The 56,256-nt window shown below is 72.9% G+C and carries 47 protein-coding genes and 2 pseudogenes (2 of these 49 cut by a window edge); 20 read left to right on the top strand and 29 right to left on the bottom strand.

From position 1 onward, the window contains the following. The 7 genes from ACFVDM_RS19780 to ACFVDM_RS19810 all read right to left on the bottom strand — a co-directional run. Positions 1–808 carry the 5' portion of a cytochrome P450 gene (locus ACFVDM_RS19780; RefSeq protein WP_383641180.1) on the bottom strand. The gene continues 491 nt to the left of window position 1, outside the view, so 808 of the gene's 1,299 nt are visible here — the first part of the coding sequence; its start codon is at positions 806–808; the stop codon falls past the left edge of the window. 3 nt (positions 809–811) lie between these two features. After that, complete coding sequence (locus ACFVDM_RS19785; protein WP_383641183.1) at positions 812–2,632, bottom strand: amino acid adenylation domain-containing protein; 1,821 nt, start codon at positions 2,630–2,632, stop codon at positions 812–814. Between the two features lie 7 nt (positions 2,633–2,639). After that, entirely contained in the window at positions 2,640–4,727 is a 2,088-nt protein-coding gene (locus ACFVDM_RS19790) for a condensation domain-containing protein (RefSeq protein WP_383641186.1), read from the bottom strand. Continuing rightward, on the bottom strand, positions 4,717–6,474 hold the full coding sequence (locus tag ACFVDM_RS19795) for a non-ribosomal peptide synthetase (RefSeq protein WP_383641189.1): 1,758 nt from the start codon (positions 6,472–6,474) through the stop codon (positions 4,717–4,719). The genes ACFVDM_RS19790 and ACFVDM_RS19795 overlap by 11 nt, the downstream gene beginning before the upstream one ends. Before the next feature lies 1 nt (position 6,475). Continuing rightward, entirely contained in the window at positions 6,476–6,751 is a 276-nt protein-coding gene (locus ACFVDM_RS19800; protein WP_383641192.1) for an MbtH family protein, read from the bottom strand. Continuing rightward, positions 6,751–7,518, bottom strand: coding sequence for a phytanoyl-CoA dioxygenase family protein (locus ACFVDM_RS19805; protein WP_383641196.1), 768 nt, complete (start codon positions 7,516–7,518; stop codon positions 6,751–6,753). Before ACFVDM_RS19805 ends, ACFVDM_RS19800 begins: the two co-directional genes overlap by 1 nt. A gap of 95 nt (positions 7,519–7,613) precedes the next feature. Beyond that, complete coding sequence (locus ACFVDM_RS19810) at positions 7,614–8,696, bottom strand: ATP-grasp domain-containing protein (RefSeq protein ID WP_383641199.1); 1,083 nt, start codon at positions 8,694–8,696, stop codon at positions 7,614–7,616. Positions 8,697–8,898: 202 nt separating this feature from the next. Between ACFVDM_RS19810 and hppD the strand changes: the two genes are divergently transcribed. The 6 genes from hppD to vioD are packed head-to-tail and all read left to right on the top strand — an operon-like array spanning position 8,899 to position 19,992. Further along, positions 8,899–9,945 (top strand): 4-hydroxyphenylpyruvate dioxygenase, encoded by a 1,047-nt coding sequence (gene hppD, locus ACFVDM_RS19815; protein ID WP_383641202.1) that lies wholly within the window; start codon positions 8,899–8,901, stop codon positions 9,943–9,945. Next, on the top strand, positions 9,942–12,509 hold the full coding sequence (locus tag ACFVDM_RS19820) for an aminotransferase class I/II-fold pyridoxal phosphate-dependent enzyme (protein ID WP_383641204.1): 2,568 nt from the start codon (positions 9,942–9,944) through the stop codon (positions 12,507–12,509). Before hppD ends, ACFVDM_RS19820 begins: the two co-directional genes overlap by 4 nt. Then, a complete protein-coding gene (locus ACFVDM_RS19825) occupies positions 12,496–14,652 on the top strand; it encodes an amino acid adenylation domain-containing protein (protein WP_383641207.1) in 2,157 nt (718 codons plus the stop codon). Before ACFVDM_RS19820 ends, ACFVDM_RS19825 begins: the two co-directional genes overlap by 14 nt. Positions 14,653–14,703: 51 nt before the next feature. Beyond that, the gene (locus ACFVDM_RS19830) at positions 14,704–17,811 is read left to right on the top strand and encodes an amino acid adenylation domain-containing protein (RefSeq protein ID WP_383641210.1); all 3,108 of its coding nucleotides are present in this window, start codon (positions 14,704–14,706) and stop codon (positions 17,809–17,811) included. 43 nt (positions 17,812–17,854) lie between these two features. Then, positions 17,855–18,859, top strand: coding sequence for a guanitoxin biosynthesis L-enduracididine beta-hydroxylase GntD (gene gntD / locus ACFVDM_RS19835; RefSeq protein ID WP_383641213.1), 1,005 nt, complete (start codon positions 17,855–17,857; stop codon positions 18,857–18,859). After that, a complete protein-coding gene (gene vioD / locus ACFVDM_RS19840; protein WP_383641216.1) occupies positions 18,856–19,992 on the top strand; it encodes a capreomycidine synthase in 1,137 nt (378 codons plus the stop codon). The genes gntD and vioD overlap by 4 nt, the downstream gene beginning before the upstream one ends. A 48-nt stretch (positions 19,993–20,040) precedes the next feature. Here vioD and ACFVDM_RS19845 read toward each other — a convergent pair whose 3' ends face one another. The 3 genes from ACFVDM_RS19845 to ACFVDM_RS19855 form a co-directional block, all read right to left on the bottom strand. Beyond that, the gene (locus tag ACFVDM_RS19845; RefSeq protein WP_383641219.1) at positions 20,041–20,493 is read right to left on the bottom strand and encodes a GNAT family N-acetyltransferase; all 453 of its coding nucleotides are present in this window, start codon (positions 20,491–20,493) and stop codon (positions 20,041–20,043) included. An 80-nt stretch (positions 20,494–20,573) separates the two neighbouring features. After that, the gene (locus tag ACFVDM_RS19850; protein ID WP_383641222.1) at positions 20,574–21,887 is read right to left on the bottom strand and encodes an MFS transporter; all 1,314 of its coding nucleotides are present in this window, start codon (positions 21,885–21,887) and stop codon (positions 20,574–20,576) included. Continuing rightward, positions 21,884–22,489: an ArsR/SmtB family transcription factor gene (locus tag ACFVDM_RS19855; RefSeq protein ID WP_383641225.1), complete on the bottom strand. Its 606-nt coding sequence runs from the start codon at positions 22,487–22,489 to the stop codon at positions 21,884–21,886. The genes ACFVDM_RS19850 and ACFVDM_RS19855 overlap by 4 nt, the downstream gene beginning before the upstream one ends. A gap of 197 nt (positions 22,490–22,686) precedes the next feature. Between ACFVDM_RS19855 and ACFVDM_RS19860 the strand changes: the two genes are divergently transcribed. Continuing rightward, complete coding sequence (locus ACFVDM_RS19860) at positions 22,687–23,232, top strand: hypothetical protein (RefSeq protein WP_383641229.1); 546 nt, start codon at positions 22,687–22,689, stop codon at positions 23,230–23,232. Between the two features lie 45 nt (positions 23,233–23,277). On the opposite strand, the gene ACFVDM_RS19865 is transcribed toward ACFVDM_RS19860, so the two are convergent. The 4 genes from ACFVDM_RS19865 to ACFVDM_RS19880 all read right to left on the bottom strand — a co-directional run bounded on the left by ACFVDM_RS19865 (position 23,278) and on the right by ACFVDM_RS19880 (position 25,113). Next, positions 23,278–23,634 (bottom strand): hypothetical protein, encoded by a 357-nt coding sequence (locus tag ACFVDM_RS19865; RefSeq protein ID WP_383641232.1) that lies wholly within the window; start codon positions 23,632–23,634, stop codon positions 23,278–23,280. A gap of 141 nt (positions 23,635–23,775) precedes the next feature. Beyond that, a complete protein-coding gene (locus ACFVDM_RS19870) occupies positions 23,776–24,081 on the bottom strand; it encodes a winged helix-turn-helix domain-containing protein (protein ID WP_383641235.1) in 306 nt (101 codons plus the stop codon). Further along, complete coding sequence (locus tag ACFVDM_RS19875) at positions 24,078–24,539, bottom strand: hypothetical protein (RefSeq protein WP_383641237.1); 462 nt, start codon at positions 24,537–24,539, stop codon at positions 24,078–24,080. The genes ACFVDM_RS19870 and ACFVDM_RS19875 overlap by 4 nt, the downstream gene beginning before the upstream one ends. A 121-nt stretch (positions 24,540–24,660) precedes the next feature. Next, positions 24,661–25,113, bottom strand: a complete 453-nt coding sequence (locus tag ACFVDM_RS19880; RefSeq protein ID WP_383641240.1) for a winged helix-turn-helix transcriptional regulator — start codon at positions 25,111–25,113, stop codon at positions 24,661–24,663. Between the two features lie 111 nt (positions 25,114–25,224). Between ACFVDM_RS19880 and ACFVDM_RS19885 the strand changes: the two genes are divergently transcribed. Then, complete coding sequence (locus ACFVDM_RS19885) at positions 25,225–26,556, top strand: MFS transporter (RefSeq protein ID WP_383641243.1); 1,332 nt, start codon at positions 25,225–25,227, stop codon at positions 26,554–26,556. Positions 26,557–26,582: 26 nt separating this feature from the next. Here ACFVDM_RS19885 and ACFVDM_RS19890 read toward each other — a convergent pair whose 3' ends face one another. Then, on the bottom strand, positions 26,583–27,665 hold the full coding sequence (locus tag ACFVDM_RS19890) for a DUF5937 family protein (protein ID WP_383641246.1): 1,083 nt from the start codon (positions 27,663–27,665) through the stop codon (positions 26,583–26,585). A gap of 102 nt (positions 27,666–27,767) precedes the next feature. On the opposite strand from ACFVDM_RS19890, the gene ACFVDM_RS19895 reads away from it, so the two are divergent. The 6 genes and pseudogenes from ACFVDM_RS19895 to ACFVDM_RS19920 all read left to right on the top strand — a co-directional run. After that, entirely contained in the window at positions 27,768–29,018 is a 1,251-nt protein-coding gene (locus tag ACFVDM_RS19895) for an MFS transporter (protein ID WP_383641249.1), read from the top strand. A 760-nt stretch (positions 29,019–29,778) separates the two neighbouring features. Further along, a complete protein-coding gene (locus ACFVDM_RS19900) occupies positions 29,779–30,801 on the top strand; it encodes a bifunctional DNA primase/polymerase (protein WP_383641252.1) in 1,023 nt (340 codons plus the stop codon). Beyond that, complete coding sequence (locus tag ACFVDM_RS19905) at positions 30,798–32,336, top strand: phage/plasmid primase, P4 family (protein ID WP_383641255.1); 1,539 nt, start codon at positions 30,798–30,800, stop codon at positions 32,334–32,336. The genes ACFVDM_RS19900 and ACFVDM_RS19905 overlap by 4 nt, the downstream gene beginning before the upstream one ends. 123 nt (positions 32,337–32,459) lie before the next feature. After that, positions 32,460–32,843, top strand: coding sequence for a DUF6009 family protein (locus ACFVDM_RS19910; RefSeq protein WP_383641258.1), 384 nt, complete (start codon positions 32,460–32,462; stop codon positions 32,841–32,843). A gap of 174 nt (positions 32,844–33,017) precedes the next feature. Continuing rightward, positions 33,018–34,256, top strand: coding sequence for a ParA family protein (locus ACFVDM_RS19915; RefSeq protein WP_383641261.1), 1,239 nt, complete (start codon positions 33,018–33,020; stop codon positions 34,254–34,256). Continuing rightward, a pseudogene (locus ACFVDM_RS19920) lies at positions 34,253–34,958 on the top strand (ParB/RepB/Spo0J family partition protein); the annotation flags it as partial. The gene ACFVDM_RS19915 and the pseudogene ACFVDM_RS19920, both read left to right, overlap by 4 nt. A 294-nt stretch (positions 34,959–35,252) precedes the next feature. Here ACFVDM_RS19920 and ACFVDM_RS19925 read toward each other — a convergent pair. After that, entirely contained in the window at positions 35,253–36,014 is a 762-nt protein-coding gene (locus ACFVDM_RS19925; protein ID WP_383641265.1) for an alpha/beta hydrolase, read from the bottom strand. A gap of 367 nt (positions 36,015–36,381) precedes the next feature. On the opposite strand from ACFVDM_RS19925, the gene ACFVDM_RS19930 reads away from it, so the two are divergent. Both ACFVDM_RS19930 and ACFVDM_RS19935 read left to right on the top strand, forming a co-directional pair. Beyond that, positions 36,382–36,681: a hypothetical protein gene (locus ACFVDM_RS19930; protein ID WP_383641268.1), complete on the top strand. Its 300-nt coding sequence runs from the start codon at positions 36,382–36,384 to the stop codon at positions 36,679–36,681. 223 nt (positions 36,682–36,904) lie between these two features. Beyond that, positions 36,905–38,485 carry an MFS transporter gene (locus ACFVDM_RS19935; protein ID WP_383641271.1) on the top strand — a complete coding sequence of 527 codons (1,581 nt, stop codon included), beginning with the start codon at positions 36,905–36,907 and terminating at the stop codon, positions 38,483–38,485. Between the two features lie 67 nt (positions 38,486–38,552). Here the strand turns inward: ACFVDM_RS19935 and ACFVDM_RS19940 are convergent, their stop codons facing one another. The 5 genes and pseudogenes from ACFVDM_RS19940 to tap all read right to left on the bottom strand — a co-directional run bounded on the left by ACFVDM_RS19940 (position 38,553) and on the right by tap (position 43,323). Further along, positions 38,553–39,314 carry a dienelactone hydrolase family protein gene (locus ACFVDM_RS19940; protein WP_383641682.1) on the bottom strand — a complete coding sequence of 254 codons (762 nt, stop codon included), beginning with the start codon at positions 39,312–39,314 and terminating at the stop codon, positions 38,553–38,555. Between the two features lie 114 nt (positions 39,315–39,428). After that, positions 39,429–40,142, bottom strand: a pseudogene (locus ACFVDM_RS19945) (DUF2071 domain-containing protein); the annotation flags it as partial. Next, positions 40,139–40,471 (bottom strand): metalloregulator ArsR/SmtB family transcription factor, encoded by a 333-nt coding sequence (locus ACFVDM_RS19950; protein ID WP_383641274.1) that lies wholly within the window; start codon positions 40,469–40,471, stop codon positions 40,139–40,141. The pseudogene ACFVDM_RS19945 and the gene ACFVDM_RS19950, both read right to left, overlap by 4 nt. Positions 40,472–40,545: 74 nt before the next feature. After that, positions 40,546–41,103, bottom strand: coding sequence for a telomere-protecting terminal protein Tpg (gene tpg / locus ACFVDM_RS19955; RefSeq protein ID WP_383641277.1), 558 nt, complete (start codon positions 41,101–41,103; stop codon positions 40,546–40,548). Positions 41,104–41,136: 33 nt separating this feature from the next. Further along, a complete protein-coding gene (gene tap / locus ACFVDM_RS19960; RefSeq protein ID WP_383641281.1) occupies positions 41,137–43,323 on the bottom strand; it encodes a telomere-associated protein Tap in 2,187 nt (728 codons plus the stop codon). Positions 43,324–43,802: 479 nt separating this feature from the next. On the opposite strand from tap, the gene ACFVDM_RS19965 reads away from it, so the two are divergent. Then, a complete protein-coding gene (locus tag ACFVDM_RS19965) occupies positions 43,803–44,603 on the top strand; it encodes a hypothetical protein (protein ID WP_383641284.1) in 801 nt (266 codons plus the stop codon). Positions 44,604–44,732: 129 nt separating this feature from the next. Further along, complete coding sequence (locus ACFVDM_RS19970) at positions 44,733–45,740, top strand: hypothetical protein (RefSeq protein ID WP_383641287.1); 1,008 nt, start codon at positions 44,733–44,735, stop codon at positions 45,738–45,740. Between the two features lie 118 nt (positions 45,741–45,858). Here ACFVDM_RS19970 and ACFVDM_RS19975 read toward each other — a convergent pair whose 3' ends face one another. After that, positions 45,859–46,437 (bottom strand): dihydrofolate reductase family protein, encoded by a 579-nt coding sequence (locus tag ACFVDM_RS19975; RefSeq protein WP_383641290.1) that lies wholly within the window; start codon positions 46,435–46,437, stop codon positions 45,859–45,861. A gap of 119 nt (positions 46,438–46,556) precedes the next feature. Between ACFVDM_RS19975 and ACFVDM_RS19980 the strand changes: the two genes are divergently transcribed. Continuing rightward, positions 46,557–47,957, top strand: a complete 1,401-nt coding sequence (locus ACFVDM_RS19980) for an SMI1/KNR4 family protein (protein WP_383641293.1) — start codon at positions 46,557–46,559, stop codon at positions 47,955–47,957. Positions 47,958–48,082: 125 nt separating this feature from the next. Here ACFVDM_RS19980 and ACFVDM_RS19985 read toward each other — a convergent pair whose 3' ends face one another. From ACFVDM_RS19985 to ACFVDM_RS20010, 6 genes are all read right to left on the bottom strand, one after another. Then, positions 48,083–49,477: a trehalose-6-phosphate synthase gene (locus tag ACFVDM_RS19985; RefSeq protein ID WP_383641296.1), complete on the bottom strand. Its 1,395-nt coding sequence runs from the start codon at positions 49,475–49,477 to the stop codon at positions 48,083–48,085. Then, positions 49,474–50,757, bottom strand: a complete 1,284-nt coding sequence (locus ACFVDM_RS19990; protein WP_383641299.1) for an MFS transporter — start codon at positions 50,755–50,757, stop codon at positions 49,474–49,476. The genes ACFVDM_RS19985 and ACFVDM_RS19990 overlap by 4 nt, the downstream gene beginning before the upstream one ends. A 98-nt stretch (positions 50,758–50,855) precedes the next feature. After that, positions 50,856–51,629 carry a thiamine biosynthesis protein ThiG gene (locus ACFVDM_RS19995; RefSeq protein WP_383641302.1) on the bottom strand — a complete coding sequence of 258 codons (774 nt, stop codon included), beginning with the start codon at positions 51,627–51,629 and terminating at the stop codon, positions 50,856–50,858. 169 nt (positions 51,630–51,798) lie between these two features. Beyond that, the gene (locus ACFVDM_RS20000; protein ID WP_383641305.1) at positions 51,799–52,230 is read right to left on the bottom strand and encodes a winged helix-turn-helix domain-containing protein; all 432 of its coding nucleotides are present in this window, start codon (positions 52,228–52,230) and stop codon (positions 51,799–51,801) included. Between the two features lie 322 nt (positions 52,231–52,552). After that, positions 52,553–53,473: an alpha/beta hydrolase gene (locus ACFVDM_RS20005; protein ID WP_383641308.1), complete on the bottom strand. Its 921-nt coding sequence runs from the start codon at positions 53,471–53,473 to the stop codon at positions 52,553–52,555. A gap of 133 nt (positions 53,474–53,606) precedes the next feature. After that, on the bottom strand, positions 53,607–55,112 hold the full coding sequence (locus ACFVDM_RS20010; protein WP_383641311.1) for an MFS transporter: 1,506 nt from the start codon (positions 55,110–55,112) through the stop codon (positions 53,607–53,609). Between the two features lie 159 nt (positions 55,113–55,271). Between ACFVDM_RS20010 and ACFVDM_RS20015 the strand changes: the two genes are divergently transcribed. Next, positions 55,272–55,703: a MarR family winged helix-turn-helix transcriptional regulator gene (locus ACFVDM_RS20015; protein WP_383641314.1), complete on the top strand. Its 432-nt coding sequence runs from the start codon at positions 55,272–55,274 to the stop codon at positions 55,701–55,703. A gap of 64 nt (positions 55,704–55,767) precedes the next feature. Here the strand turns inward: ACFVDM_RS20015 and ACFVDM_RS20020 are convergent, their stop codons facing one another. Next, positions 55,768–56,256, bottom strand: the 3' portion of a protein-coding gene (locus tag ACFVDM_RS20020; protein WP_383641317.1) for an NADPH-dependent FMN reductase. The gene runs 96 nt beyond the window's last position; 489 of the gene's 585 nt are visible here — the last part of the coding sequence; the start codon falls outside the window, past its right edge — the gene reads right to left on this strand; it ends in the stop codon at positions 55,768–55,770.

Below are 56,256 nucleotides of genomic sequence, written 5' to 3' on the forward strand. Positions count from 1 at the left end.
TGGTGGTGCCGGCGCCGAGAACGGTGCTGTACAGGTTGAGGAGTTGTTCGCGCTCGCCGAGGCGCCGTCCGCCGACCTCGGTGGTGGCCAGCCGGGTGACGATGTCGTCGCCGGGGGTGTGCCGTTTCGCGTCGATCGCGGCGCGGAAGCAGCGGAACAGGTGGTGGTGGGCGTCGGCGAGCACGGTCTCCGGGGGGTCGCCGCGGGAGACCAGCGGGTCGGAGGGGGCGATGCTGGCGGTGGTCCAGCGGGCCAGGTCGTCCCAGTGCTCGGGCAGGATTCCGATGACTTCGCCGAAGGCCAGGGCGGAGAGGCGCTGGAGGTCCCCGGCGACGTCGTGGGTTCCGCCGGCCAGCCAGGGCGCGACGAGTGCGCGGATCCGGCGGCGGATGACGGGTTCGGCCGCGCGGGCGGCGGGGGCGGAGAGCAGGGGGGCGACGGCGGCGCGGATCTCGGTGTGGTCGGGCGGGTCCATCAGCGTGATGGTCAGGCCTCCGGCCGAGTCGCCTCCGGCGCCCACCGAGTCGAGGATCGTGCCGTACTCGGAGCTGAACGTCTCGTGGTCGCGGAGGATCTCGCGCGCCTCCTGGTGGCCGGTGACGCTCCAGTAGCCGGGGAAGTCGCCCTCGGGGGCGGTCCACACGACGGGGTTCTCCTGCCGCAGGCCGGCCCACACCCCGTGCAGTGAACCGTCGACATAGGTCCGGGGGTCCGCCATCGACGTGAAGGGGCAGCCGCCGGACGTCCCGGCCGGGGCGTCGACCACCGGGGCGTCGGCCGCCGGGGCGTCGGCGAGGTCGAGGCGCATGGCTCAGCCCTCCGTGCCCGCGCGGCTCGCCAGCAGCGCGGAGAGTTCGGCGACGGTGGGGCCGCGGAAGAAGTCCCGCGGCCGGACGCCGTGTCCGGCCTCGGCGAGCACGGCCAGCAGGTCCACGGTGCGCAGGGAGTCTCCGCCGAGCCGGAAGAAGTCGTCGTCGACGCCGACCCGGTCGATCCCGAGGACATCGGCGAAGGCACCGGCCAGGGTGGACTGCAGCGCGCCCTCCGGTGCCCGGAACTCGCCGACGTCCAGGGCTTCCCGGCTGGCCCACGGGGCGTCCAGGGCGCCCCGGTCGAACTTGCCGTTGCGGTCCAGCGGCATCGCGTCGAGGATCTCGACCACCCCGGGGACCAGGTGCGGCGGCAGCCGGTCGCCGAGCCACTGGCGGACGCCGCCGGGGGTGACCGTCCGGCCGGGTGTCGCGGAGACGTAGCCCACCAGGCGGTTCCCGCCGGGTGCCGGGACCGCCAGGGCCACTCCGGCGGCGATGTCGGGGTGCTGGTTGAGGCAGGTCTCGATCTCTCCCAGTTCGACGCGGAAGCCGCGGATCTTCACCTGGCGGTCCGCGCGGCCGTGGAAGGTGAACTCCCCGTCGGGGCGGCGGGCGGAGAGGTCGCCGGTGCGGTAGACGCGCTCCCCGGTGCCTGCGGGGTCGGGCACGAAGCGCAGGGCGGTCCGGCCGGGTGCGCCGAAGTAGCCGCGGGCCAGTCCGGCGCCGGAGAGGCAGAGTTCGCCGGTCCCGCCGTCCTCGACGGTTTCCAGACCGGGGCCCAGCACCCGCATGCCCATGCCGGTCAGCGGGGTGCCGAGCGGTACGGCGTCGTGGTCGGCACGGGGGTCCACGGTGTGCAGGGAGGCGAAGACGGTGGTCTCGGTGGGGCCGTAGGCGGCCAGGACGCGGGTACGGGCCGCGATCGCCCGCACGTGCTGCGGGGACAGCACGTCGCCGCCGGTGAGGATCGTGCCGGCCATGGCCAGGCCGTCGGGGTCGTGGTCGGCCATGGCGTGGAACAGTCCGGTGGTCAGGAACAGCCAGTCGGGGCGCCGTTCGCGCAGATGGCCGCCGAGGCGTTCCACGGTGACCGGGCCGGACGGCACCACGTCGACGGTGGCGCCGCGGCACAGGGTCACCCAGATCTCGAAGACCGAGGCGTCGAAGGCGGTCGGCGCGAGGTGGGCGACGCGCTGACCCGGCCGGACGGCCAGCCGTGCGTCGTCGCCGGCCAGGGCCAGCACGTCCGCGTGGGTGACGGCCACGCCCTTGGGTTCGCCGGTGGAGCCGGAGGTGAACACCAGGTACATCAGCTGTCCGCCGTGCCCGGCCCGGTGCGCTGCCGGTGCGGCGGGCGCGTGTCCGCGGACCGGGACGACGGGCACGCCCCAGTCCGGAAGGGCGCCGCCGTCCGGACCGGCCGTCACGACGGCGGCGAGACCGGCCCCGGACGCGATGCGCTCCAGCGCCTCCGCCGGGTAGGACGGGTCGAGCGGCACATAGGCCGCCTGTGCCTTCAGCGCGGCGAGGGCGGCGATCACGAAGTCGGCGCCGCGCGCGCAGTGCACGCCGACCCGTTCCTCCCGGCCGATGCCGGTTCCGAGCAGGGCGGCGGCCAGGGCGTCGGCCGCCGCGTCGAGTTCGGCGTAGGTGACCGGTCCTCCGTCGTACAGGGCCACCGCACCGGGGGTGCGTGCCGCACGGAGCGCCACGGCACCGTGCACGGTGCCGGCCTGCGCCGGGGTGACGGTCCGTGAGCCGCCGTCCAGGGTCGGCAGGGCGGCGGGGAGAGGGGAGACGGCGGTCGTCAAGGGCGTCATTTCTCGATCACGCTCCGATTCGTCCGGTTGTGGTGTGCCAGTGTTCGAGGGCGATCTGGGCGAGGATGTCCGCGACGCGGCGCGCGGGCGGCGCGAGCCGCCGGTCCCTGCCCACCAGGTGGATGTAGAGGCGGTCGGTCAACGGGCGCCAGCTGGCCGACGCGGGGTTCCCGCCGGTCATCAGCACGTGCAGCGGGCCGCCGTGGTGGACGGGCCGGTGTCCGGCGCACACCGTGTGGTTCTCGGTGAACCGGATCAGTCCGTCGGCCAGCGAGGCCGGGGTGGGCGCGCCGTCGCCGAGGGCGTCCGCGAGCATGCGCAGCAGGGCGGTCTCGTCCTGTTCGGCCAGGTCGCGGGCGGTCCAGGGCGGCGGGGCGCCGAGTTCGGCCGCGTACCGGCGCAGCAGTGTCTCCCGGCCGGGGGCGGGGGGCTGGAAGGGTTCGGTGTCGATGACGGCCACCGGTGCCAGTTCCCGGGTGCCGGAGGCGGCCAGCCGGGCCATCTCCTGGGCGACGAGACCCGCGCATCCCCGGCCGGCGAACAGGGTCGCCGCCGTGAGGACGGAGCGGGGCAGGGAGCGCAGCGACTCGGTGGCGAGCCGGGTCACGTCCCGGCCCGGGTGCCCGGCGAGCCGCAGCTCCATCACCTGGAACTCCGGGGGGAGTCGGGCGGCGAGCGAGTCGCCGGCGTCCGGTGATCCGTCGAGACCGGGTGCGATCACCACGGTGGGCGCGCCCGTACGGATCCGCGCGAGCGCGGTCCGCACGGTGGGGGCGGGTCCGGGGGCGGGGCGGCGGCCGAAGGCGGCGCCGGTGAGGACGTCGAGGGGGGTGTCGGGCTGCCGGGTGACGTCCTCGGCGAGCCGGGTGTACGCGTCGGCCATCGCGGTCACCGTGGCGGTGTCCAGGGCGGCGGGGTCGTGGCACCAGGCGAGGCGGATGCCGTCGTCGTCGGCGGTGGCCCGCATCCACAGGTCGTACGGGGCGGGCGCGTCGTCGAGGGGGACGGGCTCGGCGTCCAGGCCGCGGAACCCGGGCGGGCGGTGCAGCGGGTAGCGCATGCTGAAGGCGGCCGGTGCGCGGTGCCCGCCGGTGCCGAGGGCGAGGCGGTAGGGCAGTTCCTGGTGGGCGAAGTCCTGTTTGGCCGCCTCGTTGGCGGCGAGGGCGGCGGCGGCGAATCCGGTGCCGGGGGCAAGCGGGAAGGGCACGGGGAGCATGCCGTTGAGGCGTCCGACGGTGTCCTGGAGTCCGGGCAGGAGCCGGGTTCCGGCCGCGGGCACGCCGACGATCGTGCGGTCGGTGCCGAGTGCCGTGCCGGTGGTCCAGGCGTGGAGCACCAGGAGGTTCAGCCAGTCGGCGGTGCCGAGTGCCTTGCCGAGTGCGGTGAGGGCGTCCGCGACGGGGCGGGCGATGCGTCGTTCGACGACGGCGCTGCGGCCGGGCGTTCCGGCGTCGGCGGGGGCGGGCACGGGGAACGCGAGGCCGGTGGGGGCACCGTCGAGGCGCTGCCGCCAGTGGGCGGTGTGGGCGTCCCACCGGCCCTCGGCCTGCCGCCGCCCGAGCATCCGGACGGCCTCGCGGATGCCGGTGGGTGCCGGGCCGGGCGGCGGGCCGCCGGTCTCGGCGGTGTAGGCCTCGCCCAGTTCCCGCAGCAGGATCTGCCAGGACCATTCGTCGACCCACAGCGGATGGGCGGCGAGCAGCAGCAGATGCTCGCCGGCCGACTGGCGGACCAGGGCGGCGCGCAGGCCCGGTTCGGCGTCCGGCCCGGCGGTGGCGACCAGGGCGCGGGCGGCGTCGGCGAGCCGTCCCGGTTCCACCGGGCCGGAGCGGACGAGGGCGGTGCGGGGTGTGTGCGTCACGGCCAGTTCGGGGCGGCCCCGGCCGGAGACGCGCACGGTGCAGCGCAGCCCCTCGTGACGGGCCACGAGCCGGTCGAGCGCCCGTTCGAGGGCGGTTGCGTCGAGCGGCCCGGTCAGCCGGAGCCCGACGGTGGAGAGGTCGCCGACGGCGGCGCCCCACATCTCCTCCTGGGCGGCGGTGAGCGGCGGGAGGCCGGGGGCCGCCGTGACCGTACGGAGGTCCTCAGCGGTCATGGCCGGCCCCCACGGTCTCCAGGGCGGCGGCCAGGGAGTGGGCCACACCGGCGACGGTGGAGTCCGCGATGAAGTCGCCCACGGGCAGTTCCACGCCGAAGATCCCGGGGGCGGTGGTCAGCATCCGGATGGCTTCCAGGCTGTTGCCGCCGAGTCCGAAGTAGTCGTCGTCGGGTGCGGAGGGCTCGCGGCCCAGGGCGGGGGCGAACAGTTCGCGGGCGACCCGCTGTTCCAGTGCGCTGAAGCCGCCGCCGGCCCCGGTGCCGTCCTCCGGCCGGATCTCGGAGAGCCGTTCGCTGAGCGCCTGCCGGTCGACCTTGTCGGTGAGCGTACGGGGCATGGCGTCCAGGACCAGGATGCGTTCGGGCACCATCCAGGTCGGGAACCAGGCGGCGAGGGCCCGTCTGATCCCGTCCGCCGAGACGTCCCGGCCGGTGACGACGGCGGCCAGCAGCTCCCGGCCGTCGACCCGGAAGACGTCCACGAGGGCCTGGCGGACCGCCGGGTCGCGGCGCAGGACGTTCTCGATCTCGCCGGGCTCGATGCGCACCCCGTTGACCTTGATCTGCCGGTCGCGGCGGGACAGGTAGAGCAGGGTGCCGTCCTCCTCCCTGCGGACCATGTCGCCGGTGCGGTACATCCGTCCGCCGGGTTCGCGGGAGGCGGGGTCGGGGACGAAGACGAGGGCGGTGGCGGAGGGCGCGCCCCGGTAGCCCCGGCCCACGACGGGCCCGCCGACGCACAGTTCGCCGGCCGCGCCCACCGGGGCGGGGTCGAGCCGGCCGTCGAGGACCCGCACGTCGGCCTCGCCGATGCCGTGGCCGAGCGGCACCCGGGGCGCGCCGGCCGTGCCGTCGGGGCCGGGGAGGCAGGCGGTCGCGGCGACGGTGGCCTCGGTGGGTCCGTAGCCGTGCCAGAAGTCCAGACGGCGGCTCCACCGGTCGGCGAGCGCGCCGGAGCAGGGCTCGCCGCCGGAGAAGACGAGGCGCAGTCCGGGGACGTCCTCGGGGTCCATCAGTTCCAGGACGCTGGGCGGGATGTCGGCGACGGTGACGCCGTGGTCCCGGATCATCCGGGTGAGGGAGAGGACGTCGGCGCGTTCCTCGCGTCCCGCGACGACCAGTTCGGCACCGGCGGCCAGTGCGGTGAAGACCTCGAAGACGGAGGTGTCGAAGGCGAACGAGGAGAACTGGAGCACCCGGTCGTCCGGGGTGATCCGGAAGAGGTCGCGGATCGAGGTGACGAAGGAGGCGACCGAGCCCTGCTCGATCATGACGCCCTTGGGCTCCCCGGTGCTGCCCGAGGTGTGCAGCACGTACAGCAGTTGCCGTGGGTGGGCGGCGCGCGGTGCGAAGGCGGGGGCGGTCCCCGGTGGCGGGACGTGGACCGGCGCGGCGCCGTCCAGCGTCTCGCGGACGCCCGCGCGGTCCAGCGCGGTGTCGCCGCGCTCGCGGGAGGCCGGGTCGACGGGCACGTACGCGGCGCCCGCGAGGAGCACGGCCAGGACCGCGACGACGGTCCCGGCCGTGCGCTCGGCCAGGACGCCGACCCGGTCCTCGGGGCCGATGCCCCGGGCCGTCAGGCGCTGGGCCCCGGCCTGTGCCGAGGCCCAGAGGTCCCGGTAGGTGAGGACGGTGCCGTACCGGTCCCGTACCGCGACCCGGTCGGGGTGGGCGGCCAGGCCGCTCCGCAGGAGGCCGGGCAGGTCACGGTCGCCGGCCGCGGCCGGGTCCTGGTTCGTGGTCATCTCAGCCGCCGTTCTCCGCGGACTCCAGCCAGCGGCGGACGCTGGCCGGCCGCATGTCGGTCCAGACCCGGTCGATGTGGGCGAGGCAGTCGCCGCGCAGTCCCCGGAATCCGGCGGGCTCCCAGCCCGCCGGTATCTCCCGGCCCTCCGGCCAGATCGAGTACTGCTCCTCCTCGTTGCGCACGACGTCGAAGGAGAGGTCGTCGCGGTCGAAGACGCTGACGTCGAACTGCTCCTGGCCGGACTGTTCCTGACCAGCCGTCATGGACGTGGTCATCAGGCCTCCCCGGCGTCGTCGCCGAACATGGCGGACATGGTCTCGTGGCTCTGCTCCCGGTCGAGGTCGGCGAGGCCGCCCCAGCAGGTGTTGAGGATGGTGCGGGTGACGTCCCGGGTGAGCGGGGTGGTGCGGTGCAGGGTGGTGTCGCTGCGCAGGAGGTAGATGTCACCGGTGCGGAAGGTCCAGGTCTTCGGCTCCGTGGCGGCGAGCCACTTCCCGACCTGCGGGTCCTGCTTGTTCCAGTGGCTGTGGGGAACGGTCTGGAGGGCTCCGCCGGCCTCGTGCTCCGGGACGTCGAACAGCCAGATGAGGGTGAACGGGAAGTCGCCCCAGTGCCAGCCGTGGGTGTCGCCGGCGCGGTGCTGGCGGGTGATGACGTACTGCTCGTCGTCCCACGGGCAGTCGATGACCTCCTCGCCGGCGATGCGGCCGAGGAACTCCTTGAGCGCCGGGGAGCGGTAGATCTCGGGGATCAGCGTGGCCCCCCGGTGGATGCTTCCGCGGTTGACGGTGCTCATCGCCCGCGGGGTGTTGCCGGTCGCCGGGATCTCGATGTCGATGCGGCGGGCCGCGGAGACCAGCTCGTCGACCTCGGCGCTCAGGGACTGGAACAGGTCGTCCGGCACCAGGCCGGTCAGCAGGGCGAAGCCGTCCTCGGCGAACGACCGGGTCAGCTCGGCGGTCTTCGCGGGGCTGAAACGCTGCGCGAGGTGCGCGCCGATCCGGGCGTCGAGGGAGACGGTTTCAAGGGTTTCGGAGGTCACTGCGGTTCTCCAATCGGGAGGACCTGTGCGGTCCGTGGGCGGTGAGCGATGAACGGTGAACGGTGGTCGGTGAGCCGCTTCGGGCGGCGGGGCGGTCAGACCCGGGCGAGGGCCGACGCGCCGGCCGTCGTGGCGGGGGCGGTGACCGCGGCGGTCGCGGCGTCGCCCAGGAGCCGGGTGGCGAAGCCGGGCAGCAGGCCCAGTTCGTGGAGTCCGCCGATCCGGTCGGCGAGTTCCTCCGGGGTGTCGCCGGCCACGGTGAGCCGGCTGGTGGCGTAGACGCCGAGTTCCCGCACGATCAGCTGGGGCCCCGGGTTCGGGACCTCGACCACATGCCTGAGGGCGGGCAGCGCCCCGGGCGGCGCGGGTGCGTCGTACCAGGAGAAGACGGGTTCGGCGGCGGCCAGCGCGGCCATCCGCAGGGTGCCGGACACCCGGGGGTTGATCTCCAGGACGTGCGGTTCGCCGTCGTCCCCGACGAGGTACTCCACTTCGAGGAAGCCGTCGGCCCCCAGGTCGCGGGCGAGACGGGCGGCGGTGCCGGTCAGGTGCCGGGCGAGGCCGGGTCCGACGGCGGTCGGCCCGCACAGCCGGGTGCGCCGCCACGGCGGCACCAGTTCCCTGCTGGTGGGGCCCTTCCACACGGGAGGCAGGGCGGTGACGCCGCCCGGCCCGGCGAAGACGTTGACGGAGTACTCGACGCCCTCGCGGTACAGCTCCCCGTACTCGTCGTCGGCCGGCCGCTCGGTGGTGAGCCCGAGGCGGATGCCCTGGCTCTGGGTGCCGGTACGCCGTTTCCAGACCGCCTCGGTCTCGGCGGCGGGCCAGCCCGGAACGCTGTGGCCGGGGGCACTCCAGGCGGGCGTGGCCACCTCGTTGCGGTGCAGGAACGCCTTCATCTCGACCTTGTCGAGGGCCAGGGCGACCGCTTCGGCGGACTGGCAGCGGACGGCACGGCCGGCCCGCCTGAGCGCCGCGGCCCAGCGGACGTCCCTCGCCAGCGTGTCGTGGTCGGAGACGAACACGAGCCCGGCCCCGTCCGGGACGTCCCGGACCGTGTCGAAGCCGGCGTCCTTCCCGGCCACGACGAGCCGCGGGGCGGTGAGGTCCGCCGCGCAGAAGTGGGGCAGCCAGGCCGCCACACTCTCACCAGAGATCACATAGACCTGGGACTGCATCCGGTCATCCCCGTTCTGCGGTGCCGGCGTGCCGGAACGCCGGGTGCTGCGCGGCGGTGAGGGCCGCCGCCTGACAGAACGGAGCCTGGACAAGGCGTCTACGACTGATCTATCGCGGCCGCGGCCCGTCGTAGAACGCGCATAGAGGCCCTCCCGAAGCTCGTGCCCGCAGCAAGCCGCCGCTGAGGTTCCAGGAGCTGAGATGAGCGTCGACTCGATCGCCTATGCCGAGCTGTACGTCCAGGACCACGCAGAAACCGTTGCCTACTTCACCTCCGCGATGGACTTCACGCCCACTGCGGCCGCCTTCGCCGAGCCGGGCCGCGCCGCCCGCACGTCGACCCTGCTCACCAGCGGGTCGGCCCGGCTGGTGATCACCTCCCCCAGCCATCCCGCGGACCATGTCGCCGCCCATCTGGCCCGTCACGGCGAGGGGGTCGCGGACATCGCCTTCGGCTGCGCCGATGTGACGGCCACGCACCGGCGCGCGGTCGCGGCCGGTGCGACGTCGCTGTTCCCGCCGTCCCGCTCGGGCGGTTTCGCCCGGGTCGGCGGGTTCGGCTGCGTGCGCCACACCCTGGTGGCCTCCGCCGCCGGAGCCATGCCGCCCGGTGTCTGGACCGCCCTCCCGTCGGACGGGGAGCGCGGCCGGGTGCGGGCCCTGGACCATGTGGCGGTCTGCCTCGACGCGGGGACCATCCAGGCCACCGCCGACTTCTACGACCGCGCGTTCGGCCTGGAGCGGTTCTTCTCCGAGTACATCGAGGTCGGTGACCAGGCCATGGAGTCCGTGGTGGTCCGCGATCCGGCGGGCGCCGTCACGTTCACCCTGCTCCAGCCCGACACCTCGCGGGCCGCCGGCCAGATCGACGCGTTCCTCACGGCGAACGGCGGTCCCGGCGTCCAGCACCTGGCGTTCCTCGTGGACGACGTGGTCGCCGCGGTCCGCTCCTTCACCGGCCGCGGCACCGACTTCCTGACCACACCGGACCCCTATTACGACCGCATCGCCGAGCAGAAGGCCGCGCCCGGGGCGCTGATCGAGGACCTCCGCTCCACGCACGTCCTGATCGACCAGGACGAATGGGGCCACCTCCTGCAGATCTTCACCCGCTCCCCGCACCGCGACGGCGGTCTGTTCTACGAGCTGATCCAGCGCGAGCAGGCCCGCGGTTTCGGCGGCGGCAACATCCGGGCCCTGTACGAGGCCGTCCTGCGCGCCCAGCCGGCCCTGGCGGAGAGCCGGTGACCAGCGCGACGCACCCCGCGGCCGCACCGTCCCCGGCCGGGGCACCGCCCCCGGCCGCCGTACGGCCCAGGACCGCGGCCGGGTACCGCGAGGCCGCCCGCGCGGTCCTCCCGGCCGACGTCTGGGACTTCCTCGAAGGCGGGGCGGACGAGGAGGAGACGCTGCGGAGCAACACCGAGGCGTTCCGCCGGGTCCGTCTGCGGCCCCGGATGCTCACCGGTACCACCGTCTGCGACACCTCGGTGACGGTGCTCGGGCAGACCTGGCCGGTCCCCGTCGGGGTGGCGCCCACGGCCCACCACGCCCTGTTCCACGAGACGGGCGAGGGCGCCGTCGTCGCCGGCGCGGCCTCGCTCGGGCTGCCGGTCGTCGTCAGCAGCCTGGCCGGGGCGGCCCTGGAGGAACTGCGCGCGCTGACCGCCGCGCCCCTCTGGTTCCAGCTGTATCCGCTGCGCGACCCCCAGGACACCGAGGCGCTGGTGCGCCGTGCGGAGTCGGCGGGCTGCGACGCCCTGGTCGTCACCGTGGACGCGCCCCGGCTGGGCCGCCGTCACCGGGACCTGGCCAACGGCTTCCGGGTGCCCCCGCACATCCGCCCGGCCAATCTGCCGGGGAGCCCGGACACCTCCGACCCCGCCGGGCACGCCCTGACCGCGTTCCGCCCCGGGGCCGACTGGTCGCTGCTGCGGGAGCTGCGCCGGCTGACCGTGCTGCCGCTCGTCGTCAAGGGCGTACTGACCGCCGAGGACACCGAACTGGCGGCCCGTCACGGCGCCGACGCGATCGTGGTCTCCAACCACGGCGGCCGGCAGCTCGACGGTGCGCCCGCCACGCTCGACGTCCTGCCCGAGGTCGTCGACGCGGCGGCCGGGCGGTTCCCGGTGCTCCTCGACGGCGGCGTCCGCCGGGGACGGGACGTCGCCGCCGCGCTCGCCCTGGGCGCGGACGCCGTCCTGGTGGGCCGCCCGGTTCTCGAAGCGCTGGCCGTGGGCGGGCGGGAGGGCGTACGGGACCTGCTGACGCTGCTCTCCGAGGAGTTCGAGAACACCCTGTTCCTGTCCGGCCGCCCCCGGGCCGCCGCCCTCACCCCGGACCTGCTGGCACCCCCGTACCGCCCGGTCCGGCAGCCGGCGGGCCCCGCGGCTCCCGCTCCCGCTTCCGCTCCGGTCCCGGCTCCGGCTCCGGTCTCCGGCGGCGAGAAGGTGATCGACGCGGGGGACCTCCACCGCAGCCTGGCCGATCCGGTGCTGCACACGATGACCTTCCTGAACGAGATCACCCAACGCCACCCGGACGCCATCTCCTTCGCCCCCGGGCGGCCCCGTACCGATCTCCTCGACACCGGCCAGGTCCTCGACGACATCCGCCGCTATCTGGACGACGTCGAACGCCGGCACGGCCCCGGGCACCGGCGCCGCACCCTCCTCCAGTACGGGCCCAGCTCCGGTTTCATCCGCGAGCACATCGCGCGGATGCTCGCCGTGGAGGAGGGGCTGACCGTCGACCCGGACTCGGTGGTGGTGACGGTCGGCTGCCAGGAGGCCCTGTTCCTCACCCTGCGCGCCCTGTTCGCCTCGCCCCGGGACGTTCTGCTGCTCCCCGAGCCCTGCTACGTCGGGGCGACCGGCGCGGCCCGGCTGCTCGATCTGAACGTGGCCGCCGTCCCCGACGGCCCGCCGGAGGCCCTCGCCGCGCGCGTCGCCGCCGTGGCCACCGCGCAACGGGACCGGGGCATGCGCCCGGTGGCCTGCTACGTGGTGCCCGACGCCGCCAACCCGCAGGGCACCACCCTCGGCCTGGGCACCCGGCGGCAGTTGCTGGACACCGCCGCGGAACACGATCTGCTCCTCCTGGAGGACACCCCCTACCGGCCCTTCACGATGAGCGATCACGTCCCCACGCTCAAGGCCCTGGACCGGGACCGCCGTGTCGTCCGGCTCGGCACCTTCGCCAAGTCGGCGTTCCCCGGGGCCCGTCTGGGCTACGCCGTCGCCGACCAGCGGGTGGACGACGGCACCGGCGGCCATCCGCTGGCCGACGACCTGGCGGCCGTCAAGAGCATGGTCACCGTCAACTCGTCCGCGCTCAGCCAGGCCGCGGTGGGCGGTCTGCTGCTGCGGACCGGCCATGACCTCCACACCGCCAACGCCCGCAGCCGGAGCAGCTATCACGCCGCGCTGCGCCGCGCCCTGGAAACCCTGGAACGGCTCTTCCCCGCCGGGCACCGGGAGGCGTGCGGGGTGTCCTGGAACCGGCCCGACGGGGGGTTCTTCCTCACCCTCACCGTGCCGTTCGCCGCGGACGACGCCCTGCTGGCGCTCTCCGCCGAGCAGTACGGAGTGATCTGGACGCCCATGCGGTACTTCGCCGTCGATCCGCCCGCCCCCGGCACGCTCCCGGTGCGGGACCGCACCCTGCGGCTGTCGTGCAGCGCCCTGGAACCCGAGCAGGTCGAGGAGGGGCTGGAACGTCTCGCCCGGCTGATCGGCGACCGGACTGCCGGGCGGTCCCGGGTTCCGGACCGGGTCCGGGTGAGGAGAGGAGACCCCCGTGACCACCGCTGACCCGCAGCCCCCGCCGCTCCTGCCGGACCTGGTGGCCGCCTGGGGGAAACGCTCCCCCGGCGCCCCCGCCGTACGGCTGGGGGACGACGTGCTCGGCTACGCCGCGCTGGACGGGCTCGCACGGCGGGTGGCGGCCGGTCTGCTCGCCCTCGGCGTCCGTCCGGAGGACCGGGTGGCCGTGCCGGCCGAGCGCGGTGTGCTCACCCCCGCCCTGTTCCTGGGCCTGTGGCGGGCCGGTTGCGTCCTGGTCCCCCTCTCCCCGTCGCACCCCGCCGAACGCACCCGCCGGGTGCTGGCCGACAGTGCTCCCCGGCTCCTGGTCGCAGAGCACGCGCCGGAGCCGGCCGGGGCCCTGCCCGTGGTCACGCCCGCGGAACTACTGCACGCGGATCCGCCCGTCGGCGGCCTGCCCCGGCTCCATCCGGACCAGCTCGCCTATCTCCTCTACACCTCCGGATCGACCGGCAGCCCCAAGGGGGTGGCGGTCGCGCACCGTTCGCTGGCCCACTGTCTGACCGCCGCGGCCGCCGACACCGGCATCGGCCCCGGCGACCGGCTGCTGGCGGTGACCGGGTGGACGTTCGACATCGCCTTCCTGGAGACCTTCCTGCCGCTGGTGTCGGGTGCGGAGACCGTCCTGGCCGACTCCGGCACCGCTGCGGACGGCCGCCGTCTGGCCGCGCTCCTGGACTCCGCGCGCCCCACGTTCCTGCACGCCACCCCCGCGCTGTGGGAGATGCTGTTCCTGGCGCGCTGGGCGGGCGATCCGCTGATGCACGCGCTGTGCGGCGGCGATGTCGTCGCTCCCCGGCTGGCCGCCCGGCTGACCGCCTGCACCGCGTCGGTCCGCCACCTCTACGGCCCCACCGAGACGACCATGTTCGTCCTGTCCCGGACGCTGACCACCGGACCGCAGCCGCCGGTCCTGTCCGCCGGCACGCCCCTCCCCGGCGTGACCGCGACCGTCGCCGACGAAGGCACCGGCGAGGTCCCGCAGGGTGCGACCGGGGAACTGTGGGTGGGCGGTGCCGCCGTGTCCCGGGGCTACTTCGGCAGGCCCGCCGCCACCGCCGCCCGTTTCGTGCCCGACCCGCGCGCCCCGGGCGGGCGGCTCTACCGCACCGGCGACCTGGCCCGGCGGCGGCCCGACGGCGACATCGAACTGCACGGCCGCCGGGACGTTCAGGTCAAGATCCGCGGGCACCGCATCGAGCCCGGCGAGGTCGAGCACGTCCTCACCCGGCACCCGGGCCTCTCCGCCGCCTGTGTGGTGCCGGTCGACGTCCGGGGGGAGACCGTGTCCCTGACCGCCTTCCTGTGCGTCCGGTCCGCGCAGGATCCCTCCCGGCTGATCGCCGAGGTGCGGGAACGGGCCTCGGCCTGTCTGCCCGAGGTGATGCGCCCCGCCGGCTACGCCGTCCTGCCCGGACTCCCGCTCACCGTCAACGGGAAGGTCGACCGCGCGCTGCTGCGGAGACTGGCCGCCACCCGGCGGCCCTCCCCCGCCGCGCCCGCGCCCGGCCCCGGCACCGTACCGGCCACCGCTCTCCTGCCGGAGCGGACCCGTCTCGTGCGGGACGGCCACCCCGGTCTGCCGGCCGCCGTCTTCCTGGCGGACGGCCCGGAGGAGGAGCGGGACCTGCGTGACTGGATAGCGTCCGTCGAACCCGGACGCGCCGTCTGGCTGGCGGGACCGTACGGGGCGAGCGCGGCCGAAGCCCCCGGACGGTACGCGGCGGCCACAGCCGGGAACCCCGAACCGCACGCGGCGGCCACCGCCGGAAACCCCGAACCGCACGCAGCGACCACCGCCGGAAACCCCGAACCGTCAGGCCCGTCCGGGCCGTTCGTCCTGGCCGGGCTGCGCGGCGGAGCCGCCGAGGCCCTACGGATCGCCGGGCGGGCCTACACCCACCACGGGCAACGGCTGCCGGTGGTGGCCGTCGACCCCACCGGGCACGGGGCCGCCGCACCCCCGCCCGGTCTCGTCCACCGGATCCACCTCGCCGGTCCCGGCGACGGCCCGGCCGTGCTCCCCGCCGCCGGGCCCCGGCGGACGCTGACGCTCCGCCACGACGGGACCGGACGTCCGTCCGCCGACACCGCCCGCCGTCTCGCCGCCCTGGTCTCCGCCCTCGGCTGACCGCCCCGCCCCGCCCGCTGTCGGACCCGCCCCGGAAAGGAGGCCGCCTCCATGCCCACCGTCCTCGCGCCCGTGCATCTGGAACTGCCTACCGACCGCTCCCCGCTCGACCCCTTCCGGCCGGGGCGGTGGACGGTGCCACTGCCCTGGCCGGCCGCACCGCATCCGGACGGTGTGCCGGCACCGACCGCGACCGCCCTGCTGACCGCGCTGCTGGGTGAACTGACCGGCGCGGACACGTTCCTGCTCACCGGCCCCCGCCCGACGGACCCTGGCAGGTCCGCGACGCTGCACCGCTTCCGGGCCCCCCGGGGCGAACGCCTCTCCGGTCTGACCGCGCGGGCCGAACAGGCCCTGCGCGAACCGGTGCCCGGCCTCCTCGCGGACGGCCCGGGGGACCGGCTCGGTGACCGGCCCGCCGGAACGGCCGTGGCCGGCGTGGCGTGCGAGGCCGGCGCGGATCCGCTCGCGGAGGCGGATCTCGGACTCCTCGCCCAGGACGGCCGCTGGGTCCTCTTCGCCTCCGCCGATCTGTGGAACAGGGACACCGCCCGCCGGTTCGCCGCCCGGCTCACCGCCCTGCGCGACGCCCTCGCCGAACCGCGCGGCGACGGGTCCGCCGCCTGGCGGTCGGTGGCCTCGCTCGTCGCGGACGTCGCGGCGCGCACCCCGTACGCCCCGGCCGCCGAACAGGACGGGACCGTCCTCACGTACGGCGAACTGCGCGCCCGTGCCTCGGCGCTGGCCGGGCGGCTGAGGGCGGCGGGCGTGGGGCCGGAGTCCCTGGTCGCCCTGCGCCTCGCCCCCTCGCCGGATCTGCTGGTCGCGCTGCTCGGGGTGCTGGAGGCAGGCGCCGCGTTCATGCCCCTGGACCCGCGCAGCCCCCGGGAGCGCACCCAGGCCGTGCTGGACGCCTCCGGGGCCCGGGTCCTGCTGTCCGACGACGGCCCGGACGCCGAGGAGGAGCCGGTGTTCACCGGTCTGCGCCTGCCGGTGGCCGCCGGTGTGCCCGGTGGCGCGCCCGCCGCTCCGCGTACCGTCCACCCGGGCCAGCTGGCGTGCGTCTTCCACACCTCCGGCACGACCGGCGGCCCCAAGGGCGTGATGTTCACCCAGCGCGAGCTGGCCGACTTCGCGCTGGCCATGGCGGAGGCGTTCCGTCTGGGCCCCGACGACCGGATCCTCCAGCTCGCCCCGGCCGGGTTCGACGTGCTCCTCGAAGAGGTCCTGCCGGTCCTGGTGACGGGCGGCACCGTGGTCCTGTCCACCACGCCCGTGCTGGAGAGCGGCGCCGACCTCGCCGAGCATGTGGAGCGCCACCGGGTGACCGGCTTCGAACTGACCGCCCCCTACTGGCAGGAGTGGGTGGCCACCCTGACCCGCGAAGGCCGCCGGGTCCCCTCCTGCGTGCGCTTCGTCGCCATGGGGGGCGAGCGCGTGCTGCCCCAGCACGTCACCGCCTGGCGGAGCTTCGGCGTTCCGCTCGTCCATGTGTACGGGCTCACCGAGGCCACCTGCACCACCACCACGTACCGCCTCGAACCGGACGCCTCCCCTGACGTCCCGACGCCCCCGCTCGGCACGCCGCTGCCCGGTCTCGCGGTCCACGTCCTGGACGCCGCCGCCCGTCCCGTCGCGCCGGGCGCCACCGGCGAGCTGTACGTCCAGGGCGGGCTGGCCCGCGGCTACCTCGGCCGGCCCGGCGCCACCGCCGCACGGTTCGTGCCCTCCCCGTACGGTCCCCCGGGCTCCCGCTGCTACCGGACCGGCGACCTGGTCCGCACCACGGGCGACCGGGTCCTCGAATACCGGGGCCGCACCGACCAGCAGGTGAAGATCCGCGGCTTCCGCATCGAACTCGCCGAGGTGCAGGCGGGCCTGGCCCGCCATCCCGCCGTCGGCCAGTGCGTCGTCGTCGTACGCGAGGACCGGCCCGGCGACAAGCGGCTCGTCGCCTACCTGGTCGCGGCCGACGGTGTGCCGGTGCCCGACACGCGCGAACTGCGCGCCCACGCCGCGGCCGTCCTGCCCGACTACATGGTGCCCTCGGCGTTCGTCGTGCTGCCGGCCCTCCCTCTCACCGCCAACGGCAAGTTCGACCGGGCCGCCCTTCCCGCGCCGGGTGCCGCCCGTGCCGAGACCCCGCCGCCGCCCGAGCCGGCGTCCGGCCAGGAGCGAGCGGTGGCCGCGCTCTTCGCGGACGTCCTCGGTGTCGACGCGGTCGGACCGGACGACGACTTCTTCGACCTGGGCGGCCACTCCCTGCTCGCCATCCGGCTCCTGGCCCGGATCCGCGCCGACTTCGGCACCGACCTCGCCCTGCGCGGCTTCTTCCAGGACCCCACCGCCCGGGGCCTGGCCCGGAGCCTCGCGCTCGGGCAGTCCCGCGACGACGACTTCGGTGTGCTCCTGCCCCTGCGCCCCGCCGGAACGGACACCCCGCTGTTCTGCGTCCACCCGGTCACCGGGCTCGGCTGGTGCTACGCGGGGCTCGCCCGCCACCTCGATCCGGCCACGCCGCTGTACGCGCTCCAGGCCCGCGGCATCACCGCCCCCGGCCGTCAGCCCCTCGATCTCGACGAACTCGTCGACGACTACCTCGCCGAGATCCGCGCCGTGCAGCCCCACGGCCCCTACCGGCTGCTCGGCTGGTCCCTGGGCGGCAACATCGCCCACGCCATGGCCGTACGGCTGCGCCGCACCGGCGAACAGGTCGAACTCCTGGCCCTGCTGGACTCGTTCCCGGCCCACACCTGGGACAGCACCGCGGCCCCCGGGGCCCGCGAACAGGACGACGACCTCTACGACACCGTCCTCGCCGAGTTCGGCGTCGACCCGCAGTCCGGCGACACCGCCCCGGCCACCGGTGTGGACCCGGACGTGATCGCCGCCCTGGCCACGACGGCGGAACGCAATGTCCGCCTCGTGCGCCAGGCCCGGCCCCACCGGTTCGACGGGCCGGTCCTCCTGTTCACCGCCACGCGGAGCGACTGGCAGGGTCTGCGCGGCCCCGCCCTGTGGGACGGCCTGCTCCACGGCCCCGTCACCGTGCACCGGGTCGACTGCACGCACGAGGACATGACGGGCCCGGCCCCCCTGGCCCTGGTCGGCGAGGTGCTCCGCCACCACCCGGCCGCCCCGGCCGCGCAGATCCCCTGAAGGCCACCAGGCCCCGGAACGGACACGAGAAAGGCTCGCCCCCATGCTCACCCAAGCCCCACAGGCCGTCGTGCCCGCCCCCGGGCGCACCAGAACGCTCGAACTGCGGGACGGCGAGGCGGCCGCGGTGCACGCCCTCGCGGCGCGCACCGCGCGCGTGCACCGGTCCGTCGACGACCCGGCGTTCCTCCGCGAGGTCAATGTCATCGCGCACGAACTCCCCCGGCGCCTGCGGTCCTTCCTCAACCAGGCACGTCTGGACGACACCGGGCACGCGGTGGTGGTCTCCGGCCACCACGTCGACCATGCCGCGATCGGCCCCACCCCCGCCCACTGGAGCGAGACCGACACGCCCCGTACGCGTACCCACGCCTTCCTGCTCATGCTGGAGGCCGCGCTGCTCGGCGACGTCATCGGCTGGGCCACGCAGCAGGACGGACGGCTCGTCACCGATGTCCTGCCCACCCCCGGGCAGGAGGACAGCCAGATCAGCTCCAGCAGCCACGCCGCCCTCGGCTGGCACACGGAGGACGCCTTCTCGCCCTCGCGCGGCGACCGCATCGGGCTCTACTGCCTCCGCAATCCCGACGCCACCCCCACCACGGTCTCCTACCCGGCGCCCGAGGCGGTCGACCGGAGGGTGCGCGACATCCTGCGCCAGCCGCGCTTCGTCATCGAGCCCGATCCCTCGCACGTCCTGCGCGGCCGGGGAACCGCGCTCTCCCCGGTGGCCCTGCTCACCGGCCCCTGGGACGCGCCCGTGCTGCGTATCGACCGCGATTTCACCTCCGCCCTCCCCGGCGACGACGAGGCCGCCGCCGCCCTGCGTGCGCTGATCGCGCACCTGGACGCCAATCTGTACGAGCTTCCGCTCCGGCCGGGTGACGTCTGCTTCGTCGACAACCGGAACGTGGTCCACGGCCGTTCCCCCTTCCGGCCCCGTTACGACGGCACGGACCGCTGGCTCAAGCGCGTCAATCTGGTGGCGGACCTGCGGCGGACCCGGCCCGAACGCTCCAGCTCCACGACCCGGACGGTGGGACGATGACGAACGCCCTGGGAACGATCGCCCCCGCCCTGCTGGAGGACTGGTTCCGCGACCGGTACTTCGCCGCCACCACGGACATCTCCAGTTCGGGTGTGGAGAACTGGACCCTGGGCCGGCTCCGCGCGCTGCTGGACATCCCCATCGCCGACCTGGACGCCATCGCGTTCCGGGACAGCCCCTCCTGCGGCCACGAGGAGCTGACCTCCGCGATCCGCGACCGCTACCCGGCCCTTCCGGGGCACCGGATCATGGTCACGCACGGCTCCAGCGAAGCCCTCTTCCTCGCCCTGGCGGCGCTGCTGCGCCCCGGCGACGAGGTCGTCGTCCCCGACCCCGCCTACCAGTCGCTGGTCTCCACGGTGGAGGCCCTGGGTGCCCGCCCCGTGCCGTGGGAGCTCTCCCCGGACCACGGATTCGTCCCCGACCTGGACCGGCTGGCCCGCCTCCTGGGACCCCGGACCCGGCTCGTCGTCGCCAACTTCCCGCACAATCCGACCGGGGCCACGCTCACCCGGTCCGCGTACGACGACTTCCTCGGCCTGATGGCCGGTCACCCCGCCCATCTCCTCTGGGACGGGGCGCTGGCCGAGCTGGGCCACGGCGGCGAGCGGCTGCCCGACCCCGCCGGGATCCTGGAGCGCTGTGTGTCCACGGGCACCTACTCCAAGGCCTTCGGCCTCCCCGGGCTGCGCATCGGCTGGTGCGCGGCCCCGGCCGCCACCGTCCGCGACATGGTCCGGCTGCGTGACTACACCACGCTCAATTCCTCCCCCGTCAACGAGTTCCTGGCCGCGCGGGTGATGCGCCACGCCGACACGGTCCTGGCCCCCCGGCTGCGCACCGTGCGCCGGAACCGCGAGCTGCTCATGACGTGGGCCCGGGAGCACCCCCGGCTCGTCGACTGCCCGCCGCCCGCCGGCGGTGTCACGGCCTTCCCGGCGATCCGGACGGTGACCGACACCCGCGCCCTGTGCGAACACCTCGCCGCCGAGCGCGGCGTCCTCGCCGTCCCGGGTGACTGCTTCGGCCACCCCGACCGCGTCCGCATCGGCTTCGGCGGCCCCACCGGCGAATTGACCACCGGGCTCGACGCCCTCACCGCCGCCCTCACGGACATGCCCGCCGCCGTCTGAACCGCCCGGCCGCCCGCCCCGGGCCGGGGAGGGCGGCCGGGCGTGCCGTCAGAGTCTCAGTTCCCCCACGACCTGGCCCTGGAGCGCGCCCACCGGCCGGAATCCCAGCCGCCGGTAGAACCCCTCCGGACCGTCGTCGCCGGGGAGCCACAGCACGGTGATCCGGTCCCGCCCCCGCCGCCGTGCCTCCTCGCACACGGCCTCGACCGCGAACCGGCCGCATCCCGATCCCTGCGCCCCGTCGGCGATGTTGAGCCGCCATATCCCGCACCGGAACGCGTCGACCGGGCTGTCCGGGCTGAAGCTCGCCATGACGAACCCGACGAGTTCCCGCCCCCGGAAGACCAGCCGGGGCCAGGCGGCGTCACCGTGCACATAGGCGTCGGCGAGCGACCGCACGACGGGTGCGACCAGGTGTTCCTGGCCGTCCGTCACCTTCATCGCACAGGCGGCGTCGACCGTGTGGGGGGTGACCTTCTCCAGGCGCAGTGGTGAGTTCATGCCGGCGAGCGTAGGAGAGCCTTCTCTCGGGGCTCTATGCCGCCGCTGCCGGGAGCGGACGAACCGGTGCGGTCGCGTGGTCAGTGACGGGACAGGGCCGGTTCGCCGTCGGTGGCCGGCGGAGGGAGGGGGTCGCCCGCCGCACGGCGTGACGTCGGCAGGTCCCGGGTGCGCCGGACCGGCGAGAAGAACAGGATCAGCGCGGCGAGCGGCACGCCCGCCGTCGTGACGGCCATGGCGGTGCGGAGGCCGAGCGTGGTGCCGAGCACACCGCCGAGCAGTGCTCCGAGGGGGATCGTTCCGTAGCTGAGGAAGGCGGTGCTCGCGGTGAGGCGGCCGAGGAGGTCCGGCGGACAGTAGCGCTGCTGGAAGCTCGCCTTGATGATGTTGCCGGCGACGACGCCCGCGACGACGCTGAAGCCGCCGACGACGAAGAGCAGGGTGCCGGGTCCTTCGGTGGTGAGCGGGATGAGCAGACCGAGCAGCGGGAGCAGCAGCTCGAAGAGGAGTGTGGCCCGCGCCGTGCCGATCCGGTCCGCGACCGCGCGTGCGGCCAAGGCCCCGGCCACGCCTCCGGCGCTGGTGGCGGCGACGAGTGCGCCGACCGCCCCGGGCGTCAGGCCGACGGTCCGGACGAGAAAGACCACCTGGATCGACTGGTATCCCATGAGGGCCAGGTTGGAGGCGGCTCCGAAGAGGGTGAACGTGCGGAACCAGGGGTCGCCGGCGATCAGTCGCAGGCCTTCGCGGACGTCGTCGGCCAGTGAGGCGGAGCGGCGTCCGGTCGCGGTGACGCGCGGCTCACGGTGCCGGATGCCCGCGAGGCACAGGAGGGAGACGAGGAACGTGGCGGCGTTGGCGAACATTCCGTTCACCGCGCCGGCCACCTGCGCGATCAGGCCGCCGGAGCCGAGTCCGGCGATCTGCGCGGCGGAGGCGCTGCCGTGCAGTTTGGCGTTGCCTTCGGGCTGGTCGCGGGCCTCCAGGATGCTGGGGAGGTACGCGCTGTAGGCGGTCTGGAAGAACACCGCCGCCGTGCCCGCCAGCAGGGCGACGGCGAGCAGCAGTCCGATGCTCAGCCGGCCGGACCACGCGGTGACCGGGAGGGCGGTGAAGAGGACGAGGGAGACCGCGGCGGAGGCGAGCATGACGGGTCTGCGCGGCAGCCGGTCCACCCAGGCGCCGACCGGGAGGCCGATGATCAGCCAGGGGGCCCAGGCGGCGGCGCTCAGCAGGCCGACCTCGAACGTACCGGCGTGCAGGGTGGAGACGGCGGCCAACGGCATCGCCACCCCGGTGACGGACGCGCCGAATTTGCCGGCCGTCTCACCGCACCACAGCAGACGGAAGTCACGGTGGCGGCGGAGGAGGCCGCCGCGCGGTCCGTGGCTCATGCGGAGCCACGTTCCCTGCGGGGGAAGGACTGGAGCTGCACCACGACGGGGAGCGCGTCCGGGGCGGGCTCGGTGTCCGGGCCGGGCGTGTGACGGGCGATGACGGCCATCAGCTCCGCGTTGAGCGCCTCCAGCTGTCGCGGGGTCATCCGCAGGTCGCTCCGGTCCGAGACGGTGCCGGCGTTGCGCCAGGTGTCGTCCCAGTCCTCGGCGACGTAGTTCACGACCCGGCTGAAGTGGTGCTGGAGCAGTTCGTGGAGGTAGACCGACAGCGCGCCCCGGGTATCGGGATCGTCGCGGAAGTCGGCGGTGTTCAGCTCGTTCGAGACGTCGACCCTCTTCCACCAGCGCTCGCGTTTCGTTCCCCGTCCGGTCTCCTCCTCGATGAAGCCGTGCTCGGCGAGGTGGCGCAGGTGCCAGCTGATGGTGCCGGTGTTCTCCCCGAGGCGTTCGGCGAGCCGGGTGGCGGTGGCGGGGCCGTCCAGACTGAGCAGTTCGAAGATGTTCATCCTCAGCGGATGGGCCAGCCCTCGCAGGCTTCGCGCGTCGAGGCGCCGGGTGGGCTTGGCGGACGGTGGCGTGCGTGCGGGTTCGTCGGACATGCCGACAGCCTATGATGCAGAGATTCCTCTGCATAGGAGTCTCTGCAGAGGAATCTCTGCATCATGTCCGCGCGGAGACCCGCCCCCTGCGCAGGCACCGGGCGGCGGGCGGCGGTACTCCGTACCGAAGGTGGGTAGAGGGCTGTCGGCCGCGGAGCACGGTGCCTGCGGTCCGGAAGACCGGCCGAGGGGGAACTGTGGCGCTGTCGGACCAATTGCCCGCACTGATCGGTGTGGTCGTCGGGTCTCTCGGCTCGTACGCGACGCAGAGTCTGACGGAGCGCCGCAAGTGGCGGCGTCAGCGGGACGAGCGGTGGGACGAGAAGCGTTTCGAGACGTACGGCCGGTACGCCAACGCCCTCAAGGCGCAGTTGCGCATCGCTCAGCGCATCGGTGCCGCGGTCGGCTTCTCCGATGTGGCCGATCCGCTGGAGCCGGCGGAGGGTCTGCCGCTGCTCGCCGAGGCGGAGTCGCAGCGGGCGACGGAGTGGGAGTCCGTCCTGCTCGTCGGCGACGCGGCCACCATCGCGGCCGCCCGGCGCTGGCACGAGTCGGTCTGGACGGTCGAACTCCTCATACGGGAGGGGCCGGTCGACGAGGAAATGTGGACCAGGGCCCATCAGTTGGCGAGCGCGGCGCGCGACGGCTTCTATCTGAGCGCGCGGAAGGACCTCGGCATCAACGGGGCTCCGCCGCCCTCGGGGCAGTGGCCGCGGCAGTGGCGGGCCGAGCTGTCGGGGTGAAGGGTCCCGGCGGCCGGGCCCGCTGGGACCCTGCTCGTCAGCGGGTCACCAGGCCGCCACGACGCGGTAGCTCAGCTTGGCCTCGGGGAGGTTGCTCTGCGCCAGGGTGCCGCTGACCCAGGCGCCGCCGGTGCAGTCGGCGCCGGAGTAGAGGAGCACGGACGCCGCGCCGTTGGCGATCTGGATCGAGCGGACGGGCTGCGCCGTGGTGTGGCAGGTGCCGAGGTCACCGAGGTCGGGGCGGAGGGCGGTGCCGGTTCCGTTGGTGCCCGTGTAGAGGGAGGCACCGGGCTGGAGTGCCGGCCAGGTCGCGGCGTCCGCCGTGCCGGCGCCGAGGGCGACCAGCGCGGCGGTCGTGGTCACGGTTGCGGCGAGGGTGCGGAACGTGGTGGAGGTGGGCATGTGGACCGCCTTCGGGGTACGGGTGCGGGCTGTGCCGGAGGGGCACAGGGGGCCGGCGGATTCGGCCGCCGCCGATCATTGCACGCTCAACCATTTTTGGGCAGACCGCTTCCACATGCGGGAACACGGCCCCCGGACGGGTCACTTGTCCTGCGGACGTTCCGTCAGAGGGCTGCCGACGATGCTCCTGAGTGTGTCGACGTACGCGGCGAAGGCCCGGCGGCCCTCGGGGCTGAGCTTGAGCCAGGTGCGGGGGCGTTTGCCCACGTAGCCCTTGCGGATCTCGATGTAGCCGGCCTTCTCCAGGGCGGCGGCGTGCTTGGACAGGACCGAGTCGCTGATCTCCAGACTGTCGCGGACGAAGCCGAACTCGGCCTCGGTCGCGGCGGCGAGCAGGGAGACGATCTGGAGGCGGGCGGGGGCGTGGATCACGGGATCGAGGTTCACCGGACGACTGCCCCTGCCGCGTGGGCCGTGACCTGGTCCTCGGCCCAGCGGGTGGTGGCGGCCGCGTAAAGGGCGGCGACGACGCCCGCGACGGCCTTCTGCCAAGCCGCGGAACCGGTGAGCGTGCCGACGGCGGGCGGAACGATCCCCCAGACCACGCAGATCGAGGCCATCCACAGAAGCATCCGGACCCCGGCACTCACGGTCCAGGTGCGGGCCCGCCATCTGACACGGGTTCTGGCGGCGAGCGTGCCGGTGAGCACGGCCAGGCCCACGACCGCCGCCGAGGTGAGCACCGCCTGGGCCGTACCGTCCTGGTCCGAGGCGATCCCCGCCGTCGTCACAAGTGCGATGACACCCGGCAGATACCAGAGCGGAAGCCGCTGGCCGGCGTAGGCCTCGCGCTGGACCCGGTCGATCTCGGCCAGCGCGTCGGCGGCGTTCGGGGGTGTGTCCATCAGTCGCACCTGCTCCCTCGTGAAGTACTTGACGCTATGGAAAGTACCCACTCTCTTTCCATAGCGTCAAGTACTTTCCCTCAGCGGGGACGAGAGACCGGCGAACGCGGCCCCGACCCGGTCACGGGGCGGACACCTTGTCGACGACCGTTTCGTCCGGGCCGACGGGGCGGCCCTCGGAGTCCAGGACCTCCAGCGGGCGCAGGGGCCTGCCGTGCCGGCGGTCGAGCAGTCGCGAATGGGGCTCCTCGGGCGCGAAGAAGTTCCCCTCGCCCCACTGCCGGAGTGCCACGATGACGGGGAACAGGGCGCGGCCCTTCGGAGTCAGCACGTACGCGCGGTAGGCGCTGCCGTCCTCGGCGGGGACCGATTCCAGGATCCCGCCGGCCACCAGGGAACGCAGCCTGGCCGTGAGGATGTTCTTGGCCACGCCGAGGCTGCGCTGGAAGTCCCCGAAGCGCCTGCTGCCGTCGAAGGCGTCGCGGACGATCAGCAGGGACCACCAGTCACCGATCGCGTCCACCGACCGCGCGACCGGACATTCGCTGTCGTCGAGACGCGTCCTGGTCACCATGGTTCCTCCCGCACATCCGACACACATTCTGGTTGCAACATGCTACCAACACGGCTACCGTCCCGTCATCAGAAGTAGTAGCAAGATGAAACCAGAAGGAGTGGGGTGCGGATGTCCTGCCAGGACGGAACCACGGACTGCCGGTCCGGAAAACGAACCGCGCACTCCGGGAACGGAATCGCGCACGAGGACGGCGACGGCGCGAGTGGGAGCAGACACGGGTACGGACCGGGGTTCGTCCTCACGCGCAAGGTCACCGTGCTGTTCGCCGTCGCTTCCGGGGCGACCGTGGCCAACGTCTACTTCTCGCAGCCGCTCCTGGTCACGATGGGCCACGACCTCTCCATGAGCCCGGGACTGGTCGGCAGCGTGGTGACCCTCACCCAGATCGGATACGGGCTCGGGCTCTTTCTCCTCGTCCCGCTCGGCGACACCACCGACCGCAGGAAGCTCGTCGTCGCCCAACTGCTGCTCCTCGCGGGCGCGCTGATCGCCGTGGCCGCCGCGGAAACGGCCGCGGTCCTGCTGGCCGCCATGGCCGCGACGGGGCTGTTCGCGGTCGTCACGCAGTCGCTGGTCGCGTTCGCCGCCTCACTGGCCCGGCCCGGGGACCGGGGACGCGTCGTCGGACTGGTCACCAGCGGCATCGTCACCGGCATCCTGCTCGCCCGCACCGTCTCCGGTCTCCTGGCCGACCTCGCGGACTGGCGCTCCGTCTACCTCGCCTCGGCCCTGCTGACCGCGCTGCTCGCCCTGGTGGTGTACCGCGTCCTTCCCCGGCACACCACTGACCGGCCCTCCGCCCTGCGCTACGGACAGCTCCTGCGCTCCACCGTCACCCTCTTCGCCCGTGAACCGTTGCCGCGTCTGCGGGCGCTGTTCGGCCTGCTCGTCTTCGCCGCCTTCAGCACCCTGTGGAGCAGCGTCGCCCTTCCCCTGAGCCGGCCCCCGTACTCCCTGTCCCACACGGCCATCGGCGCCCTCGGGCTGATCGGCGTGGCCGGCGCGCTGGCCGCCTCGGTGGCGGGACGGCTCAACGACCGCGGACACTCCGCGCGGACCACCGGCACGGCCCTCGCGCTGCTCACCGCCTCCTGGCTGCCGCTGTCCCTCACCCCGGGCTCGCTCTGGGCCCTGGCCGCCGGAGTGGTCCTGCTCGACCTCGCCGTACAGGCCGTCCACGTCACCAACCAGACCGTCATCTACCAGGTGCACCCCGAGGCGGGCAGCCGCCTCATCGGCGGATACATGATCTTCTACTCCGCGGGCAGCGCCCTCGGCGCCCTGGCCTCGACCTCGCTCTACGCCGCAGCCGGCTGGGGCGCCGTCTGTGTCCTGGGTGCCGCGTTCAGCGGTCTGGGCCTCCTGCTGTGGGCCGTTACGCGCACCAGGGTCCCGCAGACGCGGGCCTCCGGGCTCCGCGCCTCGCACCCGAAGCCCTGAGAGAGCGCGGCCCGCCCGTGCCGCGCTCAGCGCAGCACCGCCGCCAGCAGGTCCGTACCCAGCGCCGACAGGTCGGACAGGTTCAGGGAGTAGCGCACATAGCGGCCGCGCCGCTGCGCCGTCAGCAGACCCGCCCGGCGCAGAACGGCGAGGTGGCGCGAGACCTCCGGTGGTGAGAGCTCCCAGAAATGGGCCAGTTCGCCATTGGTGTGCGGGCCCCGGGCGAGCGTGCGCAGCAGCCGCAGCCGCACCGGATGGGCCAGCGCCTCCAGCCGCAGGGTGACGGTCTCCAGGGACACCGGACCGGCCGGTGCCTCCGCCACCGGGTACTGCAGCACCGGATGCCATCCCGGCGTGTGCACGGCCACCAGATGGGGGCGGCCGAAGACGCTGGGAATGAACGTGACCGGCGCGCCGCGGGCCGCGGTCGCCTTGTCCTGGACCTTGTCCACCACGATGTGGTCGCCGTCCGGTGCCAGGGCGACCGCTCCGGAGACGGAGGCCAGCGCCGCTGCCGGACCCTGCCGCCTCAGCAGTTCGTTCTTCAGGCGCAGATCGGCCGCGAGCCGTTGCACCACGCCCGCCCACGCCTCGTCGAAGAACGCCTCCCCGCACGCCTCAAGGGTCTCCCGGACCCTGGCACGGACCGCCGCCGGATCACTGAGCAGCCGTTCCGCGAACGCCTCCTGGAGACCGCCGCGGGCCTGGGCCACCTCCAGGGCCTTCTGGCGCGCCGCCGCGTCGGTCAGGGGCGAGGACCCGGTGAAGTGGACCCGGTTGCTGCCGCACGTGGTGACGAGGGCGGCCCTCACGTACGTCTCGTCGTCGAGCCGGTCCACCTCGTCCAGTTCCTCGGCGAGCGTCCTCCGGGGCCGCGCGGGGATCAGGAAGTCGGCCTGCGAGGACCGCCACAGGAACTCCGCCTCCCGCAGCCGCTCGGCCAGTTCCGGGCGCAGCCCGGCCCAGGTGTCCGCCGCCCATCGCGCGTAGTGCGGGTGGTGGACCGGCTCGGCCAGCACGTGGAGCATCGCGGTCAGTTCGGCCAGCGGGGACGCGGCGAACCGCACCCGTTCGGACGGCAGACCGCTGATGTCGATCCTCAGCGTCATCCCCCCATCATCACGACCCGGAGGGCCGGTGGGCGGTGTCGGTTGACGCACATCGTCAACCGACACCGCCGGACGTCCGCCCCGGGCGCACCGTCTGACTCCATGACGACCACCACCGCCGTTTTCCGGCCACGCTCCCTCGTCCGCGCCTCGGGAGGCCCCCGCTATGCCGTCGCCCTGGCCGTCGATGCCCTCGGGAGCGGTCTGCTGCGGCCCTTCCTGCTGCTGTACGGCATCACCGTGCTGGACCTGTCCGCGCCGGTCACCGGTCTCGCCATGACCGCGGGCATCGTCGCCGGACTGGCCTGCATGCCCGCCGTGGGCCGCTGGCTGGACCACGGTGCCCGCAGTTCGGTAGTGGCGGCCTCGATGCTCGTACGGGTGCTCGGCGCCGTCCTGCTGCTGGCCGCGCCCTCCGGCCAGGTCTGGTTCTTCGCGGTGGCGGCGCTGTTCCTCGGCATCGGCAACCAGGCGTGGCCGGCCGCCCATGCCGCGCTCGTCGCCACCCTCGCCCACGGCCGGGAACGCGACAACGCCCTCGCGGCCGGACGGGCTCTGCGCAACGCGGCCCTGGGGGTCGGGGCGCTCCTGGCCACCGTCTGCCTGGCGGGCGGTGCCACCGCTCTGCGGGCCATGGCGGGCGCCACCGCGCTCGCCTACCTCGCCGCTGCCGCACTCGCCCGGTCGGTCCGGGTACGGGCCCGTCCGGCGGGTGTTGCCCCGGCCGAGGCGACCGGGGCAACACCTCCTCCCCGGATGGGCACCCTGCTCGCCGCCAACGTGATGTACGTGTTCTGCCTCAACGTGCCCGAGATCGCCCTCCCCCTCGTCCTGGTGACGCAGCTGCACGCCTCCTCGGCCTGGCCCGCCGCCGTGTTCGTGGCCAACACGGTGCTCGTCGTCACGCTCCAGGTGCCGGTCACCGTCCTGATGGGGCGCTTCCCCCGCCGGACCGTGCTGGCCTTCTCCGGTGTGGTGCTGACGGTCTCGTACCTGGGCTTCCTCGTAGCGGCCTCGCTCGGCTCCGGCTGGGCCGTCCCCGCCGTCGCGGCGGTGTCCGTGGTCTGCACGCTCGGCGAGATCCTGTACGCGGGGAGCGCGACCGCCCTCGTGACCGTTCTCGCCCCCGAGCGGATCCTGGGCCGCGCGCTCGCCCGTTTCCAGCTGTCCACGGGCTTCGGCCTCGCCGTGTCACCGGCCGTCATCAGCGCGCTCGCACCCCGGGGTCCGGCGGTCCTGTGGGGCGCCCTCGCAACCGGAACGCTCCTCTCCGCGACGGCCGTGGCCCGGGAGAAGGAACAGGTCGCGGCACCTCCTCGCAGGCGAACGACTGAAGATGACTCGAACATGTAGCCGTATCAACTCATCCATCGGACGCCCTCGGAGTGGCACCCCACCGGAGGGACTGAAGAACGGGGACCGAAGGCCGCGCTTCGGTCCCTTTTCAGTCCCTCCAACAAAACCGCAGGTCAGAGCGGTGCACCGTTCAAGAGGGAGGGTCCGAAGGGACTGAAGGGACTCAACTTCCCTGTTCCAGCGATTACGGGTGCGTGTGTATGCGTACGCGCGTGACAAACCCCCCTTATACGTATGTATTTACCCCTCGTTTCTCTGAGCCGTTCATAACTACGGACTCTCAGTCCCTTCAGTCCCTCGGTTTTGGCGTCAAAACGCTCTGACCTGGGCTTTTACCGGAGGGACCGAAGAGGGACCGAAACGGTCCAGTCCCTCCGTTCTCCGTTCAGTCCCTCCCGTCGGTCCCCCCGGCCGCCGGATTCGGCGCGTGTCGCCGACACGCCCGGCCCGGATCCCCCTTGAGAGTGATGCGGGTGCCGCCGCGTTCGCGTAGCACTGGGTACGGGAGGGACTGAAGGGACTCGCGGAGGAAACACTCCCTCACTCCCGGAGACTGCTGTTGTAGGCTCTGACCCGATTGGAAAACTCAGTCCCTTCAGTCCCTCTGCCCGGCAGCCGAACTGCCGTGACCTGCGCCTTTCTTCCAGAGACTGGCAGGGACTGAACAACCTGTTGGCCCTCGGCAAGGACGATCAGCGTGCCGCGTCAAAGCGAGACCAGTGGCCCGCGTGCAGCGGGAGCCACGAGTCCCTTCGACATGGCCCGTTGGTGCGCGGGCAACGGCTGGCCCGTCCACCCGCTGGCCGCCGGGCGCAAGACGCCCGCGGGCAACTGCCCGGCCTGCCGCCAGGAACCGCACCGCCCGCAGGACTGCCCCTGCCTCCCGGCCGGCCGGTGGTGCCACGGCTTCCACGCGGCGACCACCGACCAGGAACGGCTGGCGGCCTGGTGGGGGGTCAATCCCGCACTGGGCGTCGGGGTCTCGTGCGGACCGGCCGGTCTCGTGGTCCTGGACGTCGATGCCCACAGCGCCGAAGTGCCGCACCGCGACCGGCTGCTGCCGGGCATCCCCATCCACGACAGCGTCGACCTGGCCGGACTGGCCTCCGGCTTCGACACCCTGGCCCTCCTCGCCGCGCTGCGAGGGCGGCCGAGCCCGGCGGACGACGCGTCGACCCTGCGGGTCCGTACGCCTTCCGGAGGGCTCCACGTCTGGTACCGCACGGACCCCGGCGGGCCGTGCTACCGGTCGTCGGTCGGCTCCAGTCCCAAGGTCGCCCTCGCCTGGCAGGTCGACGTCCGCGCGGCCGGCGGCTACATCGTCACCCCCGCGACCCGCACGCCGGCGGGTACGTACACGCCGGTCGGCCCGGCCCGCTTCCCGGCCCCGCTGCCCGACTGGCTCGCCGCCGAACTCTGGCGCACCGGCCATACGCCCCGTCAGAGCCCGCTCCAGCTCCCCGCACCGCGTCCCAGGCCCCAGACCGCCTCCAAGGGCTCCCAGCGCGCCCAGAGGCTGCTGGAGCCCCTTCTCGGGGCGGTCGCGGGCTGCGCGTCGGCAGCCGAGGGGACGGCGTTCACGGAGAAGCTGAACCGGGCCGCGTACACCGCAGGAGGGCTGGTCGCCTCCGGGCACCTCTCCGAGTCCGAGGCGCGGGCCCTGCTCGCCGCTGCCGCCGACGCCGCGCGCCCGCACCGCAGCCGGCACAGCCTGACCGTCATCGCCTCCGCCCTGTCCGCCGGGGCAGCCCGCCCGTTCCCTCTCGAAGGACGCCCATGAGCAGCGCCGAGAGCAGCCCGCGCTTCGACGCCACGGCCGCCGCGCAGCAGATGCTCGCCCTCGAAGCGGAGGGGGGCCTGCCCGGCTTGCCCGCGCAGCAGAACGCCACCGTGGTCAACGAGCCCGCCCCGGTGTCCGGGCGGCTGCCCGCGCTTCTCACCGACCGGGGCAACGCCAAGCTGTTCGCGGTCATGTTCGGCGACCAGTTCCGTCACGTCGAGGGGCTGGGCTGGTACCACTGGGACCAGTACCGCTGGAAGCGCACCGGCGGCGAGAAGGCCGCGGTCTGGGCGGCGGGCGACCTGGCCGAGCAGATGCCCGCCACCGACCCCAGCGGCCAGTACAGCGACCGCGAACTCGCCGCCCACCGGCGCCGTTCCATGTCGACGCCCGGCATCAAGGCCATGCTCACCCAGGCCAAGGCCTCCCCCGCGCTCGCCCTCGACCCCGATGTCCTGGACGGCGACCCGTACGCGCTGTGCACCCCCGCCGGGGTCGTCGATCTGCACACCGGGCGGCTCCACAAGCCCGACCCCGAGGGCGACATGCACTCCCGGGCCACCAGCGTGGCTCCCGAGGCGACGCCCACCCCGCGCTGGCACCGCTTCCTCCACGACACCTTCGGCGACGACGCCAAGGGTGAGGAGACCATCCACTTCCTGCACCTGCTGCTCGGCTACTCCGTCACCGGGGACGTGGGCGCGCAGGTGCTGCCCTTCCTGTATGGGACCGGCGCCAACGGCAAGTCCGTGCTGCTGGACGTGATGACGCAGATCCTCGGCGACTACGCGCAGGCGGCGCCGCCCGGCTTCCTGATGGAGAAGGGCAAGTTCTCCGAGCACTCCACCGAGCTGACGGAACTGCACGGGCGGCGCATCGTCGTCTGTTCGGAGCTGAAGCCGAACGACAAGTTCGACGAGTCGCGGGTGAAGCTGCTGACCGGTGGCGACCGGATCATGGCCCGCCGGATGCGGCAGGACTTCTTCAGCTTCAACCCCACGCACAAGCTGTGGCTGCTGGGCAACCACCGCCCCGAGGTCGGTACGGGAGGCCACGCCTTCTGGCGCCGCATCCGGCTGATCCCCTTCGAGCGCGTCGTCCCCGCCGCGCGCAAGATCGACAACCTCGCCAAGGAGCTGGTGCAGAGCGAGGGGTCCGGCATTCTCCAGTGGCTCATCGAGGGAGCCCAGCTCTATCTGGCCACCCGCGACCCGCTCGACGGACCCGCCACCGTCCGGTCGGCCACGGCGGCCTACGCCACGACCGAGGACCACATCGGCCGGTTCCTCACGGAGTGCTGCACCACGGCCGCCCCGGACCTGAGGGTGGAGCAGGGCCTGTTGTACGCGGCGTACTGCGGCTGGTGCAGCGCCGGTGAGGGCATCCGGCCGGCGACGGCCCGTGCGTTCGCGACCCGGGTCCGCCAGGAACTGTCCCTCGCCTCGCCCGCCGACATGATGAAGTCCAGCGGCAAGAAGTACTACCCCGGCCTCGGGCTCCTCGCCGACGAAGACTCCAGGACCGGCCATGTCTGACCCATGCACCCGGCGGGCACCCGCCGGCCCGGCCTACCATGGACACGGTGCCCCCACCCGGGAACGTGCTCACACCCACCCCGGCCTTCTCCCGGCCGGCCGAACGACAAAGGGGCTGCAGCCATGAGCTCGCTGCTGAACGAGAGCGACCTCCACCACGAGAGCGCCGTGGTCTGGCTGGAGAACCCCGACAACCTCGACTACGTACGCCAGGCCCTCGACAAGACGACCCGGCGTCGCGGCAAGCCCCGTTACGAGCGGGACGGGCGCATGGTCGGCTACACCGAGCTGGAGGCCCACACCGAGGCCGACCCCGACAGCGGACTGCATCTGCGCCGGGTCTTCTTCCTGCTCCCCCACGACCGCGACGCCGACCCCGACGGCCCGTACCACGAGGGTGCCCCCGGCGAGGCGGTCGACCCGAGCACCATCGAGCCCAAGCGGGTCGGGGACAAGACCCCCCGCTCCCAGCGCGGCCTGGCCGCGACGGCGGACGTCGCCAACTGAGGGGCGCCGGGGAACGCAACGGCTGAGGGCGGGCTATTACGACGTAATAGCCCGCCCTCAGCCGTTGCGTCGTTCCGTCCCCGGGTCCGCCCACGCGGCTCTGGCCGATTGAGGACTGTCACAACTAACGCCTCGATGACTTGACATGCTTGGAGAGTTAGTAAGCTGACTCCCATGACTCCGTCCTCCCCCGGCGACCGCGAGAAGGTCGTCTCCAAGCTGCCCCCTGTGCTGCAGCAGGATCTGAAGGTCCGGGCCGCCCAGTACGACATCGACATCCAGCACGCCGTCGAGGCCGGCATCAAGGCCTGGCGGCGACTCGGTTCGAATCTGTCCCCCATCGACACGGCCGGGGCCAAGTCCTTCGCCACGTTCCTCCCTGACGGGCAGTGGGACGCGTTCCGCGCGGACTGCGCCGCGCGCGGGGTATCGCTCATCCAGGGGCTCGCCCAGTCCGTCGTCATGTGGCTGGAGACCAACCCGGCGCCCACCACGGTCCGTCCCGAGCACCCCAAGCGCATCATCACCTGCAACCAGAAGGGCGGGGTCGGCAAGACGGCGATCGCCGCCGGGACCGGCGAAGCGCTGGCCGAGGACGCCGACGCGCTGCACCCGGTCCGCATCTCCAAACACTTCGCGGCCGCGCTCTCCGGGAACGACGAGGCCTCCTCCCCCGACCACGAGGACCTTCCCGGACTCGGCATGCGCGTCCTCCTCGTCGACTTCGACCCGCAGAGCCACCTCACCAAGCAGCTCGGCCACCAGCCGCTGCCCCTGGAGGGCGACAGCCTCACCAAGCACATGGCCGGCGAGGCGATGGGCCGCCTCGCCGACCTCGTCGTACGGATCGAGGACCCCCGGTTCGGCGACCGCCTCCACCTGCTGCCCGCCTGTACCGACGCCTTCCTCCTCGATGTGAAGCTGTCGGGCGTCCGGGCGCGCGAAGCCGCCCTGGAGCGGGCGCTGTCCGCGATCGAGGGCGACTACGACGCCGTCATCATCGACTGCCCGCCCAGCCTCGGGCTCAGCATGGACGCCGCCGCGTACTACGGCCGCCGTCGCCAGGGCGAGGCGCCGGGCAACTCGGGCGTCCTCGTCGTCGTCCAGGCCGAGGACAGCTCCGCCGACGCCTACGGGCTCCTCACCTCGCAGATCGAGGACCTCCGTACCGACATGCACCTCGAACTCGACTACCTCGGCATCGTCGTCAACCACTACGACGCCCGCCGCGGCTACATCGCCACCTCCTCGCTCAGCTCGTGGATGGACATCAAGGACCCCCGGGTCGTCGGGGTCATCGGAGACCTCAAGGAACAGAAGGAGGCCGTACGCGTGAAGCAGCCCCTGCTCGCCTACTCGCCCCGCTGCGACCAGGCCGTCGGCCTGCGCGCCCTCGCCCGGGAGATCTCATGAGCAAGGCATCCCGGCTCGGCGCCGGGGCCTCCTTCGGCCAGACCCGGTCCATCAGCGCCCGCCGCGCCGCCATCAACGAGGTCACCGCCGCCCCGACGGAGGGCGCCCCGCCCCCGGTCGACCTGCCCCTCGACGTCATCAGCCTGAACCCCGACAACCCGCGCTCCGACCTCGGCGACCTGACCGACCTCGGCAACAGCCTGCGCGACCACGGGCAGAAGACCGCCATCAGCATCATGGGCCGGTTCGCCTACCTCGAAGGCAACCCCGGGCGCGAGGACGATCTGGAGCCGGGCACCCGGTACGTCGTCATCGACGGCAACTCCCGCCTCGCCGCGGCCCGCGACGCCGGCCTCACCCGCATCAAGGTGATGCTCGACGACAGCCTGGGCGGCAACGCCGACGAAATCCTGGAGTCGGCGCTCGTCGCCAACATCCACCGCCAGGAGCTCAACCATCTCGACGAGGCCAGGGCCCTCGAACAACTGCTGGGCATCCACGGCACCCAGGAGGCCCTGGCGGCCCGGCTCCACCGCTCCCAGGGCTGGGTCTCCCAGCGCCTCGCGCTGCTGACCCTGACACCCGCCCTCAAGGAGAAGCTCCAGTCGGGCGAGGAGTCCGCCGCCAATCTGCGCCTGGTCGGCAAGAAGAAGCCCGAGGAGCAGGAGGCCCATCTCCAGCGCCTGAAGGCCGCCCGCGCCAAGAAGACCGGTGCCGCCGGGGAACCGCGCCCCGCCGCCGCGCCCGCCCCTCTGCCCTCGGCCGATCCGCACGTCCTGACCGCGCTCATCATCGCGCAGCTCGACGTACCGGCCCGGCGCAAGCTCACCGAACTGCTCGTCGACTACAAGATCGAGGAGTCGAAGCGGATGAGGGCCGAACAGGCGGAGGGGGCGGTGTCCGGGGCGTAGCGCGGTCCCGCCGTATTACGGCGTAATACGGCGGGACCGCCCCGGGGTGATGCCGCCGGGGACCCCGGGCCGAAGGCCGGGAGCGCTACGGCACGGACGGGCCGGACGGCTTCAGATGCCGGGTGAAGAACTGGGCCGCCGCCTCCCCGGCGTGCTGCGGGACTCCGGTGTGGCCGCCCATGTTGGCGTTCAGGGACTTCTCCTCGGAGCCGAAGGCGTCGAAGAGGTCCAGGGACGCCTGACGGTCGTTGCCCTCGTCGTCCCACTGGAGCAGGACGTGCAGCGGAATGGTGACCCGCCTGGCCTCGTCGAACATGACGCGGGGCACGAGGCTTCCCGCGAACAGGCCTGCGGCGACGATGCGCGGTTCGACCACCGCCAGGCGGATGCCGATGGAGATCACCCCGCCCGAGTAGGCGACCGGACCGCCGATCTCGGGCAGCGCCAGGCAGGCGTCCAGCGCGGACTGCCACTCCGGGACGGCCTGGTCGACCAGGGGAAGGACGAGCGCGTCGATCATCCCGTCGGTGACCGGCCCCCCGGCCTGCATGGCCCGGCGCAGGTCGGCACGGGCCTCGTCGAGCGCGGGCAGGGCGGGCCGGACGCCGCATCCGGGGAGTTCGACGGTGGCGGTGGCGAAGCCCTGCGCCGCGGAGTACCGGGCGCGGTCGAGCAGCCGGGGATACATCCGGCCGAGGCCGAGCGTCGGGTGGCCGAGGAGGATCAGGGGCACCGGGTCGCAAGCGGACGCGGCTTCGGGCGTCCAGAGGATGCCGGGGATGTCGCCGAGGAGGAATTCGCGTTCGAGGACACCGTCGTCGAGACGCTGCTCGGAAGTGAAACGCATGTCGTGCCTTTCGGGAGTGCACTGGAACGGCGCTCCCGGACGACCTGCTCTATCGCCCGACCGTGACCCCGGAGGGGAGCACCCATGTCATTACTGTGTTCACGGGTACCACCTCCTCGTTGTCTCGCACGGCCTCCGGGAATGTATCAGGGGGCGGCGCCGGCCCGGCGAACCGGGCGGCCCCGGAGGCCGCCCCGGACGAGGGTCCGGCGAAACGCCATCGTCCCCGGCCGACGGCTCCGCGCCGACCCGGCCGGAAACGGCACCCCGTGACGCGCTCCCGGGGGGGCGCGTCCGCGGAGGCGGTACGTAGGGTGTCGCGGGTCGAGGGGCGTCGATCCCGGGGGGACCAGTGGGCCGCAGCAGCATGCCGATCGAGAACAATACGGGCACCGTGCTCTGCCTTTTCCTCGAACCGTACTGCGAGGACTTCTGGATGAAACCGGGCGAGAAACTCACCGTCCGTTCCGAGGCACCGGGCATCGACGTCTGGTTCGACACCTACATCTCCAAGGGCTGCATCACCGTCTGGCTGTACGAGGACGGCGACGGATACAAGATCGTCAGCGATTACGTGGTCGTCGACGCGAACGGCACCCGGCTGGATTCCGGATACCAGCGGCCCGACGGCCAGCGCTGGTCGGCTGCCGGCCCGATCATCGAATGACCCGGCACGGGCCCCGGTCCGGTATGTCCGTGAGGCATGGATTCCCCTGGGATGCAAATGCTCCGGAGGGCACACGAATACGCGGAATGCAAATATCGCGCAGGGCATGAATTCTCTTTCGCCGCAACGTTCCTGACGAAAAAACAAATCCTTGACGGCGCCGCCGGAATTTGTTTATGGTCCAGCCGTTCACGTTTTCGTCGATCGGAATGCGAAGGTATTCATGACAGAGTCCCCGACCCTGCGCACGTCCCGGCAGCGGCTGATCCTCGCCGTACTGATGGTGTGTTCGTTGTTGATCTGGCTGGACAACACGGTTCTGAGTACGACGCTGGAGACGCTGGCCGACCCGGGGCGCGGGCTCGGGGCGGATCCCGGTCAGCTGCAGTGGGCGACCGGTGCGTACACGCTGGCGTTCGCGACGCTGATGTTCACCGCGGGCGCGCTGGGCGACCGGTTCGGGCACCGGACCGTGTTCGCCGCCGGGCTGCTGGTGTTCGCCGCGGCCTCGTGGTGGGCGGCGTACGCGGGCGACGCGGGGCAGTTGATCGCGGCGCGGGCGGTGATGGGCGTGGGCAGTGCGCTGATCACGCCGGCCACCATGGCTCTGCTCATGTGGACGTTCACCGGACCGGCGCGTGCCGCGGCGATCGGGATCTTCTCGACGTCGGCGGGGGTCGGAATGGCGGTCGGTCCGGTGCTGGCCGGATTCCTGCTCGATCGTTTCTGGTGGGGCTCGGTCTTCCTGATCAATGTGCCGGTCGCGGTGGTGGCGCTGGTGGGACTCGTCGTACTGGTGCCGAATTTCCGCAGCCCGACCCGGCGGCCGCTGGATCCGGCGGGGATGCTGCTGTCGGCCGCCGGGCTCGTCGCCCTGGCCTACGGGCTGATCCGGGCGGGGCAGGTGTCCGCGTGGACGCGTACCGACGTCTGGGCGCCGGTCGTCGCCGGTCTGGTGCTGCTGGCCGTGTTCGTGGTCGTCGAACTACGGGTCAGGGCTCCCGGCTTCGATCCGCGCCTGCTCGCCCGGCGCGTGTTCGGGGGCGGGAACGCGGCGCTGGGACTGCTGCTCTTCGCGGTGGCCGCCGTCACCTTCTACAACGCCTTCTATCTCCAGGGGGCGCTCGGGTTCTCGCCGATGAAGGCAGGGCTGGCCAATGCCCCGACGGCGGCCGGTGCGCTCCTCGGAGCGCCCCTCGCCACCCGTCTGGTACGCCGCTTCTCCCTGCGTCCCGTCGTGGTTCCGGCCATGACCGCGGCCGCGCTGAGCATGGGCGGATACGCGTTCCTGGGGCTTCAGACGCCCCTTGTCGCGATCGAGATCCTGCTCCTGGTCCAGGGGTTCGCGGTCGGCATCGTGATCGGCCCCGTCACGGCCGCGCTGGTCGGCAACCTGCCGCTGGAACAGGCCGGTTCGGGTTCGGCCGTCACCAACACCGTGCGGCAGACCGGCAGCGTGATCGGCCTCGCGGTGGGCGGCACCCTCATGTCCCTCGCCTACCGGCAGGCCGTCGAGCCCTCGCTGACGGGCGTACCCGGCCCGGTACGGGAACAGGCCCTGGTCTCCGCCGAACAGGCCCGCCACGTCGCCGCCTCCGTCCACCGGCCCGCACTGGCCCAGGCCGCCGACCACGCCTTCATCCACGCCATGCACGTCGGAGCCGTCTGGATCGCGGGCATCGCCCTGCTCGGAGCGGTCGTACTGCTGGTGGCGCTGCCTTCCGCCGGAGCCGGCGGGGCAGGCGGTGGGACGAGGCGGAGTGTGCCGCGCACGGACCGTGAAGCGGCCCCCAGTTCCGTGTGAGTCCGGGCGCGGACAGCGGCCGGAGGCATCGATCGCGCCCGTTGCCGGTCCGCCAAGGGCCCCTGGCTCATGCCCCAGGGTCCTCGGGCACGGCCTCGGGCACGGCCTCGGGCAAGGGCAGGCACTCGGCGAGCAGGTCGAGGACGTCGCGCCAGGCGCGCCGCGCGTGCCGGGCGTGGTAGCCGACGCCGGGGACGGTGGGGTGGTCGACCGTCGGGTGGTGGAAGGCGTGCAGGGCGCCGCCGTAGACCGTGAGCCGCCAGTCGACGCCCGCGGCCCGCATCTCGGCGGTGAACGCCTCCCGCTGCGCGGGCGGCATGATCGGGTCCTCCGACCCGACCCCGGCCCACACCGGGCAGCGGATGCGCGCCGCCTCCCCCGGCCGGCCCGTAGTCAGCGCGTTGACCGTCCCGATCGCCCGCAGGCCGGCGCCGTCCCGCCCGAGTTCAAGTCCGACGGCGCCCCCGGTGCCGTATCCGACGACGGCGATCCGGTCGGGGTCGGTCCGCGGTTCGGCCCGCACCACGTCGAGTGCCGCGCGGCCGATGTCCCGCATCCGGTCGGGATCGGCGAGCAGCGGCAGGCAGCGGGCCAGCATCTCCTCGGGATCAGCCAGATAGCGCCCGCCGTGGAGGTCGAAGGCCAGCGCCACATAGCCCAGTTCGGCGAGCGCGTCGGCCCTGCGGCACTCCACGTCGCTGAGCCCCATGCCCTCCGGTCCGATCAGCACCGCGGGCCGGAGGCCGGTACCGGCCGGGAGCGCGAGGTGCCCGGTCATCGTCAGCCCGTCGGCCCGGTACGTCACCGTGCGCTTCGTCGTCGTCTCCATGGCACCCGACCGTAGGTCCCGTCGAGCCCGGCCCGGCCGGTGTTCCGCCGGCGGCGGAACGGAGCGGGTGCGACGGCGCGCTTCACCAGGCGAGTCGAGCGCCTCCGCCGGTGGCCATGGTGGGGAGGGGCGCCAGTCGGCGGGGACGTCGCGCATGATCAGGGCGCAGTCCAGGGTCGCGCTCCCCGGTGGGAAGCGGTCCGGGTCGTCGAAGAAGGACGACTTGGCGGAGCGGACCCGGGCGGCTTCCACGTGCCAGGCGTCGGTGCGCAGTTCCATGCCGTCCAGGTAGCGGCCGGATCGGGTGGCCGAGTAGCCCTTGGCCCCGGCCCGGAAGAAGCGGGAGGCCTCGGAGAGATCGGGGAAGAGCTCGCTGTCTCGCAGTTCGTCGGACGGTTCGACGGTGACGTCCACCCGGGTGTCGCCGTCCCACGTCGCGAAGGCGACACGCAGCCGGCCGGGTGTCTCGTGCACCTCGAAACCGGCGCGGCCGTGTTCACCGGGGAAGACACGGCCTCCGGCCCAGACGTTGAGCCGGGAGCCGGTGTCGCGGCGCGGGATGTAGACGCCGGTCTCGACGCCGTCCGGTCCGTCCCATTCGACGGCGATCCGGTGCGCCGCGTTCTCGCTGCGCAGCCCTAACGCCTTGGGCACCCGGGCCGGCCGGACGCTTCCCAGCCGCAGGAGGCAGATGCCCGCGACCGCGTGGCCGTGTACCAGCTGCGGGCGCAGCGGCTGGGGAAGCAGACGTGCCGCGGTGTCCGGGGCGACGCGGTAGTTCACCAGAAGCCGTCGTTCGACGACGCTGGACAGGTGCGGCTGCCTCATGATCCCTCCTTCTGCGCCCCGGGGCGCCATGTGGTGTGGCGCAGGATGATCTGCTCGGGACAGACGACGCTGAGAAACCGGCCGATGGAGGTGGCCAGGCGGTCCTCGGCCAGTGTGTAGAGGATCCGGTTGCCGTCCCGGCGCTCGGTGACCAGTCCGGCTCCTTTGAGTACGCCGAGATGGCGTGAGATGGACGGCGCGCTGATCGCGAACCGGCTCGCGATCTCACCCGCCGCGAGCTCGCCGCCTCTGAGGTCTTCGAGGATCTGGCGTCTCGTGGGATCGGCGAGGGCGCGGAAGGCCCCCGCTTCCTCCTGAGCATCTGTCATGTGAGGTATTTAGCACATGAGCTAAATACCTAACAAGGGGTTCGACGGGCCGCGCCGGCATCCCGCGGCCGGCGTCAGTACCCGAGGTCCAGGTAGTCGATGTCCTTCAGCTCGACCTCCTGGAGGTCGCCCGCGCGGTGGCCGCCGTCCTGGAAGTAGACCTCCTTGAGGCCCTCGGCGACGATCCGGCGGAGGTGCTGGTCGGCGGCGCCCTGGTCACGGGCGTCGAAGAGGCGGCGGGCGTAGCTGGGGGGGAGGTGGACGGTGAGGCGGCGGAAGCGGGGTTCGTCGGTGGAGCCGGTGGCGGCGCGGTAGCCGAAGGAGGCGCGGGTTTCGACGGTGATGCCGCCGGTGCTGGCGGCCTGCCGTTGGCGGCGTTTGCGTACCTGGGGCTGCCAGCGGGCGCGGACGGCGCTCTCGATGCGTGCGGCGACGTCCTGAGGGGGGTTCTTCCGGGCGCCGCGGCGGTAGCGGTTGACGGAGTCGGCGGTGACGCCGAGTTCGGCCGCCACGGCCTTGGCGCTGCCGAGCCGGCGGAGCAGGAAGTTGATGCGGCCGCGGAGGGTCTTGGGGGGTTCGCGGGTGAACCCCTCCTGGTCGGCCCGCTCGATGGCGTTCTCGATCTCTCGCACGCTGGTCGGCTTTCTCCGGTGGTGGGCGGCGGACTATTCGCCGTCGTCGATGACGGCGTTGCCGCCCTTGATGAGGCTGGCCGGGTTGTGGCCCTGTTCCATCATGTCGACCGCCCACAGCATGGTGCGGACGCCCTCCAGTTTGGCCAGTCCCGGATTCGGGCCGAGGCGGAAGCCGCCCGGCTGCGGTTTGCCGGAGGCCGCGTACGGGAGGAAGTCCACGGGGCTCTCGCCCGGCGAGGGGTAGACGACGCAGTCGGACAGCACGGCGAGGGGGTAGAGGCCGGTCATGTCGGCCATCTTGTAGAGCTTGCGGTGCATGTTGATCCGGGCCTTGGAGATGACGGCGGCGCGGATGTCCGGGCGCCAGGTCGGGCGCTGCATGGCGGGCCAGGGCTCGCCGGGCCGGTAGTTCCTTCCCTGCGGGTTCTGGAACAGCTTGCCGATGCCGCCCTTGATCGTGCCCTTGATCGCGGCCAGTACGGCGGTGAGGACCGGGTCGATGTCCTTGTGCCGTTCCATCGCCGCGAGGAACCGGGCGTCGTCCAGGTCCTTGGTGACGCCGAGGTCGGCGAGCGTGTCGACGTACGCGTTCTTGAGGCGGTCGTGCCACGGGTCGAGGTAGGCGCCCGTCTCGCGGCGCAGATACCCCTCCAGCGGGGTGACGTTGTAGCCGAGCTCCTGCGCGTACGCCACGGTCTGCGTCTGGTACCAGGCCGGGCCGGTCGGGCGTTCGCCGGTGGGGGTGAACGGTGAGGGCAGGCGGGGGTCGATCTCCACGTGGGAGAGGTCGACCAGCCAGGAGCCGGGGATCTTCGGGGAGAACGCCGGTGCGTGGAAGTGGTCCGGGGCGGACAGGCCCACGGGGAGCCGTGCGGCGGCGGCGAGGAACGCGGTGTTCAGGTCGAGGCCGACGGCGAACGGCAGTTGGCACTCCTCGTCGCTGAGCAGTTCCACGGGCCGCACCCACTGGTACGCCTCCTCGCGGAGGAAGCCGCCCTGCCAGTTCGCATGGAAGACCGCCGGGTGTTCGGGCTGGCCCTCCGGCGGGGCCGGGTCCATCGGTTCGGTGCCCAGGGAGCCGGGGTTGTGGCCGGAGACCCAGTTGCCGCTCGTCTCGTCGCGCACGGCGCGCGTGGGCGGACGCAGCTCGGTCATCAGCTCAAGGCCCGAGACGGCGGTGGAGCCGCGCGGGGTGGTGACCCGCTGGGCGTACAGGCCGAGGACGCGGGCGATGTCGGCGGGGTCCATGGCGCTGACGCCGGGCCACGAGCGTTCGTCCAGCGCGTCCCAGGGCAGCACCGCGAGCTGCACGCACTGCCGCTGGGCGCCCTGGGCCGTGCGGTAGATCCGCGCCCAGGGGCCGAAGCCGCGCTGGGTGAGCTTCCACTTCGACTTGAGGATCTGCCTGACGACCGGATGGTCCTCCCCCAGCCGCAGGCCCCGCCGGTCCTCCAGTCGTTCGGGCAGTCCCAGACGGGCGGCGGCCGAGGCGGTGAGGACGATCAGCGGGTCGGCGTCCTTGCCGTGGCGGTGCAGTCTCGGCGCGCCGAGCCCCGCTTCGCGCAGCGTCCACTCCACCAGCTCCACCACGGACTCAGCCGGGCAGTCGAGCACGATGCCGTCCACCCCGTACGCCGCACCGTCCCCGTCCAGCACAGCCAGCGGCCCGTGCGGGAAGCGCGGATCCAGCGGCGGCCGGGTGGCCTTCCGTACGACCGGGCGGGGCGCCGGAGACGTACGGCCGGGCGCGGCGGCCACGGGCTCGGGGGCGGCGGCTCCGGAGGACGTGACCGGTGCGGGGGCCGTGGCGGCGGCGGCCGGCTGGGCCGTCGGCTCGGCGGTCGGCTCGGCCTGGGGCGGGGCGGGGGCCGGAAGCTGGGCTTGGGCCTCGGGCCGGGGCTGGGGTGCGGTGGTCTGCGAGGACGTGTGCGGCCTCGGGGCCGGCGGGGCGGCGGGCGTCCCGCCGTGCGCGGGGTACTTCGCCGCCCAGCCGTTCAGCAGCCGCTGATACGCCTCCAGGCGCGGGGACTTCGGCTCGGAGCGGCCGTTCTCGTAGTTCTTCACCGACTGCGTCGTCGTCTTCAACGCGGCCGCGAGCCGGGCCTGCGTGATCCCGGCGGCCTCGCGCAGGCGCGCACGTTCCGAGGGCGGCGGGAGCTGGGGTTCCTCCTGCAGCAGTGCGTCGATGTTCGCGAACAGTTCTTCCTCGGATGCCATGCGTCTGTACCTCCAGCGCGGAGATTAGCAGACGTTAACCTTGTTTTTAGCCCGTAAATTTAACCCTGTCGGGTGGATGGCATGCCCGCACTCCGTGATACCAGGTGTCAGTTGCGGCTGATCTTTACTTGGCGGACGAGCGCAGTACGTGGCCCCGTACGAGCCGCTGGATCACCGCCGAGAGGCTTCTGGTGGGCTGCCGGGCCAGCCATGATCAAGTTCCGGGGATTCGACGGTTGGGGTGTGACGTGAAGGACTGGCGGACCGATCCGACGTTCGAGATGTGTCGGAAAGTGACGGACGGGGCGGACTTGGCCTCGTTCTCGGGGGGTCCGTTCGACGTGCGGGCGGCCGTGGCCAGCATCCTGCCCGAGCCCCGACAGGGCTTGGACCTTGATGCCGTCCCGTGGGGCAACTTCCCCCATGGGCACGACGTCCGAAAGGCGGTTTCCCTCCTGCGTGCCGGCGGCGAACCGGTCGTGGACGCGACGGGTGTGCTGTGGAGCCTGTGCGCCGACGACAGCCGGGCTGCCGTTGCCCTCGCCGTGCCGTTCCTCATTCCCCTCGCCATCAACGCCCACCACCCACACCGCGCCGCCGCCCTCGCTGTCCTCTCCGGCCCCGCCCGTGCCAGGCACCACGGCGTCGCCTCTCGCGAGGAATTCCTCCTCCACCGCAACGATCCCCGGCGCCATGCCCCCGATACCCACGACGATTACGGCTACGAGGTGACCGGCTACCCGGCCGGCTGGTCGGTGGCCGCCGCCCGAGCCGCGATCACCACCGCCACCACCGTGCTCCTGCCCCTCCTTGGAGACTCCGACCCCACCGTCCGCGTCGACGCCGCCTACGTCCTGGCGACCGCCGCCGACCCTGCCCACACCATCCGGACTGTCTTGGCCAGCGGATTCGCCACCGAAGGCGACGCCATGGTCCGCGCCGCACTGCTCCTGGCCGCCGCCGAGATCACCCGGGCCCACCCGCACCCGCCGACTGTCACCTGGCTGCGCGAACGGTGGCTCGACCGGGCGGAGGCCCCCGAAGTCCGTCTGTCGGCGGCGGTCGGCTGGCTCTGCCTCACCGACCAATCCGCACCGGAGGAGCTCCGCCGGGCCGTCGACACCCTCGCCGACAACGAGCGGGCACACGCCATGGAGGCCCTGCCGTGGATGAGGGCCGCCTCGGGCACCGGCGAACCAGGACTCCTGCGCTGCAGACGTTGCATGCTCCACCCGGAAGAACCTGACCCGGAAGAGGTTTTCTGGGATTCCTTGTTCTGAGCAACTGGTCTGTGGTTGGGCATCGGAGTTGTCCAGTGGGGCCAACTGCCGTGCTCGGCCCGACTACCCGACTCGGGCGCCCACCGCCCCGGCTCTTGAGGTTCCTGAGCTGGGCGTTAGCCTCAGCGGATGATTCCTGAGCCGCCGCCGAAGGTCATCACGCGTGTTCGTGACGGGCGGATCCACGCCTACGTCGTGCGCGCCGGCGTCTACGGGACGCTGGAGCCCGCAGCGATTTTTCAGCCGCGGGACGACGAGGAGGCCGTAGCGTCGGTGGTCCGGCCGGATTTGGAGCGGGTCGTCTACACGACGCTGAACGAAGTCGTCTGCCTTACTCGCGCCGGTGACCTCATGTGGGCCTCGGACTTCGAACCGCGTTCTGACGTACGCCGTGGCCACCGGCCTGGCTGTGCGCTGTCTCTGGACGGCCGGACGGTGTGGGTCTACCGGCCGGACGCAATGGCGGGACGCGGAAGGGGGGACCAGTGGGTCGTGCACGATGCCGACAGCGGTGCGGTTGTCGCCCGCCGGGAGCTGGAGACAGTCGGGCACGGCGCCGTCCACCATGTGCATCCCGTGGACGGCGGCGTCTACCTCGACATCGGTGAGGGCCAGGACGGGTCCGTCATACTCCGGAGCACGGGTGGGGCGGACAGCGAGCCGGAATTCGACACGTATCCGTGGTCGGACCGCTGCCTGATCGACCTGGCTCCGTCCGGGCACCAGTTCATGACCGTGGACCATGGGCAGGCGGACGTCGCCTTCCACGACCACCCCAACGGGGACGTGCTCTTCACCCTCGCCGTCGAAGCCTTCGGTTACGACCCGGAGGAGTCCTTCGTGGAATGGAGTGGCGGCTACCTGACCGAGGACACCGCCATCGTGACCCTGGGCGGTGAGAGTCAGGACGACGAAGAGTGGTTCCGGCACCACCTAGTCGACGTACGCACGGGCACCCTCAGCGGCGAGTTCACCGCTGAGGCGAGCAACCCGTACGAGCTGGTGCCTCTAGGCGACGGTTCCTGGCTCACCGACGGCCCCGGCGGCGACCCCGTCCGTTGGTCCAGCGCTCCGCAGCCGTCGGCACCGCTGCATCCGGCCGCGCCAACCTCTCCGTACGAGAGGCGTCAACCGTGACGGCAGACCGCCCCGAGTGCCTCGGATTCCTCAGGCGAGCGCTAAGCCGGAGTCGTGGTCAGCTCCGAGGATCGGGCTGTTGTCGCCACACGGGTGGTGACAGCGGTGGGTGGCGGCCTCAGGCATGCAGGGTGGGCCGGTAGATCAGCTCTTGGATGTGGTCGTCGAGCGTCCGGCTCTCGATGAGCTCAAGATCGAAGTCGGCCGCGCCCTGGAAGACGGGGTTCACCCCGGTCCGGCCGTTGATCACGGGGAAGAGCGTCACCTGGACGCGGTCGACCATACCGGCGGCCAGCAGCGCCCGGTTCAGGGACAGGCTGCCGTGCGAGCGCAACGGCACCTCGGATTCCTCCTTGAGGCGGGCGACGATGTCGACGGGGTCGCCGCTCACGACGGTCGCGTCCGGCCAGTCGAGGGGTTCTTCCAGCGTGGTGGACACCACCGTTGCCGGCAGGTTTCTCATGCGGGTGACCCAGGAGTCACTCAGTTCGGACTCCTCGATGCCCAGGGCCAGCATCTGCGCGTGTGCGCGGTACGTGTGGGCCCCGAAGACCATCCGCTGCTCCTGGTCGTACAGGGCGAGGCGTCGGTCGAGGAGCTCGGGACCCTGCTTGCCCCAGTAGCCGCCCCAGTTCCCGGCGTGGGCGCCGTAGCCGTCGAGGGTGGAAAAGACATCGAACGTGTAGGTAGCGCTCACCGTGCTCTCCTCCAGAAGCCGCCGTTGCCAGACGTCTATCACTGTCCCGGTGTTGACGCCGGTCATCACGCCGCAGGGCACCGACACCGGGTGTCAGTCGCCCCGCGTACGGTCTGCGCATGGCGATGCAGAGTCCCCCTGGGCAATCGATACGTGACTTCTCGACCTGGCAGCCCGTACTACGGCTCTTGCGGGCCGCCAAGGCGGGCAAGGCGGGTGTCGGGCCTGTGCGCGTGGCGGGTCGAATCGGGCGGGGCAGTTGGAGTCTGGCCCTTCCGCACCGCATGCCACCGCCCGGTCGGGCCTCCCAGATCGAGGACATGCAGGAGGAGATGGACGCGGTGCGGCGGGTGCAGACCGCGATGGCGGCGGCGGGCGTCGACGACGTCTCGTTCTCGGCGACGATCGAACCGGACGGGGCGGCCGTGCTCCGTCTGCTCGGCCCCAGCCCGGCGGTGGAACCCGGGATCGGGACCCCTCATCCCGGTGCGCTCGTCCTGGTCGAGGGCTCTCTTCCCGAGCCCTGGCGCCGCCTCCCCGATCCGACGCCCGGAGCGAAGCCGGCCCCCACGGCGGATCCGGAGCTGCTGGAACGGACGCTGCGGGAACGGATCCCCGACGCCGTCGGCGCCACGGAGGAGGAGATCGCCGCCGCCGAAGCGCGCCTGGGCGTCCGCCTGCCCGAAGAACTCAAGGTGCTCTACCGGGTGACCCGGGGGCGCTGGGAGGACTGGGGCGACGACTACGACACGGCGGTCGGTGTCTTCGACGCGGTGCGCTGCGAACTCTCCTCCGTGGACGACCTGTACGCGGCCGAGGCCTCGACCCGTCACTGGTCCTGGCAGTTCGCGGCCAAGGAGGCGGTCGACACCCGGCCCGACGACTCCGTACAGGGCGTCGTCGGCTCACCGGGATGGATCGTGTTCGGCGAGAACGGCGGAGGGGACCGGCTCGCGGTCGACCTGACGCCCGGCCCGTGCGGGCACACCGGGCAGATCGTCCTGATCGGTCACGAGGAGAGCGTGGGCGCCGAGTTGCTGGCCGACTCGCTCACCGACTGGGTGCTGGACCGGGAGGCGCACCCGCGCCGGGACCGCGGCGAGGAGCCGCCGCTCGTGGCCCACGTCAATCACGTGAGCATCAGGAGCGTCCGGGAAGCCGCTCATCCCGGCCTGGAAGTCCTCTCGGTCGGGGTGTGGGACGGCGCACCGTTCAGTCTCGCCCCGGTCATCGGGCTTCCGCGTCTGCGCACCCTTGCCGCGTACGCCGGAACGCTCGCCGACCCGCGGGAGATCGGCGGGCTCACCGGCCTGGAGTTCCTGGAACTCGGCCCGGAGGACTGGCGCGTCCTGCTGGATGCCGGTGCCGTCCCCCGGAGTCTGTCGGCCGCGGCCATCACGGCGTACGGGGACCACGACCCCCTGCCCGTCGTGGCCGTCGCCAACGAGATCCTGGCTCTCTGGGACCGGCCCCAGATCATCCAGACCGTCCTGGGAGGCGACCTCGGGCCCCTGGTGTAAGCGCGCGAGGCCTTCACCAGGGGCCCGTGACGGCGGGACCGCGTACCACGGCGGGCCCGCCGTCACTCCCGGACGGGAAAGGAAAGGACGGGACAGGACAGGACAGGACAGGACAGGACGGGCGGTCAGTTCGGGAAGACCGCTGCCAGCCAGTCCTCGGCCGTCTCCGCGCGCAGCAGGGCGCGGCGCTTCTCGGACGGGGCGGTGCCCTCGGCGTCCGGGCGGAGGGCGGCCTCGATGGCGCGGGCGGTCTGGTCGAGGTCGAAGGGGTCCAGGGTGCGGGCGAACGGGGCCAGCTGGTCGTGGACGCCGGCATTGGCGGACAGGAGCAGGGAGGCCGAGTCGTCGAGGAGCCAGGCGGCCTCCTTGGCGAAGAGGTTGAGGCCGTCGTAGGTCGAGTTGACCATCGCGGCCCGGCTCATGAGGAGTGCGGCGATGACGCAGTTGCGCGAGTCGCGGCCCTTGCCGGGCTTGAGGAGGGTGGCGACGGGGCGGTCGGGGGTGCCGAAGCGGTCGTTGACGCGGCGGATCGCCTCCTCGGTCGCCCGCTGATAGGCGAGGTGGCGGGCGGAGGCGCGGCTGGGGGTGGTGCCCACGGCGAGGAACCAGGTGGTGTCGGCGAGTTCCGGGGAGCGTTCCAGGGCGGCCTCGAAGGCGGCGAACCCGCGCGGCATGTTCTTCCACAGGTCGATCCGGTCGGCCCGCACCATGACGCGCCGCCCGTCCGCCATCGCGGCCAGCCGCTCCGTCCACGCGGCCGTGGCGGGTTCGTCGACCATGGTGTCCAGGACGTGGTGGTCGAGCGGGAACGGTGAGGACACCAGCCGGGTGCGGTGGCCGCGGTGGACGACGGTGTCGCCCTCGACGACGGCACCGGGCAGGAACCGGGCGCAGCAGGCGGCGAACGCGTCCGTCCAGCGCCGGGCGTGGAAGCCGACGGTGTCGCAGGCGAGCAGCGACTCCAGGATCCGGGTGCGGACAGGCTGGGGCAGGACGGTGAAGTAGTCGGGTTCGCACCACGGGGTGCCGAGGAAGTAGGCGAGCCGGCTGCGCCGGTCCGTCCGGGCCGCGGTGAAGAACTCCGGGACGAGCATGAGGTGCGGGTCGTTGATGAGGATCATCTCGTCCGCGGTGTCGTCGGACAGGGCGGTGAGCCGTTCCGCGTACATCCGGTTGACCGTCGCATAGCCCGACCACGCCTCGTCGAGGGCGCTGTCGAAGACGGGCTCGACCGAGGTGTCGTGCATGTAGTGGAGGAGCCCCAGCAGCAGCTGGATGGAGATGGTGTCGTAGTGGTGGCGGCGCAGGTCCTCGTCCAGGGCCATGGGGTGCAGGGTGACGCCGCCGTCGAGGACCACCGACACGGGCAGATCGCCGCCCGGGGGCGCGGTGAAGATCCAGTCGCCGCCGTGGGCGTCGAGCAGGGCGTTCAGCATGGGGACGAGGCCTCCGGCCGAACGCGGGTTGAGCCGCCCGTCCGTCCACTGGGGACAGCTGTTGCTGCAGGTCAGAAGCTTCATGTCGGCATCCTTGGGGTGGTGGGGAGCGAGCCGGTGGCGGGGCGTCGGAGCCGGGCGAGGGCGAGTGCCGTCAGGGCCACGGCGCAGAGTCCCAGGAGCTGGTATCCCCAGAATCCGGGGAGGGCGGCCACGAGTGGGGCGACGACCACGGCCGCGGTGCCCATCGTGGCCTCGCCGATTCCCTCGACGTGGGGGCGGAGCCGGCCGGGGACGGCCTGGGTCAGCAGGGTGCTGGCGCCGACCACGCCGAAGTTCCAGCCGAGGCCCGCCAGGACGAGGTGGGTGGTCGTCATCGCGGTGGGGCCGGTGCTGAAGCCGCCCAGGACACAGGCGACCAGGGAGATCACGGCGCCGGTGAGGACGACCGGCACCGCGCCGTGCCGGTCGGCCAGCCGGCCGACGAGGGGGGCCGGGGCGAACATCCCGATGACGTGGAGCGCCACGAGGGAGCCGACGGTGCCGGTGCCCGCGCCGTGCCCGCTGAGGTGCACCGGGGTGATCGTCATGATGCCGACCATGATGAAGTTGGCCCCGGCCAGGGCGCTCAGGGCCACGACCGCCGCCGGTTCGCGCAGGGCGGTGCCGAGCCGGATGCCGCCGCGCGCGGGGCGCACGTGGGAGACGAGCACTCCGGCGGCCCGTCCCAGCACCGGCGTACGCGGTGAGCAGGCCGCTGCCAGCAGGAGCGCGGAGCCGCCGAACGCGGCGAAGGCGACCAGGTACAGGCCGCACAGCGTCGGCAGTCCCAGGCCCCGGGCGACGGTGCCGCTGGGGCCGAGGAGCAGGGGGCTGATCACCGCTCCGAGCGCGGTGGCGAGGAACACCATGCCCAGGGCCCGGCCCCGGCTTCCTTCGGGGACGGCCTGGGCGGCGGTGTAACGGAGGAGGAAGAGCGAGGAGTTGGCGGTGCCCAGCAGGACGCTGCCGGCCAGCATCCAGGTGAGGCTGCCCTCGCGGGCGGCGAGGACGACCACCAGGGCGCCGAGGGCTCCCAGGACCATGCCGAGGGCCAGACCGCGGCCGCGGTGGCCGCGGGCGGCCTGGTGCGAGACCAGGAGTGCGCCGGCCGCGGAGCCGGTCAGGTGCAGGGCGACGGGCAGTCCGGCGACCGAGGCCGTGCCCGCCAGTTCCGTGGCGAGCAGGACGCCGGCCGTTCCGCCGGCGGCGAGGCCGAGGCCGGCCAGGGCGGTGGTGCCGGCGACGAACGCCGGCACCCCCCGCCACGGGCCGTCCGGTCCGGCCGTGTGCGGCGGCCGGTCCGGGGCGGCGTCACCGCCCACCGGTGATACGCGGGTGGGGCTGAAACCCTCGTGGCGGTTCAGGGGTACGACATCCTCTCCTGCGGGGTGTGCTCCGGGCCGGTGCCGCCGGGCCGGTCTCAGGCCGCGAGGGTCTCGGGCATCGGCCCCGACTCGTAGGAGCAGCGGCCGGCCATGGTGGCGTGCCGCATGGCCAGGGCCATCTTCATGGGGTCCTTGGCCTGGACGAGCGCGGTGTTGACGAGGGTGGCCGCGGCGCCCATGCCCATGGCCTGGGCGACGTGGTGGGCGGTGCCGAGCCCGCCCTCGACGATCACGGGGATGCTGAGGGCGTCGATGATCTCCTGGATCGGCTGCGGGTCGACGATGCCGCGCCCGGAGGCGACCGGCGCCGCCATGACCCGCAGCGCCGAACAGCCCGCGTCCTGGAGGGCCATGGCGGTGTCGAGGTCGGGGAGGATGAACGGCAGCAGCGCCCAGTCCTTCTCGCGGAGTTCGTGGGCCGCCTCGATGGTCTGGCGGTTGTCCGGCATGTTGTCCTCGCCGCGCACGTCCAGCTTCAGGATGTCGATGCCCCAGGAGTCGCGCAGCACGTCGGCGGTGCGCAGGGCGCCTTCCTTGGAGCGGGCGAACGAGGTGGTGCCGATCCAGGTGAAGCGGTCGAGGTCCAGGACCGCGTCGAGGTCGGACAGCAGGAGGCTGCTGCGGCGGTTGTCCGGGTCCACGGTGGTGATGAAGATGTCCGCGTCGGTGACGGTGAGGACGTCCCGCACCACGGATACGGAGTCGTACTGCTCGATTCCTACGATGAGCCGGGAGCGGAACTCGCGGGTTCCGATCCGCAGCCAGGGTTCCCCGCGGTGGTCGATGGAGGCCGGGCGCTGAATGGTCATGAAGGATTCCCATCAGAGTGGATGGCGGAATGCCGCGAGCAGCAGTTCTTCATGGTGCCGCAACATTTGACATCGGACTCCGAGGGAGTGTCAGCCTTTCCTGTCCGCACTCTTTCGATCCCGGTGGAGCGGCGTCGCGTCCGGCGGAACGGCCGGCCGCTCCCCGGATTCAGGCGGCCGGCGCGAGGATGTAGCCGCGGCCCCAGGCGGTCTGCAGGACCAGGCCCAGCGGTTCGATGCGCCGGCGGATGCGCATGATGTGCAGGTCCAGGGCGTTGCGGCTGATGCAAGCCTGGCGTTCGCCGAGCCTGTCCAGCAGCTCCTCCCGGCACACGAGCGCCTGGAAGGAGCCGGTCAGGCTGTCCAGGAGCGCCGTTTCCACTGGTGAGACGGGTACCACGCGGTCGCGGTACTTGAGCGCGCCGCTCGGGTCCACGGTCGGCACGGTGTACGGGTACGACTTGGCGCGCAGCGCGGTGACGCGGGCCCGCAGATCGGCGTTGCTGATGGGCGCCCGTGCCCAGTCCTCACGGGCGTCGGAGCAGATCGGCGCGGGTCCGCCGCCCTCCACGATGAGGAGGCGCAGGATGCCTTCCTCCATGCATTGGCGCCTTTTGGCCGATTCCGCCGGCCAGCGCAGCAGTTTGACGTCGGCTTGATCCTGTCGCACGAGGAATCGCACCCCCGGTCTCGTATTCCGTCATGTGGGACTCATGGGAGGACTTCGTTCGCGGCCGTCTCCAGAAGTACTCCGGAGCGGCGCGAGCGTATCGTGCGCATGAATGACATGGCTGATTCGAAAGCGCGGGACGAGTGCGGTTCCGCCGAATGCGGGGTCTTTCTCAAGGCGCTGTGGAGCGGTTTTCCAGTGGATCTCGGAACAGGGAATTCCGGTACGTCGACGGCGTGTCGGTCCCGCCCGGTCAGGGGCGTGCGGGACGCCCCGCGGCGGCCTGCCTGAGCGTCAGGCACTCCTCCAGGAAGGCGAGGACGCGCACATGGTAGTCGCGGGCCGTGCGGCCGAGGCTGATGTTGTGGCCCGCGTCCGGAAGTCGTTCACTGCGGGCGGGCGCGGATTCCAGCCGGTCCAGCAGGGCGCGTACGGCGGCCGTGTCGCAGCGCCACCACCGTTCGTGCTCGGCGAAGGTGAAGCGCACCGGGACGCGGACCCGGGGTGCCAGCTGCTCGTATGCCCGGGGCCAGTCCGGTATCGCGCGGGCCTCGTCGGCGGGGACGGGGGTGATGAGGGGGTCGGCGGCGCGGAAGGTGCCCGGCGGGTAGAGGGCCAGGGGTCCCCAGTGCATATGGTGGGAGAGCCGGGCGCCGGAGCCGGCCAGTTGCCGGGCGCCCGGGGCCCATTGGCCGCCGATGCCGGAGACGTCCACGCCGAGCAGGTTCCCGTCCGTCCATCGCGCGGCGGTGAGCAGGGCGATGCCGCCGCCCAGGGAGTGCCCGACGAGGAGGACGCCCGCGCCGCAGGGCCGGTCCGGCAGATGGGCGTCGAGGGCCGTGTGCAGCAGGTCCGCCTGGGCGGACAGGTCCGTGCCGGACGGCAGCCGGGCGGCGGAGGCGCCGTAGCCGGGACGGTCCAGGGCGAGCGCCGCGTATCCGCGGGAGGCGGCGAGGGCGAGCAGCGAGGTGTCCGGGTCGGCGCGGCCGTCGAAGTAGCCGGCCCGCATGCCGCCGCCGTGCAGGGCCACCAGCAGGGCGCGTGGTGCGCCCGCGGGTTCGGCGAGCAGGCCGGACAGGGTGATGTCTCCGGCGTCCAGGGTGACCGCGCGCACCGGGGCGGGGGCGGTGGTCGCGGCCGCCGAGGAACGGGCCGCCTCTCGGTCGTGGTCCACGGGGTCTCCTGTGCTGCGTCGGGCCGGAAACGACGGTGACCCCCGGCGCCGTCGGGGCGCCGGGGGTCACCGGTCCGCGGCCGGGGGACCGCGGGAGGGAGAGGGTCTGGGAGCGGGGCGGGGCCGGTACGGCCTACACGGGGACGGCGGTGAGGTCCTGGTCCTTGGCGGGCTGCTCGTCCTGGTTCGGCCGGGGCAGGTTGTTGGTGAGCATGATCAGCACCCCGGCCAGCAGCAGGATGCCGACGGTCCACCACACGGCGGTGGCGTAGCCGTGCACCGCGGCCCGGTTCACGGCGTCGGCGCCGCCGCTGTGCGAGACCAGCCAGGCGGCCGTGGTGGAGGCCGCGATGGTGTTCAGCAGGGCCGTGCCGATGGAGCCGCCCAGCTGCTGCGAGGCGTTGATCATCGCGGAGGCGACGCCCGTCTCGTGCTCGGCGACCCCGTGGGTGGCCAGGCTCATCGCCGGGGTGAAGGCGAGTCCGAGACCGATGCCGAACAGCAGCTGGCCGGGCAGGACGAGCAGGAGGTACGAGGAGTTCACGTCCAGCTGGGTCAGCAGGAGCATGCCGAGCGCGGCGACGAGGAAGCCGGGGCCCATGATCCAGCGCGGCGCGGTCCTCGGCATCAGCCGGCTGGCGATCTGGCCCGCGCCGATCAGCATGCCCGCCACCATCGGCAGGAACGCGACCCCGGAGACGAGGGGGCTGTAGCCGCGGATCTCCTGGAAGTAGTACGTCAGGAAGAGCAGCAGGCCGAACATGGTGATGACGGCGAGCGCCTGGGAGGCGAAGACCCCGGCCCGGTTGCGTTCGGTCACGATCCGCAGGGGCAGCAGCGGTGCGCTGCTCCGCTTCTCGACCAGGACGAACAGGGTCAGCAGGACGACGCACGCCGCGAACAGGGAGAGGGTGGGGGTGGCGGTCCAGCCCTCGCTGTCGGCGAGCGTGAAGCCGTAGACCAGGGCCACGATTCCGGCGACGGACAGCAGGGTTCCGGCGATGTCGAGCTTCTCGCGGGCGGGGCGGGTGCCCTCGTCGCGGACGACGGCGACGGCTCCGGCCACCACGACGGCGGCGAAGGCGATGTTGACGAAGAGGGACCAGCGCCAGTTGAGGTACTCGGTCAGGACGCCGCCGAGGATCAGGCCCACGGCGGAGCCGCTGCCGGCGATCGCGCTGAACACCCCGAAGGCCTTGGCCCGTTCCTTGGGTTCGGCGAAGGTGACCGCGAGCAGGGACAGGCCCGCCGGTGCCAGCAGGGCGCCGAACGCGCCCTGGAGGGCCCGCGCGGTCAGCAGCATGCCGGCGTCGGCCGCCAGGCCGCCGAGGGCGGAGGCCGCTCCGAAGCCGATGACCCCGATGAGGAAGGCGCGCTTGCGGCCGATGGTGTCGCTGATCCGGCCGCCCAGCAGCAGCAGTCCGCCGAAGGCGAGCATGTAGGCGGTGACGACCCACTGCCGGTTGCTGTCGGAGATGCCGAGCGCGTGCTGCGCGGAGGGTAAGGCGATGTTCACGATGGTGCTGTCCACGGAGACCATCAGCTGGGCGAGGGCGATGTAGACCAGGGCCTGCCAGCGCCGGGGGTCCGGGGAGGCGGCGTCCGGCGTACCGGACGCGGTGAGGTGCTCTTGAGCCATGACGGGTTCCCACTTCTGTGACGGCAGGACGCCGGGTCTCGGGCAGGTCCGACGTGCGGGGGCGGGCCGGTCACATATGTTGTGCCGACCAATGTTGTTCGACATAACAATAAGCATGAACCGTTGGTCGGCACAACACTGTCGCGTAGACTTCCGGGCATGACCCTGTACGGACGCCTTGCCGAACTGGATGTCTGGCTGCTCTCGGGGGCCGCGCTGCGCGCCCAGCGGCTCCTCTGCGACCACCTCGACACCACCGGGCTGCGGATGCAGCACTACCGCGTGATGGCGGGCCTGGCCGAACTGGGCGAGTGCACCCAGGCCGATCTGGGGCGCGCGCTGGGCCTGGACGCGGGGAACCTGGTCGCGATACTGGGCGATCTGGAGGGCCGGGGAGCCGTCACCCGGCGGACGGACCCCGCCAACCGCCGCCGCAACCTGGTCAGCAGCACCGAGGACGGCCGCACGCTGTTCGAGGAGATGGACCGGGCCGTCGAGAAGGCCAACGAGACCATGTTCGCGGCCTTCTCCCCCGCCGAGCGCGAGCACTTCCACAAGGTGCTCACGCGTCTCGCGCAGGGCGAGGAGTAGGGCCGGAGCGGGTTTCCGTCCGCGGGCCGCCGGTCCGGCCGGCGACCCGCGGACGAGGGACGCGTTACGCGCCGTACGGGCGCTGCGCGCGGGCCTCGCGCAGCGAGACGCCCCACCACACCAGCTGGTCCAGCAGGGCCTTGGCGGCGGTGGCCGCGGCGGTCGGGTCGGTGAGCGCCCCCGACTCGTCGAACTGCCCCCACACGTTGTGGAAGCTGACGCAGTCGCGCACGGTCACCGCGTGCAGCTCGGCGAAGACCGGGCGCAGGTGCTCCACCGACCGCAGACCGCCGGCCAGACCGCCGTAGGAGACGAAGCCGACCGGCTTGGCCTGCCACTGGGTGGAGTGCCAGTCGATGAGGTTCTTGAGCGAGGCCGGGTAGCTGTGGTTGTACTCCGGCGTCACCACGACGAAGGCCTCGGCGGACGCCAGGCGCGGCGACACCCGGGCCAGCTCCTCGGCCACCGCGTCACTCGGGGCGTGCGACATCGCGTGCGGCAGCGCGTGCTCGGTGAGGTCGATCAGGTCGACCTCCACGTCCGCGCGCTGACC

Origin of the sequence: Streptomyces sp. NPDC057682 (assembly GCF_042799575.1) — a bacterium.
In the GTDB taxonomy this organism is placed as follows: Bacteria; Actinomycetota; Actinomycetes; order Streptomycetales; family Streptomycetaceae; genus Streptomyces.

What these genes read in the sequence shown, in the direction of transcription:
- ACFVDM_RS19785 (WP_383641183.1), bottom strand. Translation starts at nt 2,632, where the DNA reads ATGACGCCCTTGACGACCGCCGTCTCCCCTCTCCCCGCCGCCCTGCCG.
- ACFVDM_RS19790 (WP_383641186.1), bottom strand. Translation starts at nt 4,727, where the DNA reads ATGACCGCTGAGGACCTCCGTACGGTCACGGCGGCCCCCGGCCTCCCG.
- ACFVDM_RS19795 (WP_383641189.1), bottom strand. Translation starts at nt 6,474, where the DNA reads ATGACCACGAACCAGGACCCGGCCGCGGCCGGCGACCGTGACCTGCCC.
- ACFVDM_RS19800 (WP_383641192.1), bottom strand. Translation starts at nt 6,751, where the DNA reads ATGACCACGTCCATGACGGCTGGTCAGGAACAGTCCGGCCAGGAGCAG.
- ACFVDM_RS19810 (WP_383641199.1), bottom strand. Translation starts at nt 8,696, where the DNA reads ATGCAGTCCCAGGTCTATGTGATCTCTGGTGAGAGTGTGGCGGCCTGG.
- hppD (WP_383641202.1), top strand. Translation starts at nt 8,899, where the DNA reads ATGAGCGTCGACTCGATCGCCTATGCCGAGCTGTACGTCCAGGACCAC.
- ACFVDM_RS19830 (WP_383641210.1), top strand. Translation starts at nt 14,704, where the DNA reads ATGCCCACCGTCCTCGCGCCCGTGCATCTGGAACTGCCTACCGACCGC.
- gntD (WP_383641213.1), top strand. Translation starts at nt 17,855, where the DNA reads ATGCTCACCCAAGCCCCACAGGCCGTCGTGCCCGCCCCCGGGCGCACC.
- vioD (WP_383641216.1), top strand. Translation starts at nt 18,856, where the DNA reads ATGACGAACGCCCTGGGAACGATCGCCCCCGCCCTGCTGGAGGACTGG.
- ACFVDM_RS19845 (WP_383641219.1), bottom strand. Translation starts at nt 20,493, where the DNA reads ATGAACTCACCACTGCGCCTGGAGAAGGTCACCCCCCACACGGTCGAC.
- ACFVDM_RS19850 (WP_383641222.1), bottom strand. Translation starts at nt 21,887, where the DNA reads ATGAGCCACGGACCGCGCGGCGGCCTCCTCCGCCGCCACCGTGACTTC.
- ACFVDM_RS19855 (WP_383641225.1), bottom strand. Translation starts at nt 22,489, where the DNA reads ATGTCCGACGAACCCGCACGCACGCCACCGTCCGCCAAGCCCACCCGG.
- ACFVDM_RS19865 (WP_383641232.1), bottom strand. Translation starts at nt 23,634, where the DNA reads ATGCCCACCTCCACCACGTTCCGCACCCTCGCCGCAACCGTGACCACG.
- ACFVDM_RS19875 (WP_383641237.1), bottom strand. Translation starts at nt 24,539, where the DNA reads ATGGACACACCCCCGAACGCCGCCGACGCGCTGGCCGAGATCGACCGG.
- ACFVDM_RS19880 (WP_383641240.1), bottom strand. Translation starts at nt 25,113, where the DNA reads ATGGTGACCAGGACGCGTCTCGACGACAGCGAATGTCCGGTCGCGCGG.
- ACFVDM_RS19885 (WP_383641243.1), top strand. Translation starts at nt 25,225, where the DNA reads ATGTCCTGCCAGGACGGAACCACGGACTGCCGGTCCGGAAAACGAACC.
- ACFVDM_RS19890 (WP_383641246.1), bottom strand. Translation starts at nt 27,665, where the DNA reads ATGACGCTGAGGATCGACATCAGCGGTCTGCCGTCCGAACGGGTGCGG.
- ACFVDM_RS19895 (WP_383641249.1), top strand. Translation starts at nt 27,768, where the DNA reads ATGACGACCACCACCGCCGTTTTCCGGCCACGCTCCCTCGTCCGCGCC.
- ACFVDM_RS19900 (WP_383641252.1), top strand. Translation starts at nt 29,779, where the DNA reads ATGGCCCGTTGGTGCGCGGGCAACGGCTGGCCCGTCCACCCGCTGGCC.
- ACFVDM_RS19905 (WP_383641255.1), top strand. Translation starts at nt 30,798, where the DNA reads ATGAGCAGCGCCGAGAGCAGCCCGCGCTTCGACGCCACGGCCGCCGCG.
- ACFVDM_RS19910 (WP_383641258.1), top strand. Translation starts at nt 32,460, where the DNA reads ATGAGCTCGCTGCTGAACGAGAGCGACCTCCACCACGAGAGCGCCGTG.
- ACFVDM_RS19915 (WP_383641261.1), top strand. Translation starts at nt 33,018, where the DNA reads ATGACTCCGTCCTCCCCCGGCGACCGCGAGAAGGTCGTCTCCAAGCTG.
- ACFVDM_RS19925 (WP_383641265.1), bottom strand. Translation starts at nt 36,014, where the DNA reads ATGCGTTTCACTTCCGAGCAGCGTCTCGACGACGGTGTCCTCGAACGC.
- ACFVDM_RS19930 (WP_383641268.1), top strand. Translation starts at nt 36,382, where the DNA reads ATGCCGATCGAGAACAATACGGGCACCGTGCTCTGCCTTTTCCTCGAA.
- ACFVDM_RS19935 (WP_383641271.1), top strand. Translation starts at nt 36,905, where the DNA reads ATGACAGAGTCCCCGACCCTGCGCACGTCCCGGCAGCGGCTGATCCTC.
- ACFVDM_RS19940 (WP_383641682.1), bottom strand. Translation starts at nt 39,314, where the DNA reads ATGGAGACGACGACGAAGCGCACGGTGACGTACCGGGCCGACGGGCTG.
- ACFVDM_RS19950 (WP_383641274.1), bottom strand. Translation starts at nt 40,471, where the DNA reads ATGACAGATGCTCAGGAGGAAGCGGGGGCCTTCCGCGCCCTCGCCGAT.
- tap (WP_383641281.1), bottom strand. Translation starts at nt 43,323, where the DNA reads ATGGCATCCGAGGAAGAACTGTTCGCGAACATCGACGCACTGCTGCAG.
- ACFVDM_RS19970 (WP_383641287.1), top strand. Translation starts at nt 44,733, where the DNA reads ATGATTCCTGAGCCGCCGCCGAAGGTCATCACGCGTGTTCGTGACGGG.
- ACFVDM_RS19980 (WP_383641293.1), top strand. Translation starts at nt 46,557, where the DNA reads ATGGCGATGCAGAGTCCCCCTGGGCAATCGATACGTGACTTCTCGACC.
- ACFVDM_RS19985 (WP_383641296.1), bottom strand. Translation starts at nt 49,477, where the DNA reads ATGAAGCTTCTGACCTGCAGCAACAGCTGTCCCCAGTGGACGGACGGG.
- ACFVDM_RS19995 (WP_383641302.1), bottom strand. Translation starts at nt 51,629, where the DNA reads ATGACCATTCAGCGCCCGGCCTCCATCGACCACCGCGGGGAACCCTGG.
- ACFVDM_RS20000 (WP_383641305.1), bottom strand. Translation starts at nt 52,230, where the DNA reads ATGGAGGAAGGCATCCTGCGCCTCCTCATCGTGGAGGGCGGCGGACCC.
- ACFVDM_RS20010 (WP_383641311.1), bottom strand. Translation starts at nt 55,112, where the DNA reads ATGGCTCAAGAGCACCTCACCGCGTCCGGTACGCCGGACGCCGCCTCC.
- ACFVDM_RS20015 (WP_383641314.1), top strand. Translation starts at nt 55,272, where the DNA reads ATGACCCTGTACGGACGCCTTGCCGAACTGGATGTCTGGCTGCTCTCG.